This window comes from Frateuria sp. YIM B11624, from assembly GCF_049727805.1.
Classification (GTDB): Bacteria; Pseudomonadota; Gammaproteobacteria; order Xanthomonadales; family Rhodanobacteraceae; genus Frateuria_A.
This window is the reverse complement of record NZ_JBCNYA010000022.1, coordinates 1-55,232: the sequence shown is the minus strand read 5'-3', so window position 1 is coordinate 55,232 and position 55,232 is coordinate 1. Positions and strand designations below refer to the sequence as shown.

Below are 55,232 nucleotides of genomic sequence, written 5' to 3'. Positions count from 1 at the left end.
GCGGTCGGTATCGCCGGGGAGAAGTCGCCCGGTCGTCGCCGCGTCAGACCTGGCGGGGCACCGTTCGATCGGCAGGCTGCTCTGCGCAATGCGGCCGGCCGCGTGCCCGTCCGCCTGCGCAGACGGCATGCGGGCGCAGCATCGGCGACGTCCGGGGTCGCGTCGGAGATGGCTGCCTACGGAATCGAAGCGAGGCTCGCGCGCGGCGCCGGTGCGACGGCACCACTGGTGCGCGCCTGCCCGTCGTCCGCCGTGGCCAGCCGCCGGGCGAGTTGCTGCGCGGCCACGCGGATCTCGGCCATCGCGCCGCATTCCCACAGGTTGCCGCGCAGCAGCGCGCCGATCGCGTACAGCCCCACCTGCAGTTCGCCGCGGGCGTTGAGCAGTTGCCCGTCGGGATGCGCGGCTACGCCCAGTTGCAGCGGATCGGGCATGGCCAGCCCGTCGCGCAGCAGGCGCGAGAGCAGCGCGTGCTCGGTGTAGGCGACTGCGGTATCCAGGCCGGTGGCCTGGATCACCAGGTCCGCCGGCAAGGTATCGGTCTGCTGCGTGGCCCGATGGCGCACGCTCACCCGCAAGGGTCCATGCCCATCGACCTCGAGCACGCGTGCCGCATGCACGCGCAGGCGGCCCTCCCCGCGCATCCGCCTGAGCGCCTCCGCCGAGGCGGGCGCGACGCGGTGGCGCGCCGCCTCCCACAGCCAGCGAAGCTGGCGCAGGAAGCGCCGGCGCTGCTTGGCGTCCAGGCGCCGCCACAGCCGTGCGTTGATCGGGCGCATGCCGTCGATGAGGCTGCGCCAGTCGGCCTGCGGCGCAGCCTCGATCGCGTCGCGCACCTGCCGCAGCATCGCGTGCAGGCCGTCGCTCGCGAGCAGGGCCGTATTCAATGCCGATTGCCGGGGGTGCGGCGGCAGCGGCAGCGTGGCGTGCTCGAAGGGAAACTGCCCATGGCGCGACAGCGCGACCAGCTCGGCCTCCGGCCAGCGGTCGGCCGCGGAGAGCAGCGTGTCGACGGCGGTGAGGCCGGTGCCGATCACCAGCACGCGGCGGGGCGCCGGCTCGCGGCTGGCGATGCGCCAGGGATCGAGCACGTAGGCGCCGCTCTGCAGCGCCTCGCGCGAGACCGCCTTCAGCGGCCGCGGCGACAGCGCGCCCAGCGCCAGCACCACCGCGTCGGCCTTGATCAGCAGGCCGTTCGCCAGGCGCACCGCATAGCCGCCGTCGCACAGCGGCTCCAGTTGGACGGCGTCGTCGCCGTGGATCTGGAAGCGGCGGCCCTGCTGCAGGGCCTGGTCGGCGCAGGCACGCACCTGCGCCTCGACGAAATCGCCGAACAGGCCGCGCGGCAGGAAGTCGTCGGCACCCACGCCGTCCATGCGCTGCGTGGCGAACTGCAGGAACTCGCCGTCGCTGCCCGCGAACAGGCCCATCGCATGGGCGCGCACATTGAGCAGGTGGCGGTCGCTGCCACCGGCGTAAGCCACGCCGCGGCCGGCCACGGTGCGGTCGCCGGTGATCCAGTGCACCTGCGCGTCGCCGCGGCGCAGCAGCTCGCCGAAGAGCGAGGCGCCCGCGGCGCCGCCGCCAATGATCGCGATGTCAGCCATACGTTCTCCTGTCGCGGACGACGTTCCATCGCCCTGCCGCCTGGCAGGCCGATGAAGAGGTGGGGTCGAGGGAATGCGGCGCGGCCTGGCGGTCAGGCGCGGCGGGCGGTGCGCTCCGTGGATGCCGTGCGATGCGTCGTTTGCATGGGGCTCACCTGCGGCCGGTTCGTTGGGTGCCACTCGAACACAGCATCCGTTAAGGAACGGCTAGGCGGCCGCAAGGATCGGGTTCGCCGTGGCGAACACGAATCGTAGACAGAAGGCCGGGCCGGCGCCATCGCCGGTCCCGTGCTTCTGCGGGCTGGACTTCAGCGCATGGCGTGCAATGTCACCGCCGCCGCCACAGCCGATCGACCGCCCACGGGCCGCTTCCGCCCAGCACCAGCGCGACGAGCCCGGCGAGGTAGAGCAGGTCGGTCTCGTACCCCGGCTGCCCGAAGTGCGCGCCGGCGGCGGTCACCGCCTGCAGCTTGATCGAGCTGAAGCCGTAGGGCAGGTGGACGGTGAAGATCGCGACCAGCAGCACGATCGCCATCGGGATGCTGGCCAGCGGAATGAACGCGCCGAGCAGCACCGCCAGCCCGCCGAAGAGCTCGACCAGGATCGTCGCCCACGCCAGCAAGCCGGGGGCGGGCATGCCGAGCGCATGCAGGATGCCGGTGAACGACTCCGGTCCGCGGGCGAGCTTGGCATAGCCGTGCTCCATGAAGCCGAAGCCGACGATCAGGCGCAGGGGAATCGCATACCAGTGGTAGCGGAGGGAAGGCAGCAGGTGCCGGCAGCGGTCGATGAGGGTGTCCATGCCGGGGCTTTCGCTCGCAGCCCTGCTCCGGTTACAGGCGTCGTCGATCCGCCGGCGCGGCCAGCCGCCCGCGCATCAATGCGCCCAGGGCGAATGCAGGATGATGCTGCACAGGTCCACGCGCCGGAAGGCAGGATTCCTGAAGGCGATGAAGTCGTCGTTGAAGGTGCCGAAGGTGCTGTCCGGGCGGTGCTTCAGGCCCTCGTAGAAGGCGTCGATGATGGCGTGCTTGAAATCCTGCGCACGCGGCCAGGCGGACGTCACCGCCTCGCGCTCCTCGTCGGTGAACTGGTCGTACGCGCGGCCGGCCACGTCCATGCCGGTGGCGACGTGGAGCAGCGCGGCCTCCGGGTGCATGAACTGCGGAATGCCGGGCGTCGTGTGGAACGCGATCGCGCTCCACACCTTCTCGATGTCGCGTTCGGCGATGCCATGGCCGCGCAGGAAGTCGCGCGCCGCATTGGCGCCGTCGACCTCGAAGCGCAGCGTGCTTTCGCGGAAGCGCACGGCGAGGCCGAGGTCGTGGAACATCGAGCCCACGTAGAGCAGCTCCGGATCGAAGGCCAGCTTGCGTCGCCTGCCGGCCAGCGCGCCCCAGGCATAGACGCGCATGGAGTGCAGGAACAGCAGTTCGCTCTCGCTGTCGCGGACCAGCTCGGTCGCTTCGCGGGCGATCGCGCTGTCGGGAACGGGGATGCCGAGGATGTCTCCGGTCGACATGGGATCCTCCGGGTCAGCCTTGCGCGCGGCGGACGGCTTCGGGCGTGTTGCGGAAGCTGATCGCCAGCCGGTTGTAGGTGTTCATCACGCCGATGGCGAACGTCAGGTCGACCAGTTCCTTCTCGCTGAAGATCGCCGAGGCGGCCTGGAAATCGGCGTCGGGCACGCCGGTCTGCGCGACCTGCGTCACCGACTCGGCCCACGCGAGCGCGGCTTTCTCGCGCTCGCTGAAGAGCGGGCCGGCCTCGCGCCAGGCCTGCACGAGCGCGAGCTTGTCGACTGCCACGCCCTTCTTCAGCAGGTCACGGGTGTGCATGTCCAGGCAGTAGGCGCAGCCGTTGATCTGGCTCACGCGCAGGTAGACCAGGTCCACCAGCACGGGGTCGAGACCGGACTGCGTCACGTAGCCGTAGACCGTGCCGAGCGCCTTGGCGCCGGCCGGCGCAACCTGGTTGTAGTCGATGCGTTGGGACATGGCGGTACCTATTCGTCGGGGGTGGTGAGCGGCTGGTCGCCGGTGTCGACGACGAACACGGCCAGCAGCCGGGCCGGCATGGTCCTGCTCGCATTGCGGCTGATCCGGTGGTGGGCGCCGGGCAGTTCGTAGAAGGACTCGCCCGCCCGGTAGACCCGCGCCGGTCCATCGTCGACCTGGCTCTGGATCTCGCCCGAAAGCACGTAGGCGTAGATGAAGGCCGAGCGGGCATGGTGGTGCGGAGCGGAGGCGCCGCCCGGCGGATAGTCCACCTCCACCGCGACCAGCGACTTGCCCGGGACGTTGGGGAGCGCGTGCGAGAAGTTCGGTCTGACGGTGCCGTCCGGGGCGTGCGCGCAGGCGCTCCCGGCGAATACGGCGCTGGCCAGCAGGGCGGCGAAGAAACGGTTGATCGACATGGCGGGCTCCTTTCGGGAAGGCCGCGATCTTGCGCCCGGCAAGGTGCACTCGAAAGAACCAGAAGTCGATTTTTTTTCTGTACCATGAAGCATGGCATCCGCGCTGCACATCCGCATCGACCGCGCCGCCGGGACCACGCTGGCGGAACAGATCCGCCTCGGCGTGCTGGCGGCCATCGGCAGCGGCGCGCTCGCGCCCGGTGCGAAGCTGCCCTCGTGGCAGGCGCTGGCCGCGCAACTGGGTGTCGCGCGGGGCACGGTCAAGTCCGCCTACGAGCGGCTGGCGGACGAGCAGGTCATCGTCTCGTCGCGGCCGGGCGGCACGCGGGTGGCCGATCACCCGGCGAGCGGACGGGTCGCTGCCGGCGGCGAAGAGGACGCACCGCCCGAGCTTTACCGGCACCTGTTCGTCGGTCCCGCCGTTTTCCAGATGGGCGTGCCCGCCTCGGACTGCTTCCCGGCCACCCTGCTGGCGCGCCTGCGCGCGCATGCCGCGCGGGCGGAAGTGGCCACGCCCGCCGTGTATCCGGACCCGCGCGGCGAGCTCGCCTTGCGGCGCGAGATCGCCGCGCACCTGGCGCTCGCGCGGGGGATCGAATGCCGGCCCTCCCAGGTCTTTGTCACGGCGGGCTTCACCGGTGCCTTGGAGATCACGCTGCGGGTGCTGCGCGCGGAAGGCCGCCGGGCGTGGATGGAGGACCCCGGCTTTTTCCAGAGCCGCCGGGCGCTCGCATTCGCCGGGCTCGTGCCGGTGCCGGTGCCGGTCGATGACGACGGCCTGGATGTCGCCGCCGGCATCGAGCGGGCGCCCGACGCGGCGCTGGCGCTGGTCACGCCCGGGCAGCAGGCGCCGCTCGGCGCGACGCTGTCGCTCGGGCGGCGAATCGAGCTGATCGCCTGGGCCGCGCGTAGCGGCGCCTGGATCATCGAGGACGACTATCTCGGCGAGCTTCAGCTCCGGCGTCGCGCCGCGCCCGCGCTGGCCTCTCTGGACCGCAGTGGACGGGTCATCCACATCGGCTCGTTCAGCAAGACCATCAGCCCGGCGCTGAGGCTCGGTTTCATCGTCGCGCCCACGCAACTGGTGGAGCGGTTCAACGAGGCGGTGATGTGCCTCGGCTCGGCACCCGGCCCGGCCGTGCAGCACGCCATCGCCCGGTTCATGCACGAGGGCCACTACATGCGCCACCTGCGGCGCATGAAGCGCGTCTACTTGGCCAGGGGCGAGGCGCTGCAGGCCGCGCTGGAGCGCAAGGGCTACCGCGTGCGGATCGGTGGCCTGGCGGCGCTGGTGCAGTTGCCCGACGCGGTGCCGGATGTCGCCGTGGCGCGCGAGGCCCGTGCCTGGGGACTCGCGCCGGAACCGCTGTCACCCTGGTACCAGTCCGGTGGCGCGTGCCGTTCCGGCCTGCTGCTGGGCATCGCCACCGCGGACGAGGCGAAGCTTGCCTCGGCATGCGAGCGGCTGCACGAGCTGGTCGACAGGTTTTCCCCGGACGGGGGCACCGGCGCCGGATGATCGACCGCCGCGCCGTTGCCAGCGGAGCAGGCTTGCGTCCAGTATCGCGGTCCAGCTTGTGCCAGCAGTTCCTTCATCGGAGGTTTGCGTGAACGCAACGACGGAGTTGACCGGTTGCGAGGTCGGCTACGACATCCCAGCCGTGCCGGGCATGGACGAGGCCGACATCCAGACGCCGTGCCTGATGCTCGATCTGGATGCGCTGGAGCGCAACATCCGCAAGATGGGCGAGTACGCGCGTGCGCACGGCATGCGTCATCGCAGCCACGGCAAGATGCACAAGTCGGTCGACGTGCAGAAGCTGCAGGAAAGCCTGGGTGGCGCGGTCGGCGTGTGCTGCCAGAAGGTGTCCGAAGCGGAGGTGTTCGCGCGCGGCGGCATTGCCGACATTCTGGTCTCCAACCAGGTGCGCGACCCGCTGAAGATCGACCGCCTCGCGCGCCTGCCGCGATCCGGGTCGCGGATCACCGTCTGCGTCGACGACCTGGCGAACGTGGCCGAGCTTTCCGTCGCGGCGCAAAGGCACGGCACCACGCTGGACTGCCTGGTCGAGATCGACTGCGGCGCACGCCGCTGCGGTGTCGCCACGCCGGAGGAAGCGGTCGCGATCGCCAGGGCCATCGAAGCCGCGCCGTCGCTCGCGTTCGCCGGCATCCAGGCGTACCAGGGCGCCATGCAGCACCTGGAAAGCTACGCCGACCGCAAGTCCCGGCTCGACGACGCCATCGCCTTGGCGAAGGCCACCGTCGAAGCGTTGCGGGCGGCCGGACTGGCGCCCGCGATCGTTTCCGGCGGGGGCACCGGCTCCTATCCGTTCGAGTCCGGGTCGGGTGTCTACAACGAACTGCAGTGCGGCAGCTACGCCTTCATGGACGCGGACTACGGGCGCATCCGGGACCGGGATGGCCACCGCATCGACCAGGGCGAGTGGGAAAACGCGCTGTTCGTGCTGACCTCGGTGATGAGCCGCGCCCGGCCCGGCCAGGCGGTCTGCGACGCGGGGCTCAAGGTGCTGTCGCTCGACAGCGGCCTTCCGGTCGTGCACGGCCGCGATGACGTCAGCTACGTCAACGCCTCGGACGAACATGGCGTGATCGAGGACCGGCACGGCGTCCTGCGCATCAACGAGAAGCTGAAGCTCGTCCCTGGGCATTGCGATCCCACCTGCAACCTGCACGACTGGTACGTCGGCGTGCGCAACGGCAAGGTCGAGGCGGTGTGGCCGGTGTCGGCGCGCGGCAAGAGCTACTGACGCGGGCCGTCGACGAAGCCGGCGGTCAGCCGGCCATCACCCGCAACCGTTCGGCGGTGCGCGCATCGGCCGGCACGAACGCCTCCAGCGCGAGTTCGGCCAGCGTGATGTCCACCGGCGTGCCGAACACGGTGGTGGTGCTGAGCATGGAGAGCACCTGGCCGTCGAGCTCCAGTTGCAGCGGCACGGCGATGGCCGAAGCGATGTCCGCCTCGGCGGTACCTTCCGGCATCGGCAACGCCTGCAGTTCGCGCAGCAGCGCGATGAGCTGCGCATCGTGGCTGGCGTCGATCTGCTGGCGCAGGCGGTGCAGCAGGTGGGCGCGCCACTGGCCGAGGTTGCGGATGCGCCGGGCCAGCCCGGCCGGGTGCAGGCTCAGGCGCAGCACGTTGACCGGCGGTGCGAGCAGCTCGGGCGCGACGCCGCCGAGCAGGCGCAGCGTCGCCTGGTTGCTGGCGACCAGTTGCCAGTGGCGGTCGACGGCGAGCGCGGGGTAGGGCTCCAGGCCCTTGAGCAGCAGGTCGATGGTGGCGCGCGCGGTGGCGAGCGCGGGGTCGTCCAGCGCGCGTTCGCGAAAGGCGGGCGCGAAGCCGGCCGCGATCAGCAATGCGTTGCGCTCGCGCAGCGGCACGCCCAGGTACTCGGCCAGGTGCAGGATCATCTCGCGGCTCGGTTGCGACCGGCCCGATTCGACGAAGCTCAGGTGGCGCGTGGAGATCTCCGCGCCGGTGGCCAGGTCGAGCTGGCTGAGTCGACGGTGGCGGCGCCATTCGCGCAGGAGGTCGCCGATCGGGCGCTGGACGTCGATGGGTTGGGCGTTCATGGGGGCGATGATGCCAAAGGCTCGCGAGCCTGGGCGGACGGGTGGGTTCCCTTTCACGAGCGTGGCCGGAGTCGAGGGGCTGCCGGGATCGTGCCTCTCGACTTCCCGTCGCTACGCGGCGACCGGCTCGCACACGAACGCATGGATGTCCGCCACCACCCGGTCGAAGTGCGTGTGGTACAGCCCGTGCGGCGCGCCGTCGTACTCGACGTAGCGGCTGTGCGGTACCAGCGTGGCGATCGCGCGGCCCTGCTGCACCGGCTCGCTGACGTCGCGGTTGCCGTGGATCACCAGCAACGGCACGTCGAGTGCCGCCAGTTCCGCGCGCTGGTCCGCGCGCTTGGCGCGGAAGCATTCCACCAAGGCCTGCAGCGAGGCGCTGCGGATGATGTCGATGGTGTGCTGCACGTATTCCGGCGTGGTGCCCGTTTCGGCGGGCAGGAAGAAGCCCTCGGCGTTGTCGGCCAGCCAGCGCGGCAGATCGTGGCGGATCGCGGCGAGCACCGCGTCGGTGGTCGGCTCGTCCATGCTCCAGGGGCCGCGGCTGCCCTCGGCATAGCTGGGCGCGATGGGCGCCAGGAAGACTACGCGCGCCACGCGTGCGCTGCCGTGGCGGGCGAGATGGCGCGTGCATTCGCCGCTGGCCATCGAGTGCGTGACGATGGTCACGCCGTGCAGGTCGAGATGGCCGAGCAGTTCGGCGACGTCGTCGGCGAGGCGGTCGAGCCGGTAGCCGCGGCCGGGATCGTCCGAGCGGCCGTGCCCGCGCCGGTCCAACGCGATACAGCGGTAGCCGAGCGCGTTGAAGTGCAGCATGTGCCTGTCCCAGGCGCGCGAGTCCAGCGCCCAGGAGGCGAGGAAGACGATGGGCTGGCCGCGGCCCCAGTCGCGATAGAACAGTTCCGTGCCGTCGGTGGTGGTGAAGTGACTCATGGTGGGCTCCGAATCGGTGGCTGTTTTCGCGCGATGGCTCAGGCGGCCATCGGCACCTTGTCGAGGAAGCCGTGCACGCGGCGGATGCGGCCCTCGTCCAGTTCGGCCACGTCGAAGCCGACGACCAGCGGTTCGGCTGCGCCGGGCGCGCTCAGGTGCCACTGGAAGCGGGCGATGTCGTGGTGCGCATCGACGTCCCCCGCAAGGGCGAAGCGGTGGCCGGGAAACATCGCCTGCACCGCGGCGATGGTCGCGTCGATGCCTTCCCAGCCCCGGGTCTGCACCATCGGATCGGTGTAGACGGCATGCTCGGCATAGACGTCCTCGATCAGCGCGCGACGGCGCAGCGGATCGGCTTCGTTCCAGGCGCGGATGTAGTTGTCGATGAGCGGGCGGGTGGCAGTCATGGCGTGTGCTCCGTGGGTTGGGTACGGAGCAGAGCTTGCGCGCGCACCCGCCGCGCGGCGATTACCTGGGAGGTAATGACATGGACGCCGGCCCCGTTCAGTGCGCCGCGGGCTGGGCTTGCGCGGAAGGCGAGGCGACGCGGGGCCGCAGGCACAGGCCGCCGAGTGCCGCCGCAAGCAGGGCAAAGCCGGTGCCCAGCAGGAAGGCGACGCGGTAGCCGCCGTTGAGCGCCACGGCGTTGGCGAGCCCGGCATCCAGCAGCGTGCCGGTACGCGCCGCGGCAAGGCTGGCCAGCACGGCCAGGCCCAGCGCTCCGCCCATCATGAAGGCGGTATTGACCACGCCCGAGGCCAGCCCCGAATCGCGCGGCTCGACGTCGTTCATGGCGGCCAGCAGCACCGGGTTGAAGGCGATGCCCGCGCCCAGGCCGAGCAGCAGCATGCCCGGCAGCACGTCGACGAGGAAGCGACCGTCGGCCGGCGCACGTGCGAACAGGGCCAGGCCGATAGCGGCCACCACTAAGCCGCCGGCCAGCGGGCTGCGGATGCCGAAGCGCATCACGATGCGCGCCGACAGTCCCAGCGAGCACGCCGCCATCACCAGGTTGGCGGGCAGGAAGGCCAGGCCCACCTGCATGGGGCCGTAGCCGAGCACCAGTTGCAGGTACAGCGCGGAGAGGAAGAACCAGGCGAACATCGCGCCTGCCCACAGCACGCCCACCACGTTGGCGATCGCCAGGTTGCGCAGGCGGAACAGCTTGAGCGGCACCAGCGGCGCCCGCACCCGTGCCTCGATGGCGAGGAACAGCGCGAACAGCACGGCAGCGCCGGCAAGCATGCCGAGCGTGGCGGCGGACGCCCAGCCGGCCTCGTTGCCTCCCACGATGGCGTACACCGCCAGGATCAGCGCCGCGGTGACGGTGATCGCACCGCCCACGTCCAGGTGCCGCATGTCGCTGCTGCCGTGCACCGCCGGCAACAGCCGCAGCGAGGCGATGAACACCGCCAGGCCGATCGGCAGGTTGACCAGGAACACCCAGTGCCAGCTCAGCGTGCTGACCAGCAGGCCGCCGAGCAGCACGCCCACGCTGCCGCCGCCGGCGCAGACGAAACCGTACACGCCCATCGCCTTGGCGCGCTCGGCCGGTTCGGTGAACAGGTCCATGATCAGCGACAGCGCCACCGCGGTGACCACCGCGCCGCCCAGCCCCTGGATGCCGCGCGCGATCACCAGCCATTCGCGCGAGTGCGCCATGCCGCAGGCGAGCGAGGCGACGGTGAATAGCACCAGCCCGAGCAGGAACAGCTTGCGGTGGCCGAACAGGTCGCCCAGCCGCCCGCCCAGCAGCAGGAAGCCGCCGTAGGTGAGTATGTAGGCGTTCACCACCCAGGCCAGCGTGGCCTCGGAAAAGCCAAGGTCGCTGCGGATCGAGGGCAGCGCCACGTTCACGATGGTGGTGTCCAGCACGATCATCAGCACGCCCAGGCAGAGCACGGTGAGCGCGAGCCAGCGGCCGTCGCGCGGCGATGCGGTGGAACTGGTAATGGCGGGAATGTTCAAGCAGGACTCCTCGCAGGGACGGGCAGCATGGCAGGAAGGCACGAACGGATCACGGGGATTGCCAGGACGACGCGCCAGCCGGGGCTGGATCGACATGGACGGATCCGGCCGCCTGCCGGGGCATGCGAGAATGCCCGGCCATGAACCTGCTCGCCATCGAAACCAGCACCGAAGCCTGTTCCGTCGCCCTCGTGCACGGCGAGGAAGTGATCGCCCGCAGCGAACTGGCGCCGCGGCGGCACGCCGAACTGGCGCTGCCGATGGCCGACGCGCTGCTGGCCGAGGCCGGCCTGGGACGGCATGCGCTCGATGCGATCGCGGTCGGCCGCGGCCCCGGCGCGTTCACCGGCGTGCGGTTGGGCGTGGCGCTGGCGCAGGGTATGGCGCTGGCGCTGGATCGCCCGGTGGTGCCGGTGTCCTCGCTCGCTGCGTTGGCGCTGGAAGCGGCGGAGGACGAGGCGGCGATCCTCGCAGTGATCGACGCGCGCATGGGCGAGATCTACGCCGCCTGCTACCGGCGCGACGCCGCCGGTGGGCTGGTGGCGTTGGACGAGGAGCGTGTGTGCGCGCCCGCCGCATTGGCGTTGCCGCAAGCCGAGGCATGGAACGTGGTCGGCAGCGGCTGGGCCACCTATGCGGAGGTGCTGCGCGGACACCTCACCGGTGCGCTGAAGCAGGCCGACGGCGCGTGCTATCCGCAGGCGCGCCACGTGGCGGAACTGGCGGTGCGCGAATACCAGGCGGGTCGCGCGGTGGCGCCGGAGCAGGCGCTGCCGGTGTATCTGCGCGACAAGGTGGCGCTGACGCTGGCGGAGCAGGGACGGAAGGCGCCCTAGCCGTCGCGGATCCCGCGCTCCGGCCGGACGTGCGGTTGCGCTGAACCTCTGCCCCCGATCTGCCGAGGGAACGCCTCAAAGCTGCCCGATCACCAGCTGCACCAGCAGGCTGCTCACCGCCACCGCCACCCACACGCCGAAGCCCAGCAGGATCGGCCGCGGCCCGCTGGAAATCATCTTGCGCAGGTTCGCCGACAGCCCGATCGCGGTCAGCGCCACGATGATCAGGAACTCCGCCAGCGCATGGATCAGCGGTTGCACGGCGACCGGCACCAGCCCGGCGGTGCGCACGCCCGAGGCGACCAGGAACCACAGGATGAACCACGGGAAGATGCGCCTGAGGCTGAAATCGGCTGCACCTTTCTTTTTCTCGCGCATCGCCACCATCACCGCCAGCGTGATGCACACCGGGATGATCAGCGTGGCGCGGGTGAGCTTGACGATGGTGGCGTAGTCGCCGGCGGCGTGGCTGTAGCTGTAGCCGGCCGCGACCACCGAGGAGGTGTCGTTGATCGCGGTGCCCGCCCACAGCCCGAAGCCGAGATCCGACAGGTGCATCAGGTGGCCGAGCAGCGGGAACAGCAGTACGGCCACCACGTTGAACAGGAAGATGGTGGAGATCGCGAACGCGGTGTCGTGCTCGTCCGGGCGGATGATCGGCGTCACCGCCGCGATCGCCGAGCCGCCGCAGATCGCCGTGCCGACGCCGATCAACACCTTGAGCTGGTCGTGCACGCCGAGCAGCCGGCCGAGTCCCCAGGCCGCCACGAAGGCCGCGCTCATGGTGATCAGCGTGACCGACAGCGATTCCAGGCCGGTCTTCGCCACCTGGTCGAGGCTGAGCCCGAAGCCCAGCGCGATGATCGACCACTGCAGCACCTGCTTGCCGGCGAACTGGATGCCGGGCGTGAAGCGCACGCCGGGCGAAAGCGTGTTGCGCACCACGATGCCGAGCACGATGCCGATCACCGGGCCGCCGACCAGCGGCGCCAACCGTCCGAGCCACAGCGCGACCAGCGCGATGGCCAGCGCCAGGCCCAGCCCGGGCAGGCGGGCGGCGAAGGTGGGGGCAGGAGCGGCGGCAACGACGTTCATCGGATGTCCGGGTGATGGCACGGCGTTATTGTCCGCCCCGGTCGGCATCAGCAAAACTTTGCATGTTTGATCGGTGCTATAAGTTCTGCTGAATGCTCAACCTCACGCCCCGCCAGCTCGACGTGTTCGTGCAGACCGCGCTGCACGGCAGTCTGCGCGCGGCCGCCGCGCGCGTACACCTGACCCAGCCGGCCGCCAGCATGGCGCTGGCCGAGCTGGAGCGGCAGCTCGGCGCGCCGCTGTTCGACCGCGAGCGCGGCCGTCTGCATCTCAACGCGCGCGGACGCGAGCTGCTGCCGCGTGCGCAGGAGCTGCTCGAACGCCATGCGGAGCTGGCGCGCTTCGGACAGGGCGATGCGCAGGCCCTGGCAGGCGAGCTGCGCATCGGCGCCAGCAACACGGTCGGCAACTACCTGGTGGGCGAGCTGCTCGGCGGATTCGTGCGCGCGCAGCCGCAGGCGGCGATCCGGTTGCGCGTGGCGAACACCGACACCATCGCCGCGATGCTGCTCGACCACGCGCTGGACGTCGGTTGCGTGGAGGGTCCGGTCGCGCATCCGCAACTGGAACTGAAACCGTGGCGCGGGGATCGGCTGCGCGTGTGCGCCGCGCCGGACCATCCGCTGGCGCGCAAGCGCACGCTCAAGCCGGCCGATTTCGCCGGCGCACGCTGGGTGCTGCGCGAACCGGGCTCGGCCACGCGCGCCACCACCGAGCGCGTGCTGGCGCAGTTGCCGCCGGGCGAGACGGTGCTCGAGCTGGACCAGATCGAGGCGATCAAGCAGGCCGTCGCCGCCGGCCTCGGCATCGCCTGCCTGCCCGAGGTGGCGCTGGTTGATGCGCTGGCGACCGGGCGGCTGCTGGCGTTGAAGACGCCGTTCCTGGATCTGAAGCGCACGCTGTCGCTGCTTCTGCACAGGCAGAAATACCGCGGGGCATTGCTGGAGGCATTCCTGCGCACCGTGTAGCCGGATGCCACCTCGCGCGTCCTTTAGCGGGAGGGCGCCCATCGCGATCCTTCCCCCGCTTGCGGGGGAAGGTGCCCGAAGGGCGGATGGGGAGGCCTTGCAAAAGGTTCACCCAGGCATACACCCAAGAGCGCCCCCATCCGCCTGTCGGCACCTTCCCCCGCAGTCGCGGGGGAAGGCTCGAATTGCAGATTCCCGCGTGTTGGAAGTCGTGTTTGCGCCATCGATTGTATGGATTGGTGCGTGGTTGGCTCTTGCCGGTGGATTCACCCCGCGGGCGCTAGCGTCTGTGGGCCATGCCAACGCGTCCCGTGCCCAATCCCTTCGGCGTTCCACTGGCCAAGCCGGTGGACGAGGTGCCGGACGGCACGCTGACCACGCTGCGACGCAAGGCGCGCGACTGCCACGCCTGTCCGCTGTGGCGCTACGGCACGCAGACCGTGTTCGGCCAGGGGCCGGCCGCCGCGCAGGTGATGCTGATCGGTGAGCAGCCGGGCCTGCACGAGGATCGTGAGGGTGTGCCGTTCGTCGGCCCGGCCGGGCAACTGCTCGACCGCGCGCTGGGCCAGGCGGGGCTGGACCGTTCGACGTTGTACCTGACCAACACCGTCAAGCACTTCAAGTACGAGACGCGCGGCACCGCCAAGCTGCACAAGCGCGCCAACGCCGCCGAGCAGGCCGCCTGCCGCATGTGGCTGGCCGCCGAACTGCTGCGGGTGAAGCCCAGGCTGGTGGTGGGACTGGGCGCTATGGCGGCGCAGACGATGTTCGGCAACGCCTTCCGCATCACCCGCGAGCGCGGCGTGTGGCGATCGCTGGGCGAGGGCGCGCAAGGATTGGCGACCTGGCATCCGTCCGCCGTGCTGCGCATGCCGGAAGAGGAGAAGCGGCACGCGGCGTTCGAGGAACTGGTGGCGGACCTGCGTGAGGTCGCCGGCATGCTGAAGACACTGCCGTAGGGTGGGCTTCAGCCCACCGCCCACGCCCTCAGTGGAAATCCCGCGAGCGCACGTCCAGCTCGCCCAGCATCGGCGTCAGGTCTTCCAGCGTGTGCGCGATCAGGTGCTGCACGCCGTGCTGGCTTTCCAGGTGTCCTTCCACCGCAAGCAGCCGCGAGGCCAGCAGTACGCGGCGCTGGCGCAGCACGACGCGCCGCCAGATCACCACGTTGGTCAGCCCGTGCTCGTCCTCGATGGTCAGGAACACCACGCCGCTGGAAGTCTGCGGCTGCTGGCGCAGGGTGACGATGCCGGCCACGCGCACCGGCCGGCCATTGGGCAGCGCGGCCAGTTCGTTGGAGGCGCGGTAGTGCCGCGCGCGCAGCCGCGGGCGCAGCAGGCGCAGCGGATGCGGGCCCAGCGTGGTGCCGGTGAGCGCGTAGTCGGCGCGCAGGTCCTCGCCACGGGTGGGCAGCGGCAGCGCGATGGTCTCGGTTTCGGGCGTCGAGCCTGGGAACAGCGGCAACTGCGGTTCCACGCCGGCGATCGCCCAGCGCGCGCGATGACGATGGCCGGCCAGCGCGCGCAGCGCGCCGGCATCGGCGAGCAGGGCCTGGTCGCGGCGGTCGAGCTTCGCGCGGACGCTGAGGTCGGCCACGTCGGCGAACGGGCGTTGCCTGCGGGCTGCCACGATGTCCTGGGCGGTCGTTTCGGAGAAGCCGCGGATCAATCGCAGGCCTATGCGGATCGCCGGCTGCAGGCGTGGGTCGCGCTCGGGCTCCAGCGTGCAGTCCCAGTCGCTGTGGCGCACGTCGACGGGCAGCGTGTGGATGCCGTGGCGGCGCGCGTCCTGCAGCAACTGGTCGGGCGAGTAGAAGCCCATCGGTGCGGAGTTGATCAGCGCGCAGGCGAACGCCGCCGGTTCGTGGCATTTGAGCCAACTGCTGACGTAGGCGAGCAGGGCGAAGCTGGCCGCGTGCGATTCGGGAAAGCCGTAGCTGCCGAAGCCCTTGATCTGTTCGAACAGGTGTTCGGCGAACTCACGGCTGTAGTTGTTCTTCGCCATGCCGGCAAGCAGCTTGTCGCGGTGCGGTTCCAGGCCGCCGTGGCGTTTCCATGCCGCCATCGAACGGCGCAGGGCATCGGCCTCGCTGCCGCTGAAATCGGCAGCTTCCATGGCGATCTGCATTACCTGTTCCTGGAACAGCGGGACGCCCAGCGTTCGCTTCAGGACGTTCTTAAGTTTGTCCGATGGATAGTCGACCGGCTCTTCGCCATTCCGCCGCCGCAGGTAGGGATGCACCATGTCGCCCTGGATCGGGCCGGGCCGCACGATCGCCACTTCGATCACCAGGTCGTAGAACTCGCGTGGCTTCAGGCGCGGCAGCATCGCCATCTGCGCGCGCGATTCGATCTGGAACACGCCGATGGTGTCGGCGCGACTGATCATGTCGTAGGTCGGCTTGTCGTCCTTTTTATCCTTGTTGATGCCGGCGATGGTGTAGTCGCCGCGGCCGTTCGCGCTCAGCAGGTCGAAGGTCTTGCGCAGCGCCGTGAGCATGCCCAGCGCGAGGCAGTCGACCTTGAGCATGCGCATGGTGTCCAGGTCGTCCTTGTTCCACTGGATCACCGTGCGACCGTCCATCGCGGTGTTCTCCACCGGCACCAGCGTCGAGAGCGGATGCTCGGAAATCATGAAGCCGCCCGGGTGCTGGGAGAGATGGCGCGGGAAGCCGATCAGTTGCACGGTGAGCGCAAGCACCTGCCGGATCAGCGGCGTGTCCGGATCGAAGCCGCGCTCGCGCAGGCGGTCCGACGGCGGCACCTCGCCGCTCCAGCGATCCAGCGTGGATGACAGCTCGCCGGCCAGCTCCGGCGACATGCCCAGCGCACGCGCCACGTCGCGAACCGCGCCGCGGCCACGGTATTCGGTGGCCACCGCGGTCAGCGCAGCACGGTCGCGGCCGTAACGGTCGAAGACGTATTGCAGGACTTCCTCGCGGCGCTCGTGCTCGAAATCCACGTCGATGTCCGGTGGCTCGTCGCGATCGGCCGAGATGAAGCGCTCGAAAAGGAGGTTGCTCGTTGCCGGATCGGCTTCGGTGATGCCGAGTGCATAGCAGACCAGCGAGTTGGCCGCCGAGCCACGGCCCTGGCAGAGGATCTTCTGTGAGCGCGCGAAGCGAACGATGTCGTGCACGGTGAGGAAGTAGGACTCGTACTTCTTGGTCTGGATCAGCGCCAGTTCGTCTTCGATCTGCTTGCGCTCCTTTGCCGGCACGCCGGCCGGCCAGCGCCAGCACGCGCCTTCCTCGGCCAGGTGCCGGAGCCAGGTGGTCGGCGTGTGTCCTTCCGGCACCAGTTCGTGCGGATAGGTGTAGTCGAGGTCCTCCAGCTTGAAACTGCAACGCTGCGCGATCGCCACGCTTGTCGCGAGCAGTTCGGGCGGATAGATGGCGCAAAGCGCGCGGCGCGTGCGCAGGTGGCGCTCGCCGTTGGGGAACAGCCGGTGACCGGCCTGCGCCACGGTGGTGTGGTGGCGGATCGCGGTCATCACGTCCTGCAGCGGGCGGCGGGCGCGCACGTGCATGTGCGCGTCGCCGGTGGCGACCAGCGGCAGCGCCAGGCGTTCGCCCAGGGCGCGCAGGGTGGTCAGGCGCGTGTCGTCGTCGGGGCCGCGGTGCAGTTCGACGGCGAGCCAGCAGCGGTCGGGGAAGCGCTCCTTCAACCAGGCGGCTTCGGTTTCGTCCGGCTCCGGACTGGGCAGCCACAGCGCGAGCAGGCCTTCGGTATCGCCCAGGTCCTCGCGCAACGATTCGTAGCTGCCCTTGGGCGCGCGGCGGCGCGCGGCGGTGATGAGCTGGCACAGCCGTGCATAGCCTTGCTGGTTCTCGACCAGCAGCACGCACTTCGGGCCGTCGGCAAACTGGAACTCGCCGCCGACGATCAGCTTGATGCCGGTTTCGCGCGAAGCCTCCAGCGCACGCACGATGCCGGCGAGCGTGCATTCGTCGGTGATGGCGAGGGCGCTGTAGCCCTGTTGCTTCGCGCGCTCGAACAACTCGATGGCGAGTGAGGCGCCGCGCTGGAAGCTGAAGGCGGAGAGGCAGTGGAGCTCGGCGTATTTGGGGAAGGGGTCGGGAGCTTCGCGGGGTTGCTCGCCCGCGGGTTCGCTCGGGTCTGGCATTCTGGCGGGTGCCTCGTCCTCTGCCTTGATAAAAGCAGGTGGAGAGGAAGCGGGTGGCGTGTTCATGCGAACCACCCGTGCAGCATGAAGCCCTCGCGCTCGCCGACCGGGCAGTAGGCCCAGGCGCGTTGGCCGGCGGCGGTTTCGATGACGTAGTAGTCGCGCCGCACGTCGCCGTCCCACCAGCCGCTCTCGATGCGTTCGGGACCGGCCAGGATGCGCGGCGCGCGCTCGCGCAGCGGGATCGGCTGCGGCAGCAACCAGCCGGGGCGTGGGAGCGGCGGTGCCGCGGCGCTGTCGCCGTGGTCGCGCCAGGCACGTTCGGGGCGGTGGTCGGCATGCGCCGCCAGGCCGTGCACGGCATCGTCGCCCAGTCGCGCGCGCAGGCGTTCGCGCAATTGCTCCCACGGCACCGCCTGTTGCGGGCGCACGTCGAACAGGTCGCGGCCGGACGGCACGAACGGCGGCAGCTCGCGCGCGATCAGTTGCAGCGCGCGCACCGGCGCGGCCAGTTGCACGGGATCGAGCCGGCCGCGGGCCAGTTCGAACAGCATGGCTGGATCGCGTTCGGGCGCGAGCAGGCCGACCGGCACTTCGGTGGCGGCGCCGCGCTCGTGTTCGAGCTTCAGCACGAAACGCTGCACGCCGCCGTCGCGGCCGGCGAGGTAGGCGGCGAGGTCGCCGGTCATGCGGCGCAGCGGGAACAGCAACTGGCCGGTGGCGCCGACCTCGTAGTTGAACTCGATGCGCGATTCGAAATGGTCCGGCGGCTGGTAGCAGTCCAGCGGCGTGGCCAGCGTGCCGGTGAGGCGGTCGAGCTGGTCGAGGGTGTCGGTGCCCACGCGTCGGCCCAACGCTGCGCGTGGCAACGCATAGACCTGTGCGAGTTTGCGCAGGCCCATGCGGCGCAGGCTGGCGGCAGCCTCGGGTGGAAGCCCGGCGCGTTCCACCGGCAACTGGCCGAGCGCCTGGCGCAGCGGTGCGTCGTGGGTGATCGCCAGGCCGTCGTGCACGCCGGCCAGCGCGCGCGCGGCCCACGGGTTGGGCGCGAGCGCGATGCGGTGACGGAAGCCGAGCGCGGCCAGTTCCTCGCGCATCATGGCTTCCATCCGTGGCCACTGGCCGAACAGGCGGAAGCTCGCCTCCACCTCGACCAGCAGCGAGGCGGGCATCTGCCGGCTGACCTGCGCGCCGTAGCGGTAGGCCCAGGCGGCGAGGAAATCGTGCCAGCGCGCGGTGTCGGCCGGGTCGTGCTCGACCACCGCGAAGCGCGCGCAGATCGCCTGCGCGGTGGCCAGCGGCAAGCCGGCGCGCAGTCCTTGCGCTTTCGCCGCGGCGTTGACCGCGCGCAGCACGCGCCGCTGCACGGGACCCTCGACCAGTACCAGCGGTTCGTCCGGGGTGGCGTGGCGGCGCAGCACGCCGTCGAGCGCGAGTTGCGGCAGCAGGATGCAGGCCCACAGCATGGCGTGCGCCTCAGGCGCGATCCGGAACGGCCGCGGCTGGGCTGTCCGGGACCGGTGTGGAGGATGGACCGGTCGGCAACGGCCAGGACAACGGCTGCGCCGGCGGGTTGCCGCCGCGGCACTTGAGCATGCGCAGGCGCGCGGGGTTCGTTTCCAGCGCCAGCCGCAGCGCCGCGGGCGAGGCATGCACGGCGGCCGACGCGGGGCGCATCGCCAGCCCCAGGCACTGGCCGGTTTCCGCCGCCAGTTGAAGGCGGCGCAGCGTGCGGTCGTCGGCCTGCTGCGGCCAGCACAGCACCGCGGCGCAGGCGGCCGAGCGCAGGCATTGTTCGGTCGCCCAGGCGGCGTCGCGCGGATCGGCGCGCACGACCTGCAGCCGCTCCAACTGCACGCCGGCGTTGGCCCAGGCGGCAGGGAAGGGCAGGTAGGGCGGGGCGACCAGCGCGACCCGGCCGCCGGCCTGCGTCAGGCGCGCCAGCGTGGGCCACAGCAGGCCGAGTTCGCCGACGCCGTCCAGCGGCAGCAGCACCTCGCTCAGAGCAGCCTCGGGCCAGCCGCCGCTGGGCAGCGCCGCATCCAGCAGCGGGAAGCCGGTCGGCTGGCGCGAAGGCGCGCGCGCCTGCGGCTGACCGCGCCAGAGGCGGCGGGCGTCGAACAGATGATCGAGGGCGACCACGTTGCTCATACACGCGCACCCGGACGTGTATCTGCAGGGTGGGCTTCAGCCCACTGTCCGGCTATGGGCACGGCGCATGATTCGGCTGTTTCGCAAGGCTTCCCCCATCCGCCCTTCGGGCACCTTCCCCCGCAAGCGGGGGAAGGATCGAAAGCGTGCGGCCGCGAGGATGAGCCTTCCTCCGTTCCACGGGGGAAGGTGCCCGAAGGGCGGATGGGGGCGAACGGAGCGCGGCCTTCCATGCTGGCCGCTACCGGGAAGGATGGATGCCCGCCCCGGCCTGCACGGACGGTCATCAGCCGGGCCTCACCAGCCCCGCGAACAGGCCCTCGATGGCGAAGTCGCTGGCGCGCGGATCCACCTCGATCGGTGCGTAGGCCGGGTTGCGCGGCAGCAGGCGGATGTGGCCGCCCCTGCGCTCGAACCGCTTGACGGTGAACTCGCCCTCCAGCCGCGCCACCACGGTCTGGCCGTGGCGTGCCTCGGGCGTGCGGTGCACGCCGATCAGGTCGCCGGGAAGGATGCCGTCGAGCAGCATCGAGTCGCCCACCACTTCCAGCAGGTAGTCCGGCCTGAGGCGGAACAGCACGGCGTCCAATGCGACCTCGCGGCGCACTTCGGCGTCCGAACCGATCGGCCGGCCAGCCGCCACGCGGCCGAGCAGCGGCACGGTGAGGGTCGGCACCGGCTCGCCCTGGCGCAGGCGGATGCCGCGCGCCTGGCCGGGCACCAGTTCGACGTGGCCCTCGCGCGCCAGCGCCTCCAGGTGCAGGCGCGCCGAGCGGTTCTGCTTCAGGCCCAGCGCAGCGGCGATCTGCAGTTGCGAAGGCGGGCAGCCATGCGCCGCGATGTACTGGCGCAGATAGTCGAGCAGGGCCTGGCGGGTGGGCGTGAGGGTCATGGTTACTAATATTAGTACATCGGGTAAAGTCGCGGCAGGGGCGTGCTTTTGGCATCATTTCGTGAAGGGGAATCCGGCGGTTTGCCGAAAGCGTGAAGGCCCTGGGGACTGCGATGCGTCCGCTGAGGACTTCAGGCGTGTGGGGGAAACACATGGTGTCCGCTCTGCTGCTGGGCGTTGGCTTGCTGCTGGGTACGCCCGTGGCGGGCGCCAGCGTCCCGGCCTCCGCTCCGGCTGGGGCGGCCTCGACCGGGGCGGCTTCGTCCGGCGTGCTGCCGACGCCGCAGTTCCGCCGCTACGGCAGCGCCAACGGGCTGCCGGGCAGCCTGGTCTACACCGCGGTGCAGGCGCCGGACGGCACGATGTGGTTCGGCACCAAGAACGGCATCGCCCGCTTCGACGGCGTGGAGTTCACGACCTACCGCCACGCTTCCGGTGACCCGGGCTCGCTCTACAACAACGGCATTTCCGCGCTGCTGATCGATGCGCACGGCCGGTTATGGGCCGGCGGGCTGGACGCCGGCCTGAACCTCTTGGACGCGGCCACCGGCAAGTTCCGGCACTGGGGCCACGACCCGGCCAACCCGGCCAGCCTGGTCAGCGAGAAGGTCTGGACGCTGGCGCAGACGGCCGACGGCAGCCTCTGGGTCGGCACCCGCTACGGGCTGGACCGGATGCGCGAGGACGGCAGCTTCGAGCACGTCGTCAACCCGTTGCTCGGCCCGGCGCCGGCCGACTTCGGCGAAGTGGCGGCGCTCTACGTCGACTCCCGCCAGCGCCTGTGGGCCGGCAGCGCGCACGGCCTGTTCCGGCGCGACCCGGATGGCCGCTGGCACCGCATCCTGCCGGCCGATCCGGAGCAGTCGATGGATGCCTGGCGCATCGACGGCAACGGCGACGAGGTGCGCATCGCCACCGTGCGTGGCCTGCTGGTGGTGGGCGCCGACGGGCGGGCGCACCGCTTCGCCCGCGACGTGCTGCCCGACACCAACGTCATGACCAGCACCCGCGACCATGCCGGGCGCCTGTGGATCGGCACCCAGCGCGGCCTGTTCCTGCAGGACCGGCCGGGTGGCCCGGTGGTCCCGGTGATGGATCGGCCGGTGCTCTACGGCAACCTGCCCGGCACTTGGGTGTGGCAGCTCTACGTGGACCGCGAAGGCGGCCTGTGGGTGACCATGCTCGACGGCGGCGTGGCCTACCTGGCGCCGGGCTGGTACAGCTTCAGTCGCTACACGCACGTTCCGGACGACCCGTCCAGCCTGCGCGATTCGGTCGCCACCACCATGGCCCGCGGGCGCGACCACCGGCACGTCTGGGTCGGCGAGCGCGGCGGCCGGGTCGACCGGCTCGACCCGTACAGCGGTGCGGTCGAGCACGTGCTTTCGGGCCTGCACGGCGACGTGCTGGGCATGACCGAGGGCGACGGCGGCCGCTTGTGGGTGGCGGTGCAGGGCGCGCTCTACCGCACCCAAAACGGCAAGGCCGACCTGGTCGATCCGGACGGCAAGATGTTCAGCCGCCCGCTCGAGGTCGAGCCCGGCCCCGACCACCGCCTGTACGTGCGCACCTTCCGCGAGGGCCTGTTCCGCGTCGATCCGGACACGCTGGCGGTGACGCCGGTGCCGATGCACCACGCCGACGACAAGATGCTGTGGGGCGCGCAGATGACGCTCGACGATCGCGGCACGTTCTACTACGCCAGCGAAGGCGGCCTGATGCAATTGGACCCCACCCACACCTTCTTCGAGCCGGTGCCGGGCGGCCCGACCGGAGTGTCGGTGGAAGCCTTCAGCTTCTCGCCCGACGGCCTGTGGCTGGCCACGCCCGACGGGCTGGAGCAGTACCGCTACCACGGCGACGGCCTGGCGCTGGTGCGGCACGTGGACATGGCGCACGGCTGGCCTTCGGTCGGCGTGGTCGACATGCGCGTGGACGCGCGCGGGCGGGTGTGGATCTTCGGCACCGACGGGCTGTGGCGTTTCGATCCGGACTCGGGCCGGTTCCGTTCGTTCGGCCTGCAGGATGGCCTGAGCAATACCGAGTTCTCGCGCGGCTTCGCGCTGATGCCCGACGGCAACCTCTACGCGGCGACCCTGGGCGGCGTGGTCGCCTTCAATCCCGACCGCGTGTGCGAGCAGGCCACCGTGCCGCAGCTGGCGCTCACGCGCGTACGCGTGCGCCGGCACGGCCGGATCACCGACCTGCCGCTGGGTCCGGGTCCGGTCGAAGTGGACTGGCGCGACCGCGAGCTGGGCGTGGAGGCGCGGGTGTTCTCCTATGTCGACCCGCACGCCAACCGCTACCGCTTCCGGCTCGACGGCCTGGACAGCAACTGGATCGACGTCGACAGCCGTGGCCAGCGCGACTTCGCCGGGCTGGGCGCGGGCGACTACACGCTCAGGGTGATGGCGGTCGGCGCCGGCGGCGCCTGGGCAACCCTGGCCCGGCCGCTGCGCATCCATGTCGAGGCACCGCCGTGGGCGCGCTGGTGGGCCTGGCTGACCTACGCGATCACCCTGGGACTGAGCGTGTGGATGGCGTTGTGGGTCTGGCGCCGGCGCATCGCGCAGCGCCACCGCATCGCGCTGGCCGAGCAGCAGCGTTGCCTGGCCGAGGAGGCCAGCGCCGCCAAGACCCAGTTCCTGGCCACGCTGAGCCACGAGATCCGCACGCCGATGACCGGCGTGATGGGCATGGCCGAGCTGCTGCTGACCACGCCGCTGAAACCCGAGCAGCGCGAATACACCCTGGCCATGCAGCGCTCCGGCGGCATGCTGCTCAAGCTGCTCAACGACGCGCTGGACCTGGCCCGCATCGAGGCCGGCCGGTTCGACCTGGAGCCGGCACCGTTCGATCCGCGCCAACTGGTCGACGACGTGGCGCAACTGCAGCTGGGCCATGCCCAGGCCAAGCGCCTCACGCTCGCGGTCGAGCTGGCCGACGACCTGCCGGCGAAGGTCGTCGGCGACGCGGTGCGCATCAAGCAGGTGTTGCTCAACCTCATCCACAACGCGCTCAAGTTCACCGAGTACGGCAGCGTGAAGCTGCGCGCGGAGCGCTGCGCCGACGGGCTGCTCTTCAGCATCACCGACACCGGCCCCGGCATTCCCGAGGCGGCGCAGGCACGGCTGTTCCATCGCTTCGAGCAGGTCGACGGCCCGCAACGGCGCGCCGGCAGCGGCCTGGGCCTGGCGATCTGCCGCGAGCTGGTGGACATGATGGGCGGCAACATCGGACTCGAGTCGCGCCTGGCCCACGGCACCACCTTCCGCGTGCGCCTGCCGCTGCCGGTGGCCGAGGGGACGGGCACGGCGAGTGCCGTGTCCGTCCCGGTCGATCGCGCGCTGCACGTGCTGCTGGTCGAGGACGACGCCATCGTCGCCGCCGTGATCCGCGGCCAGCTCGAACGCCAGCGCCATCGCGTCTGCTACGTCGCCAACGGCCTCGGCGCGCTCGCCGAGCTCGACCAGTCGTCGTTCGACCTGGTGTTGCTGGACCTGGACCTGCCCGGCGTCGACGGCTTCCAGGTCGCCCGCCTGATCCGCCAGCGCGAGGAGCCGGACCAGCGCCTGCCCATCGTCGCCATCACCGCGCGTTCCGGCGGCGACGAGGAGGCGCGCTCGCGCGAGGCGGGCATGGACGCCTTCCTGCGCAAGCCGTTCAGCAGCGAGAACCTCACCGAGCTGTTCGCCGAGCTGGTACCGGAACCGGCGACGCGCGCCGCCGCGGATCCCGCCTGACGGAACCCGCGGCGAACCCCCAGTTCTCACGCCGCCGACACCGGATGCGCGAGCCTCGCAGCATGCAACGTGAGGCCAGGCACATGAACAGCCACCCGCAAGCGAAGCCGGACCAGCGCGACGCCAATGGCAAAGGCAGCAACGACCGGCTCGACACCATCGAGAAAGCGGACAACCGCACCGAAAGCCTCGACCCCGAGCGCGCCAGCGCGACGACCGACCCCGTCGAGGACATGCTCGAAGCCGGCGAAAGCAACGCGGACTACGAGGACGAAGCCAACCGCGTGGCGCCCACCCTTGGGCCGCCCGACCAGACCGACGAGGCGTGAAGCCTTGTTTCGGCCAGGTCGCCCGTCGGTAGAGCAGGGATTGAAAATCCCCGTGCCGCCGGTCGGCGCACCGATGGTCGTGCACGTCGACAGGCGTGCGCTGCGCTGCCCGGAGTGCGACCCCGAAGCGAGTCGTTTTGGACAAGCCTGTCGCGCAAACGAAAAGCCCGCGGCAAGCGCGGGCTTTTCGATATTGCATGGTGGCCGGGGACGGAATCGAACCGCCGACACGGGGATTTTCAATCCCCTGCTCTACCAACTGAGCTACCCGGCCGGGAAGAGGGCAGGACGCGCGTGGCGTGCTGCGTGGAGCCGCGCATTAAATCGGATGCGGGCGCTTGCGTCAAGGCTGCTCGGGCGCGACGTAGCCTGCAGGCTGGGCCACGTCGCCGCCGCCGAAGAAGTACTTTTCCATCTCGCCGGCGAGGAACTGGCGGGTCTTCGCTTCCAGCGGATTGAGGCGGTATTCGTTGATCAGCATGGTCTGGTGGGCGAGCCATTGCTGCCAGGCCTGCTTCGAGACGTGCTCGTACACGCGCTGGCCGAGCGGGCCGGGCCAGGGGGCGAAGTCGAGGCCTTCGGCGTCGATGCCGAGCTTTGCGCAATGGATGGTGCGGGACATGCGGTGCTTCCGGTCGTGATGCGATGGGTGCGTGAGCTGCGCCCGGGGACGCCGTTACGGCAGGTCCGCGCTGGGTTGTGGCACGGGGAGCGCTTCGAGCAGGGAGCGCACCGGCGCGGGCAGGCCCAGGCTCGCCCACTCGTCGCGGGCGTACCAGCGCAGCGATGCATTATCGGCGATGGCGGGTCGGGCTGTCGCGCCATCGAACAGCAGCGGCTCGACGTTGAGGCGGTAGTGGCTGAAGACGTGGACGAAGGGCGCGAGCGCGAGCGCGTCGTCCAGCCGTGCGTGGTCCTGCGCCAGGCGCCAGGCGGCTTCGTGGCCGGGCGCTTCGGGCAGGCTCCACAGGCCCGACCAGACGCCGTTCGGTCCACGGCGTTCCAGCAGCACGCGGCCTTCGTCGTCGCGCAGCACCAGCATGGTGGTGGCGCGCGTGGGCAGCACCTTGCCAGGCTTCGGCGTAGGCAACTGCGTAGTGCGGCCTTCGCGGCGGGCGACGCAGGCGTCGGTGAGCGGGCAGGCCAGGCAGAGCGGGCGCGAGCGCACGCAGACGGTGGCGCCCAGGTCCATGATCGCCTGGGTGTAGTCGGCCACGCGCTCGCTTGGCGTGTGCGCTTCGGCCCGTTCCCATAGCTGTTTTTCCACCGCGCCCTGGCCGGGGTGGCCCTCGATGCCGTGGTAGCGGGTAAGCACGCGCTTGACGTTGCCGTCGAGGATGGCGAAGCGCAGCCCGTGCGCCTGCGCCAGGATCGCGCCGGCGGTGGAGCGGCCGATGCCGGGCAGCGCGGCGAGCGCGTCGAAATCGCGCGGCAGCTCGCCGTCATGGCGCTCCACGCACAGTTGCGCGGCGCGATGCAGGAAGCGCGCGCGGCGGTAGTAGCCCAGGCCCGACCACAGCGCGAGCACGCGGTCCTCGTGCGCGGCGGCAAGGTCCGGCAGCGTCGGCAGCGCTTCGGTGAAGCGCAGGAAATAGGGGATGACCGTGGCGACCTGGGTCTGCTGCAGCATCACCTCGGACAGCCACACGCGATAGGCGTCGCGGCGTCCGTCCGGCGTAGCGGCCTGCCAGGGAAGATCGTGGCGCCCGTGACGGTCGAACCAGGGCAGCAGGGCGGCGGCAAGGGTGGAGTTCATCGGGAATCGCTGGCGGCAGGCGCGGCGGTGCTGGCCGCGGGAGCCGGCGCGAGTTCCAGGTGCAAGCCCTCGATGTGCACGCCGGCGACGTCGAGCGTGGCGGCGTCGACGTGGCCGCTGCCCGGCGGCGCGTTGAGCTGCGGCCCCTGCTCGTCGCCGATGTGCGACCACCAGCGTGCGATGCCCAGCGGCGGCAGGCGCAGGTCGACGTGGTTGCCGGGGCCGTCGAGCTTGAGCGCGAGCAGCAGCGGGTCGCTCTGGTTGGCCGGGGTCAGCCCCAGCGAGATGTCGTAACGGCCGGCGTCGGCCTCGTCGAGCGAGCCGGCGAGCGTGGCTGCGGCGTCGGCCGCACCGTGCCAGTGCGCTTCGCCGGTCAGTTGCATGGCCAGCGTGGCGCCGCGGGTGAAGTCGAGGTTGATGTCGTTGAGCTGCAGCGCGTTGCCCTGGATGCGCGGCGTGGCGGTGAGGCGCAACTGCATCGGCGTGCCGGCCGCGTCCTTGGCCGAGACCACCAGCGGGAACGGCCGGCCGGTAAGCAGGCTGCCAGCGTCCAGCGAGAAGTCGCGCAGCAGCATCTGGTTGCCGCGTACCAGCGTGCCGCGCGCGATGCGCACGCCGGTGTCGATGCGCGGGATGTTCGGCGCCGCGCCCGCCGGGCCGGAAGGCAGGCTGGAAAGCCAGGCCTGCAACGCGTCGAGGTCGACCCGCGGCGCGTCGATCTCCAGCCGCGAGATCACCGTCGGACCACCGAACAGCGTGCTCCACGGCAAGGCCAGGCGGCCGTTGGCGGCCAGCAGGATCGGCATGCTGGCGCCTTGTGCGGTAAGGGTGAGTCCCTGCAGCTCCAGCGCCGGGCGCGGGAACAGCGTGGGGCTGGCCGGGCTGGACAGGCTGAGCTCGAGCCCGGCCTTGGCCGCCTGCTCCTGCAGCATCGCGGTGAAGCGTTCCGGCTGCAGCAGCAGGTAGACGGTCACCACCAGCGCGACCAGCGCCGCGACCAGGATGCCGGTCAGGGCCAGCAGCGCGTAATGCAGCCGCCGCGTCATCGCCATCGCGGCTCAGGCCCGCGCCAGCGTGGCCGGCAGCAGGCCATCGACGAAGGCGCGCGCGTCGAACTCGCGCAGGTCGGTGGCGCTCTCGCCCAGGCCGACGAAGCGGATCGGCAGGCCGAACTCGCGCGCCAGCGCGAACATCACGCCGCCCTTGGCTGTGCCGTCGAGCTTGGTCACGACCAGGCCGGTGACGCCGACGATCTGCTGGAACTGGCGCAACTGGCTGATCGCGTTCTGGCCGGTGGTGCCGTCGATCACCATCAGCACCTCGTGCGGCGCCTCCGGATCGAGCTTCTTCAGCACGCGGGCGATCTTGGACAGCTCGTCCATCAGCCCGCCCTGGGTGTGCAGGCGACCGGCGGTGTCGGCGACCAGCACGTCGGCGTTGCGCGAGCGGGCGGCCTGCAGCGCGTCGAAGATCACGCTGGCGGAATCGGCGTCCTGGCCCTGCGCGATCACCGGCACGTTGTTGCGCTCGCCCCAGGTCTTCAGTTGCGCCACCGCGGCGGCGCGGAAGGTGTCGCCGGCGGCCAGCAGCACCTGGCGGCCGTCATCGCGCCACCTGCGCGCGAGTTTTCCGATGGTCGTGGTCTTGCCCACGCCGTTGATGCCCACGGTGAGCACCACGAACGGCTTGCGTCCGGAGATGTCCAGCGGCTGCTGCACCGGCAGCAGCATCGCGACCAGCGATTCGCGCAGCGCCGCGAGCAGCGCATCGGCATCGGCGAACTCGCGCTTGTGCATGCGCTTGCGCAGGCCCTCGACCAGCGTGGTGCTGGCCTCCACGCCCACGTCGGCGGTGATCAACAGCGTTTCGAGCTCGTCGAGCAGGTCGTCGTCGAGTTTGGGGTGGCGCACGAACAGCGAGCTCAGCCCCTTGGCGAAGCCGCTGCCGGCGAGCCGCTCGCGCCAGCTGCGCTTTGCCGGCGCAGGTTCGGGTACGGCTGCGGGAGGCGGCGCCTCGTCGACCACCGCCGGCTCGGCGGGAGCCAGTTCCGCGCGTGCCTCGTCCAGCACCGGGCTGGCGGTGTCCTGTGCGGCGGCGTCCGCGACGTGCGCGTCGACAGGCGGCGTCTGGCCCTGGTCGGCCGGCTGCTCCGAAGTCGTTTCGGTGGGTTTCTTCTTCCAGAACTTGAGCATTGCGGCGGTGTTTCCAAGACAATGCGCGGATGCTATCACCCGCTACCAGACTGCCCGCTGAGGGGCGCCCGTGCCTGTGCCTTCGTTGCGCGCCACCGATTCCGGCCGGGTGCGGCACGGCCGTCGCGCACAGGGTGCGCTCCTGCAGCGACATGCCTACATGAAGGGCCGCATCCGCGTCATCGGCGGAAGCCTGCGCAATTCGCGGCTGGAGGTGCCCGACCTGCCGGGGCTGCGGCCGACGCCGGAACGGGTGCGCGAGACGCTGTTCAACTGGCTGGCGCCGGTGCTTGCCGGCGTGTCCGCGCTGGACCTGTGCGCGGGCACCGGGGCGCTGGGCATCGAGGCGCTTTCGCGCGGGGCCGCGGCGGTGCGCTTCGTCGAACGCGACGCGCGCGCCGCGCAGGCGCTGCGCGACAACCTGGCGCGGCTGAAGGCCGGCGACGGCACGGTGTCCACCGCCGATGCAGCGGCCTTCCTCGGAGGCGCGCCCACGCCCTTCGGCCTGGTGTTCCTCGATCCGCCTTTTGCCGCGGACCTGTGGAGCGCTCTCGCGCAAAGCCTGGAGGCCAACGGCTGGCTTTCCCCACAGGCCTGGGTCTACGTCGAGTCGCCGCGCGACCACGTGCCCGCGCTGCCGCCGAACTGGGCGCTGCACCGCGAGGGCCGCGCGGGCGAGGTGCGCCACGCGCTCTATCGCCGCTGTGCGGAGCTTCCGTTAAGCTAGCCGCCACCTTTGCGCTGCAGCCTTCACGTGAACACAGCTCCGGTCAACAAGCGCCTGGCCGTCTATCCCGGCACCTTCGACCCGATCACCAACGGGCATGCCGACCTGGTATCGCGCGCCGCGCCGCTGTTCGAGCGCGTGGTGGTCGCGGTGGCCGACAGCTCCAGCAAGGGCCCGGGCTTCAGCCTGGACGAGCGCATCACGTTGGCGCGGCTGGCGCTGGCCGACCTGCCCAACGTGGAGGTGCGCGGCTTCGACAGCCTGCTGGCGACCTTCGTCACCGAGGTGGGGGCGGGCGTGATCATCCGCGGCCTGCGCGCGGTGTCGGACTTCGAATACGAGTTCCAGCTGGCGAGCATGAACCGCCACCTGATTCCGCAGGCGGAGACGCTGTTCCTGACGCCCGCCGAGCAGTACAGCTTCATCTCCTCCTCGCTGGTGCGCGAGATCGGCCGCCTCGGCGGCGATATTTCGGGCTTCGTGCATCCGGCGGTACAACAGGCCATGCGGCAGCGCTGGCGCAAGACCCAAATCCACTCACAGGGAGACACCCATGCGTAAGTTCCTGATCGCCGCAACCTTCGCGCTCGCCGGCAGCCTGGTCCTGTCCGCCTGCAACAAGCAGGAAGACAACCAGCAGACGACCCAGCAGGCGACCGCCACCAAGCCGTCGAATCCCAACGACGCCCAGGCCTGGAACGCCTACCTGGGGCAGATCGTGCAGAACAACATGCAGGGCATGACCGCCGAGCGCCCGTACGCCTACATGGTGCCGGCCGGTGACGACGACGAAGCCAAGGCCAAGTACGACCGCCAGTTGCAGAACGTGCAGGACACCGTCGCCCGCGGCGTGCTGCCGGGCAACCTGCTGGCCTTCGCCGGCCCGAACTCGGCCAAGACCGCCGACTTCATCCTCGCCGCCTTCCAGGGCGCCAAGCCCGGTTCGTTCAAGGACGTGATCGTGCTGTTCATCGGCGACCAGGCCGACAAGGACCGCGTCACTGCCGGCCTGCAGCCGACCGGCGCGACGGTGCGCTTCGTGGCGATGTAAGCCACGCGCGACGCGCGAAACGCGCCCGCGATGCCCGACGGCATCGCGGGCGTTTTCGTTTGGGCCGCCCTGGGATCGGCGGGGGCGGCCGCTCCGCGCTACCATTGGCGCTTATGTCCCTGAAGATCCTCGACACCTGCGTCAACTGCGACGTCTGCGAGCCCGCGTGCCCGAACAAGGCGATCTCGATGGGCGAGGACTATTACGTGATCGACCCCGCGTTGTGCACCGAGTGCGTCGGTCACCATGACGAGCCGCAGTGCGTGCTGGTGTGCCCGGTCGAATGCATCCTCGTCGACGACGCGCTGGCCGAGACGCGCGAGCAACTCGAACTCAAATACCGCCAGTTGATGGCGAAGGAGACCACGGCATGAGTCTGTCCCTGCGTTGGCGCGCCCTGTTGCTGAGCCTGTTCCTGACCAGCGGCGCCGCCTTCGCGACAGACCCGCCGGCGCAGGCGCCGCATGCCGGTCCCGCCACCGCGACGGCGCAGAAGCCCGGCCACGGCGCGATTGCCAGCGCCAACTTCCTGGCTACCAACGCCGGGCTGGAAGTGCTGGCCAAGGGCGGCAATGCGTTCGACGCGGCGGTCGCGGTGGCGTCCACGCTGTCGGTGGTCGAGCCGGAAAGCTCCGGGCTGGGCGGCGGTTTCCTGGCGGTGCTGCGGCGCGCCTCGGACGGGCGCGAGGTGTTCATCGACGCGCGCGAGGTGGCGCCGGCAGCGGTCGACCCGAAGGCCTATCTCAATGCGGACGGTTCGCCCAACCGCGATGCCGCGCTGAACGGTCCGCTCTCGGCCGGCATTCCGGGCGAGCCGGCCGGTCTGGCCTGGCTGGCCGCGCACTACGGCAAGCTGCCGCTGTCGACCTCGCTGGCGCCGGCGATCCGCACCGCACGTGACGGCTTCGAACCGGACAGCCGCCTGCGCGACGCCATCGCCGAGCGCGCCGACTTCCTCAAGCGCTGGCCGGCCTCGGCCGCCAAGTATTTCGTCGACGGCAAGCCACCCGTGGAAGGCCGCACCTGGCGCGACCCCGACCAGGCACGCACGCTGGAGAGCCTCGCCCGGCAGGGCCGCGACGGCTTCTACAAGGGCGAGGTGGCGAAGAAGCTGGTGGCCGCCGTGCGCGCGGCCGGCGGCAACTGGAGCGAAGCGGACCTGGCCGGCTACCAGGTGAAGGAGCGCGCGCCGATCAGCGTGGACTACCACGGCTACCGCATCGTCACCGCGCCGCCGCCGTCCTCCGGCGGCGTGGCGATCGCCGAGATCCTCAACATCCTGCGCGGCGTCGACCTGGACAGGCTCGATCGCGCCCATCGCGCGCACTACGTGATCGAGGCGATGCGCCGCGCCTTCCGCGACCACAACGATTACCTCGGCGACCCCGACTTCGTGAAGATGCCGCTGGACATGCTGCTGTCGCCGTACTACGCCGACGGCCTGCGCCAGAGCATCCTGCCCGACAAGGCCACGCCGTCCTCGATGCTGCCTTCCAGCGGCGCGCATGATCCGGGCCCGCACACCACGCATTTCTCGATCATCGACAAGGACGGCAACATGATCGCCGTCACCTCGACGGTGAACTACACGCTCGGTTCCACCTTCGTCGCCGCCGGTACCGGCGTGCTGCTCAACGACGAAATGGACGACTTCGCGCTGGTGCCCAACAAGCCGAACGTGTACGGCCTGCTCGGCAGCAAGGCCAATGCACCCGAGGGCGGCAAGCGCATGCTCTCCTCGATGTCGCCCAGCCTGGTGATCGGCAAGGACCGCACGGCGGTGATCGGCTCGCCCGGCGGCTCGACCATCATCACGCAGGTGCTGGAAGGCATCCTCGCCTTCATCGACGGCAAGGACGCCAGCGCCATCGTGGCGCAGAAGCGCTTCCACCATCAGTTCATGCCCGACCGCGTGGACGTGGAAGCGGGCGTGTTCGACGCGGCCACCGCGCGCGAGCTCAAGCGCATGGGCTATACGCTGCATCCGCGCGATCCATGGGGCTTCATGAACGTGGTCACCTGGGACCACCGCGACAACAGGCTGGATGCGGCAAGCGACCCGCGGCGGCCGTCGGGGCTGGGCAAGGTGCAATAGCGGGTTCCTCGCGGGAACTCCCCCATCCGCCCTTCGGGCACCTTCCGCCGTAAACGAGGAAGGATCGGGGCCGCGATGCGAGGCTCCCGAGCCCTTTCCTCAGCGAGGGAGTGATCGGGGCCGCAATGCCACGCTTCCGAGCCTTCCCCCGCGAACGCGGGGGAAGGTGCCGACAGGCGGATGGGAGAGCCTGTCGGCGGACCGCAACTCCAGGGCCGGCAGACAGCACCGCGCCCCCTGCGTAGAATCGCCATGGGCATCCTTGCAACATGGGCGACGTGAATGCAGCTGTGGTCCCTTGAGGGCAACACCCAGAAGCTCGATGGCGGGGCGATGTTCGGCAACGCGCCCAAGGCCATGTGGGCGCGCTGGATCGCGCCCGATGCGGAGAACCGCATCCCGCTGGCCTGCCGCTGCCTGCTGGTGAAGGACCTGGACGGCCGCAACGTGCTGTTCGAAACCGGCATCGGCGCCTTCTTCGAGCCGAAGCTGCGCGAGCGCTACGGCGTGGTGGAAGACCGCCACGTGCTGCTCGAGTCGCTCGCCCAGGCCGGCCTCTCGCACGAGGACGTCGACGCGGTGGCGCTCTCGCACCTGCACTTCGACCACGCCGGCGGCCTGCTGGCGCCTTGGGCCGAAGGCGAGCCGCCGCGGCTGCTGTTTCCCAACGCCACCTTCCTGGTCGGCGCCGAACACTGGCGCCGCGCGCAGTCGCCGCACCCGCGCGACCGTGCCTCGTTCATTCCCGAGCTGGCCGGCATGCTGGAAGCCAGCGGCCGGCTGGAGCTGGTCGAGGGGCCGCATTCGAAGGCGCTCGGCAAGTCCGTGCGCTTCCACTTCTCCGACGGCCACACGCCCGGCCTGATGCTGGCCGAGGTCGGCGGCGTGGTGTTCTGCGCCGACCTGATCCCGGGCCGTCCGTGGGTGCACCTGCCGATCACCATGGGCTACGACCGTGCGCCGGAGACGCTGATCGACGAGAAGCGCGCGTTCCTCGAGGACAAGCTTGCCCGTGGGGTGCGGCTGTTCTTCACCCACGACCACGCCTGCGCGGCGGCCCGGGTGACCCGCGACGAGCGCGGCCGCTTCGGCACCGCCGACGAGCGGGCGAGCCTGCGCGGCGAACCGGCCGGGGCGGTGGAGTGAGGCGGCAGACGCGGATCGGCACGCGGGCCCTGCTGCTGCGCGGCGGCGGCGCGGTGCTGCTGATCGCCGGCCTGGGCCTGGCGGCGATCACCGAGCGCGGCCTGCTGATCCACCACGTCGCCGCTGTGCGACACGGCGGCGACGTGGTGCAGGCCGGCGCGCAGGGACCGCAGCCGGGCATGCACGGCAGCATGGTGCTGGTGTCCGGCACGCCCGAGGTGGTCGAGGCGCCGCACGACGACGAGTTCAACCTGACCGTTGCTACCCCGGTGCTCGACCGCCACGTGGAGATGTTCCAGTGGCGCGAGGTGCGCGTGGGCAGCGACGTGCACTACGAGCTGGACTGGTCCGACGAGCTGCAGGACACCGGCAAGTTCGACCAGCCGCGCGGCCACGCCAACCCGAAAGCGTTTCCGCTGCAGAGCCAGCGCTTCGTGGCAGGCAAGGTGCGGGTCGGCGGCTTCGCGCTCGGGCCGGTGCTGGTGCATGCCCTGCCGGGCAGCGAGGCGGTCGCGCCCGATCCGTCGCGGTTGCCGGCCAACCTCGCGGCCAGCTTCAGCCTTTACCACGACTACCTGACCACCAGCGCCGACCCGGGCTCGCCGCGGCTGGGCGACGTGCGGGTGAGCTGGCAGGCCGTGCCGGTGCAGCCGCTGACGATCTTCGCGCGGCTGGACGGCGACCGGCTGGTGCGCGCCAGCCAGGCGGACGACGGGCGGGGTTACCAGGTGCAGGTCGGCGTACGCTCGCTCGGCGACGTGCTGCCGGACGTGCCCGACCCGCCGGAATTCACCACCGCCCGGCGTGGCGGCGCGATCCTGCTGGCTGCACTGGGCGCCTTCCTGCTGCTGTGGGACCGTCGCCGGCGCATCGGCGACGCGGCGCTGGCCCTGGCGGTGGGCGTAACCGCGATCGGCGCGGTGTCCTGCGCCTCATGGCTGGGTGGCGACTGGCCGCCAGTCCTGAACTGGCTGGGGGTGACGGTGGCCGGCGTGGTCGCGGTGGTCTTGCTGCACCGGCGGATGGGACGGCCAGACCGGACGCATTGATCGGGCGCTCCGCGTTCGCGGAGGAACTCCGACAAACAAGGTGTTGCATCGTGGAATCCTTCCCCCGTCCACGGGGGAAGGTGCCCGCAGGGCGGATGGGGGAAGCCTTGCGGAAAGCCCACCCCGGCATCCCGCCCAGAAGCGCCCCCATCCGCCTGTCGGCACCTTCCCCCGCGTTCGCGGGGGAAGGCTCGGAGGGGTTAGTGCGCGTCCGGGTACGTCGACTTAGGCCGCGGCGGCCGGCGCCTTGGGTTCGGCGAACGAATACACCTGGTCGGCCCACTGGGTCGCTTCCAGGTAGATGCCGGCCATGCGCTGGATCTGCTGCGGCTGCATCTGGCCGCTGAGCTGGCCGGCTTCCCAGGCGTGGATCTGCTCCAGCAGCGGGCCGAACGGGCCGCGGTTGCCGACCAGCGCCTCGCGGATCTCCGGCACCAGTGGAAGCTGTTCGAGCACGAACTCCATCGGCGCGCACATCAGCGTGTCCAGCAGCGAGAACAGGCCTACGGTGAACGCCATTTCCTTCTGCTGGCGCGGCATGTGCGAGGCGAGTTGCTCGCACATGTGCGCGCGGATCAGCGCGGTGCGCAGCAGCTCCGGCGGACGGTCGTCCATGCCGCCCAGCGCCATGGTGAACACCCAGTTGCGCATGCGCGTGACGCCGAAGAAGATCGCCGCCTGCTGCACGGACTTGAGCTGCTTGGGCAGGCCGAAGTAGGCCGAGTTCACGCAGCTCAGCAGCTTGTAGGAAAGGATCGCGTCGTTGCGGATGATGTCGCCCAGCTCGATCGGGCCGGGGTTGTTCTCCTGCAGCTCGCGCATCAGGCGCAGCAGCGACAGGCGGTTGGCCGAGAGCACCGGCACTTCCACCTGGTCGGGAATCAGCAGGTAGCGGCCCTGGATCGCCTGCAGCGGCAGTTCCAGGCAGCGCTGGTAGGTGGCGTGGTCGTCGACGTGGCCGGCGATCACCCAGATGCCGCGCTCGTGCAGCTTCTCGGCGCGCTCGCGCATCTGCTCGGGACTCAGCGAGCTGGCGTCCAGCCGCACGAACTGCACGATCTGCAGCAGCGTCTCCAGCGCCACCGAACCGTGCAGGTCCATCGCGCCGGCGTCCAGCATCAGCAGGCAGCCGCGCTGGGACATCTTCTGCAGCCGGTCCATCAGTTCGGCGTCGTCGGCCATGGCCGGCTGCAGCAGCACGCCGAAGCGCGGCTGGTGCGCCAGCACGTCGGTCTGGCCCAGCAGCAGTTCGCGCGAAAGGGTGAGGAAGGTGCGGTTGCCGCGCACCAGCCGGGTCAGCGCGCCGTCGGCCAGGGTCGAGAGCACGCGCTGCATCAGCTCCTGCTCGTCGCCGGCATGGCGGTGGAACATGACCTCGTAGGCGAACAGTTCGCGCTTCTGGTCCAGCATCGGCACCCGCACGACCGGCAGGGGCATTTCGCGGTTGCCGGCGAGGCGGGACTGGGTCGAGACGGCGGTGTCGCTCATGGTCTTGATCTACTCGCGGGCTGATCCCGCCTGGGGTGGATCTCCACCGGCCTTGCGGCGCGGCGTCCGTAAGGCTTGCGCGCCGGCGTCAGGCCGAGGCCAGGTGGTGCGAGCGCAACGCCGTGCGCACTTCGCCACCGGGTCCGTACAGGCCGCGGGCGTCGCCGCCCTGGCCGCTCAGCACGGCCAGCGCCTCGCGAACCTGGGTCAGCCGCTGGCTGACCAGGCTCCCGTTGCGCTGGTTCATCTCATGGCAGCCGCGCAGCAGTTCGAGCACTTCGCGCCAGCGCGGTTCGACCTGCGCGGCGGCGGACGGCTCGACCTTGAGCAACTGCACGCGCTCGGCGTCCAGTTGCTCGAGCTGCTGCATCAGCGCCTGCTTGCGTGCGCCGGCGCGATCCAGCGCGGCCGCATCGGCGGCCACCAGCGCCTCGCGCTCGGCGGCCAGGGTCGCGGCGAGCTCGGTGACGGACCGGTGCAGGTCCTCCACCACCGCGGCCAGCGCGGTTTCGAGCTCATGGTGCAGCAGCTTGCTCATGGTTGCGGATTACGGCTTCGCCGGACCGGCGATCTGCGCCTCGAGCGCGATCATCTTGTCGGCGATGGCGGCCGGATTGACCTGGTAGCTGCCGTCGGCGATCGACTGGCGGATCTTCTCCACCTTCTTGCTGTCGATCGTGCCCTGGCCGTCCACCTTGGCGGCGTCCTGCAGCGCGCGCGCCGAGTCGGTCAGGCGGACGCTGTCGTCCTTCGGCGTCACGGCGGCGGGCGCGTCGCTGGCGGCATTGCCGCCCGACGCCGGGCCGTTGGCCTGGTTGCCGGGAGCCTGCGGCAGGAGGGGCAAGCCGTTGTTGGAAATGGTCGTGTTCATCGGTCCTTCTCGCGTAAGTTGGGCCCTGTCCCCAGGGGAATCGGCGGGGTCGGGAAAAACTTTAGCCTCGTCTGTCGTGCCGGTCCGGTTCGTTCAGGGTAGCGCCACGACCACGCCCGGGGCGCGCACGATGGCGTCGACCACGCGGCCGGAATTGCCGTTGCGTACCCGCATGCGGGCGCCCGCGTCGCCGCTGCCCAGGGCGACGCCCTCGGCGCGCACCGCGATGCCGTCCAGTTCGGCCACCAGTTGCACGTGGTCGCCGGCGCGGACCATCTGCCGGCCGCCCAGCGCGCTGGGGGTCAGCACGCTGCCGGCGGCGACCGGCCGCGACAGGCTGCGCTCGGCGACCTGGTCCATGCTTTCCACGTAGCCATAGGGCAGGTGGGTGACGTCACGCGGCTCGGCATGCACGTCCGCCGCCACGATGCCGTCGCCGCGCACCAGCGGCCGGCTGGCCACCAGCACCTGGCGGAACACGTGCAGCTCGACCGGCACGCGCAGGGTCCAGCCGTCGGCGGCCGGGCAACGCACCAGCACGCTCAGCCGAGGCGTCATGCGCAGGCCGCCGGGGAGGCTGGCGGCGAGCGGCGCGGCGCAATCGGCGATGCGCAGGCGCGGGTCCAGCGCCTCGGACTTCACCTCGACGCGGCTGCCGGGCGCGGCGTACTGCCGGGCGACGAACTGCTCGGCCTGTGCGCGCACGTCCGCCTCCGACAGCGGCGCGGCCAGGGCCGGCAGGACCGTCCCCAGTAACGCGAGCAGCAGGCAGCGGCGCGCCAAGGCCATCAGGCTTCGGCCAGCAGCGCGGCGAGCTGGACGACCAGCGCCTCGCGGTCGGATTCCAGCCGCTGGCTGATCTGCTGGGCCTGCTCCACCTGGCCGTTGCACAACAGGCCGACGAAGGCGCTGCCGTGCTCGGACAACCGTGCGCCGGCTTCGCTGAGCGCGCCGGCGGCCGGGTGCTCCGGATGCTGCGCGGCCAGGCGGCGCACGGTGCGGTCCAGCGCCTCGGTATCGAACCAGCGCCGGTCCAGCGCGCCCGGTTCGAGCAGCGCCAGTTCCATCGCCTGGCGGATGCCCTGCGCCGATTCGCGCACGGTCAGGCTCAGGCTGGCCGGGTCGTTGCCGGCCTCGTGTTCGAGCCAGCCCAGCGCCAGCCGGTGCGCCAGCAGCGCGGCGCGGCTGAGCGCCTCGCTCTGCCGGCGCGCCTCGGTGCTGCGGCGCTGCAGGGCGCCCAGCGCCGCCTGCGCGGCGGCCGCGCGGGCCTGCTGCACGTCCTGGCCCTGGCGCAGCTGGGCGATCTTCTCGCTGGCGCCGGCCAGCGCCTCGCCGCTGCGGCGCATCGCCGCGTCGGCCTGGATCACGCCGGACTGCGCCTGCTCCAGCCGCTGCATGCCCTGCTGCACGTCGCCGTCCAGCTGCTGCGAGAAATCGCCGATGGAACCGGTGACCGTCTCGATCTCGGTGGTGGCCTGGGTGGTCTTCTCGGCCAGTTGCTTGACCTCGTCGGCGACCACCGCGAAGCCGCGGCCGGCCTCGCCCGCGCGGGCGGCTTCGATGGCCGCGTTCAGCGCGACCAGGTTGGTCTGGTGGGCGATCTCCTGCACCACGCCGGTGAGCTTGCCGATCTGCTCGACCTGCTCGGCCAGGCGCGCCTGGTTGCGGTTCATCGCCGACAGCGCGCTGCGCAGCAGGCGCAGCTGGCCGTCCAGTTCGCTCACGCCGGCGCTGCCGGTCTGGCGCGCCTGCTCGACCTGCGTCAAGGCGCTGGCGACCTGCTGCAGGGCCGTCGAGATTCCGGCGCTGGCGTCCGTCAAGCGGCCGACGCCGTCGCGGCCTTCCTGGGTGGCCTTGTCCAGCGCGGACTGCTCGCGGCCGAGCATCTGCGCGGCGGCGAGCACCAGGCCCTGCTGTTCGAGGGTCTGCAGCGCCATCGCCGCAGGCCGACCACCGTCGAGGCGGGCCAGCAACGGCGCCAGCGCGCGGGCCACGGCCGGGTGCTGGCGCGACAACTGTTCGAGGCGTGCCTCGTCGCCAGCGGCGGCCGCTTGGACCAGCGCGGCCAGGGACTGGCTACGGATCAGGCTCATGGAGATGCGGTTTCCTGCGGATGAATGGGAAGGACATCGTCTGGATGCGTCGAAACTTGAACAAGCAACGCATGTGCCAGCGTGCGGCGTTCCCGATCCTTCCCCCGCCTGCGGGGGAAGGTGCCCGAAGGGGCGGATGGGGGAGGCCTTGCGAGAAGCCCGTCCAGGCATCCCGCCCAAGAGCGCCCCCATCCGCCTGTCGGCACCTTCCCCCGCGTTCGCGGGGGAAGGACGCAAGCGCGTAGCGAACCGGCTCAAGCGCCGGAGCGCCCCGCCGATATGCAGGGACGGGCCGCGGCCCGCCGATCCCCGAGGAGAAACGCATGGCCGGCGCCCTGCTGGAAAACGTCGAACGCCAGACCCGCCTGGCCGGGCACAACCGGGTGGCGATGCTGCTGTTCCGGCTGGGCGACGCGCAGTTGTTCGGCATCAACGTATTCAAGGTGCGCGAGGTGCTGCGTCGGCCGCCGCTGGAGCGCATGCCCGGCGCGCACGCGCTGATCGCCGGCAGCTGCGACTACCGCGGGCAGACCATCCCGGTGATCGACCTGGCCGCGGCGCTGGGCTATCCCCCCTTGATCGACGAGCCGTCCGCGCACCTGATGGTCACCGAGTTCAGCCGCTCGGTGCAGGGCTTCCTGGTCTCCGACCTCGCGCACATGGTGCATTGCGAGGGCGAGTCGCTGGTCGCGCCCAGCACCGCGCTGGGCTTCGGCTCGCGGGTGAACGCAGTCACCCGCGTCAATGGCGCGCTGGTGGCGGTGGTCGACGTGGAGCACGTGCTGGCCAGCATCGACGCCACGCCGCACGAACTCTCGGCGCAGATGCAGCGCGCCGCCGGCGCCCATCCGCTGCGCCCGCGGCGGGTGCTGGTGGCGGACGATTCGCTGATCGCGCGCCGCCGCCTGGTCAGTCTGTTCAAGCAGATGAACATCGAATGCGTGGTGGCGCAGGACGGCCGCGAGGCGCTCGACCGCCTGCACGAGCTGGCCGCGCTGCCGCCGGAGGAAGGCGTCAACCTGGTGGTGTCCGACATCGAGATGCCGCAACTGGACGGCTACGCGCTGACCCGCGCGATCCGCGAGACGCCTTCGCTGCGCCGGCTCAAGGTGGTGCTGCACAGCTCGCTCTCCGGGCTGTTCAACGAGGCGATGGTGCGCGAGGTCAACGCCGACCGCTTCGTCACCAAGTTCCAGCCCGACCTGCTGGCCCAGGCGGTGATCGAGCTGCTGCCGGATGACGAGGCGTCGTAGGGTCGGCTTCAGCCCACCGCTTTCGGCGGCGTGATGGTGGGCTGAAGCCCACCCTACGACCCCGTCAGAAAACCGACTCCAGGGTGCAGCCGGAAAACCGTTCCACCCCGCAAAGCCAGCCACGGCGCGGCTTCGCGCGCCCATGGCACACAACTTGCCTCCAGCTCCGTGCGGACGATTCGACCCGCGCGGAGGCAAGCGATGAGCCAACCCATCGACAACCTGTTCGGCATGCACACCGGCGCGCTCGCGCTGTGGCAGCGTCGTACCGAGGTGCTGGCCAGCAACCTGGCCAACGCCGACACGCCCGGCTACCTCGCCCGCGACGTCGACTTCCGCAAGGCGCTGGCCGCCGCCGGCGGCAGCGGCGACGGCAGCCTGCCGCTGGCCGCGCCCACGCCGGGGCAGATCGATCCGGTCGCCCAGGCGCGCGACACGCTCGCCTACCGCGTGCCGACCCAGCCCAGCATGGACGGCAACACCGTCGACGCGCAGCAGGAACAGGCCGCCTTCGCCGCCAACGGCGTGCACTACCAGGCGAGCCTGGCCTTCATCACCGCGCAGATCCGCATGCTGCGGACCGCCATCACCGGAGGCCAGGGCTGATGTCGCTGTTCAACATTTTCAACGTCGCCGGCTCCGGCATGGCGGCGCAGTCCACCCGGCTCAACACCGTGGCCAGCAACCTGGCCAACGCCGACAGCGTGGCGAGCACGCCGCAGGCCGCCTACCGCGCGAAGGAGCCGCTGTTCGCGGCGATCCGCAACGGCCTGGACGGCAAGCCGGCCGAGGCCGGCAGCGAGGGCGTCAAGGTGCTCGGCGTCACCGAGAGCCCGAACGCGATCACCAGCCGCTACGAGCCGGGCAACCCGCTGGCCGATGCCGACGGCTACGTCTACCAGAGCAACGTCAACCCGGTGGACGAGCTGGTCAACATGATCTCGGCCTCGCGCTCCTACCAGAACAGCGTCGAAGTGATGAACACCGCGCGCCAGCTGATGCAGAAGACGCTGGATCTCGGGAAGTAAGGAACGGTCATGAGCGATATCGCAGTCAATGCCTCCAGTTCCGCCGGCGCCGCCGCGCAGTCCGCGCAGAAGGACAACAAGACGCTGAGCCAGGCGGATTTCCTGAGCCTGCTGATCCAGCAGATGCGCAACCAGGATCCGACCCAGCCGATGGATTCCTCGCAGATGGTCAGCCAGCTGGCGCAGATCAACCAGGTGTCGGCCACGCAGAACCTGCAGGCCTCCTTCGACGCGCTCGCGCAGTCGATGCAGGGCAACCAGTTGCTGCAGGCCTCCAGCATGGTCGGCCGCAGCGTCACCGTGCCTTCGGGCGCGGGCAAGCTGCAGGGCGGCGCGCTCGACGGCGCCGTCAACGTGCCCGACGGCGGCGGCCACACGCTGGTGAAGATCACCGACAGCGCCGGCGACGTGGTGCGCACGATCGACCTGGGCACGCAGACCGCCGGCCTGACCGACTTCCACTGGGACGGCACCGGCAACGACGGCGAACCGTTGCCGCCGGGCGTCTACGGCCTGAGCGCCCAGGTCGGCAACACCGCGGTGGCGACCTACGTCACCGGCAAGGTCGCCGGCGTGGGCATGACCGGCGCCGACGGCGCCTACCTGGACGTGGACGGCTTCGGCGGCGTGCTGCTGAGCCAGGTCGCGCGCGTCAACTGATCCACATCCATCAACCGGAACCCACACCCGTACAGGGGAAACACCGATGGCTTTCAATATCGCGCTGAGCGGCCTGAATGCGGCGTCCAAGGACCTCGAGGTCACCGCCAACAACATCGCCAACACCGGCACCGCTGGCTTCAAGGGCTCGCGTGCCGAGTTCGCCGAGCTGTTCAACTCGGCCGGCCGCAACCTTTCGGCCACCGCCATCGGCAGCGGCGTGCGCCTGGCCGACGTGTCGCAGCAGTTCGGCGCGGGCAACGTGGAGAACACCGGTAACAGCCTGGACTTCGCCATCAGCGGCGACGGCTTCTTCACCATGCGCGACGGCAAGGGCTACTCCTACACCCGCGCCGGCGCCTTCCACCAGGATTCCAGCGGCAACGTGGTCAACGCCAGCGGGCAGCACCTGCAGGTGTACGCACCCACCGCCAGCGGCTTCGACACCAGCCGCCTCACCGACCTCAAGCTGACCGACGCGCAGAGCGCGGCCAAGGCGACCGCCAACGTGGCGATGTCGCTGAACCTGCCCTCCGACGCGACGCCGCCGACCACCACGCCGTTCAGCCCCACCGACGCGTTGAGCTACACCCAGGCCACGCCGTTCACCGCGTACGACTCGCTGGGCGCCACCCACAACGGCACGGTCTACTTCGTCAAGGACGCGGCCGCCAATACCTGGAACGCCTACCTGTACGTCGACGGCGTCTCCGCCGGCGCGCCGCAGGCGGTGTCGTTCAGCAGCAGCGGCGCGCTGGCCACACCGGCGGGCGGCAAGCTCAACTTCGGCGCGCTGTCGGTCAGCCCGGGTGCCGACCCGATGGCACTGTCGATCGACCTGTCCAAGGCCACGCAGTTCGGCAACAGCTACAGCCTCAACGCGGTGGATCCGGACGGCTACCCGAGCGGCACGCTCTCGAGCATCGACGTGTCCAGCGAAGGCGTGGTGCAGGCCAAGTATTCCAACGGCCAGTCGGTGCCGCTGGGCCAGCTCGCGCTGGCCAACTTCAGCAACCTGCAGGGCCTGCGGCAGCTGGACAACACCAGTTGGGCGGCTTCGTTCGATTCGGGCGCGCCGGTGATGGGCGCGGCCGGGCAGGGCACCTTCGGTGGCGTGCAGTCCGGCGCGTTGGAAGCCTCCAACACCGCCGACCTCACCGCGCAGCTGGTGAACATGATCAAGGCGCAGCGCAACTACCAGGCGAACGCGCAGGTGATCTCCACCGACGACAAGCTCACGCAAACCATCATCAACATCCGCAACTGACGCTGACGCCCGAGGCCTCGCATGGATCGTTCGCTCTACGTCGCCATGACCGGCGCCACGCAGATGATGCGGGCGCAGACGGAAGTGGCGCACAACCTGGCCAACGCCGACACGGTCGGCTTCAAGGCGCAGATGTCGGCCTTCCAGGCGCTGCCGGTGCAGGGCCCCGGCATGGCCACGCGGATCAACGGCGTGGCGCAGGGCGAGGGCGTGGACCTGCGCTCGGGCGCGGAGATCCAGACCGGCCGCGAGCTGGACGTCGCCGTGCAGGGCGATGGCTGGATCGCGGTGCAGGCGGCCGACGGCAGCGAGGCCTACACGCGCGCCGGCAACCTGCAGCTCACGCCCGACGGCCTGCTCACCGATGCGCGCGGCAACCTGGTGATGGGCGACAGCGGCCCGATCAGCCTGCCGCCGGCCACCCAGGTGAGCATCGGCAACGACGGCACGGTTTCCGTGGTGCCGACGGGCCAGGGCCCGGAAACGCTTGCCACGGTCGGCCGCATCAAGCTGGTCAACCCGCCGCCAAATCAGCTCGCGCTGGGGAGCGACGGCCTGATGCACTTGGCTGGCGGCGCCCCGGCGCAGGCCGACCCGGCGGTGGGCCTGAAGTCCGGCGTGCTGGAGTCCAGCAACGTCAATCCGTCGCAGACGCTGGTGCAGATGATCGAGCTTTCGCGCCAGTACGAACTCCAGGTCAAGGCGATCAAGAACGCCGACGACAACGCGCAGTCGGCGACCCGCCTGCTCTCGCTCACCTAAGTTTCAGGAGACAACCATGTTCTCTTCCCTGTGGGTCGCCAAGACCGGTCTGGATGCGCAGCAGACGCGCATGGACGTGGTCTCGCACAACCTCGCCAACGCCAACACCACCGGCTTCAAGAGCTCGCGCGCCTCGTTCCAGGACCTGGTCTACCAGAACCTGCGCCAGCCCGGCGGGCAGACCACCGAGCAGACCAACGCGCCGTCCGGCCTGATGCTGGGCACCGGCGTGCGCGTGGTAGGCAACGAGAAGCTGTTCACCCAGGGCAACATCGAGCAGACCGGCAACTCGCTGGACCTGGCGATCCAGGGCCGTGGCTTCCTGCAGGTGACCATGCCCGACGGCTCCATCGCCTACACCCGCGACGGCTCGCTGCACATGGACCAGAACGGCCAGGTGGTCACCGCCAACGGCTACGCGGTGGACCCGGCGATCACCATTCCCGCCAACGCGCAGTCGATCACCATCGGCAGCGACGGCACGGTCAGCATCACGCTGCCGGGCCAGGCCGCGCCGCAGCAGGTGGGCACCGTGCAACTGGCCGACTTCATCAATCCCGCGGGCCTGCAGCCCAACGGCGACAACCTCTACCTGGAAACCGCCTCGAGCGGTTCGCCGCAGATCGGCCAGCCGGGCCTCAATGGTCTGGGCACGCTGGCGCAGGGCGCGCTGGAGTCCTCCAACGTCAACGTGGTCGAGCAGATGGTCGACATGATCGAGACGCAGCGCACCTACGAGATGAACTCCAAGGCCATCTCCGCCGCCGACCAGATGCTGCAGTTCCTCACCAACAAGACCTGAGCACAAGCCGTCATGTCCCTGCTCCGCCTTTCCACCGCTGCCCTCGCGCTGTCGCTGCTTGCCGGCTGCATGGCCATGCCCGCGCGCGACGACGGCCAGTGGGCGCCGACCCCGCCGATGCAGCCGCCGGTCGCCGCGGCACCGGCCGACGGCTCGATCTACCACGACAACCAGAACATGGAGCTGTTCTCCGACGCGCGTGCGCATCGGGTGGGCGACATCCTCACCATCGCGCTGGTGGAAAGCACCCAGGCCAGCAAGAAGGCCAGCACCAGCACCAGCAAGAAAGACAAGGCCGACCTCGCCGCGCCGACCATCCTGGGCAAGGGGCTCACGATCAACGGCAACTCGGCCAGCCTGGGCCTGGACGGCGAACGCACCTTCGACGGCAACGGCTCGTCCAGCCAATCCAACCAGTTGACCGGCTCGATCACCGTCACCGTGGCCGAGCGGCTGTCCAACGGCAACCTGATCATCCGCGGCGAGAAGTGGCTGACCATCAACCAGGGCCAGGAACTGGTGCGCATCTCCGGCATCGTGCGCCCGCAGGACATCAGCCCGGACAACTCGGTGCCCTCGACCCGCGTCGCCGACGCGCGCATCAGCTACACCGGCCGCGGCACGCTGGCCGACGCGAACACGCGAGGGTGGCTGTCGCGCTTTTTCAACTCGAAATGGATGCCGTTCTGATGAACGCCATGAACTCCAACCCCGCGCGCACTGCTCCCTCTCCCCTCCGGGGAGAGGGCTGGGGTGAGGGGACGATTGTCGCGAGTGGCGCTCGTCGGACGCGCTCTGCTTTTGCTTCTTTCCAACACCGCCTGCACAACCTTTTCCGCAAGAGTGGCCCCTCACCCCAACGCTCTCCCCCATCCTTGATTAGGAAAGAGGGAGAGGGAGCTGGTGTGTGGCTTGCCTTGGGGATCGCGCTCTGCCTGCTGGCCGCTCCTGTCCACGCCGACAAGATCCGCGACCTCGCCTCCGTCGGCGGTGTGCGCTCCAACCAGCTTATCGGCTACGGCCTGGTCGTCGGCCTCGATGGAAGCGGCGACCAGACCACCCAGGCCCCGTTCACCACGCAGAGCCTGGAGAACATGCTCCAGCAGTTCGGCATCACCGTGCCGCCGAACGCGCGCCCGCAGCTGAAGAACGCCGCGGCCGTGACCATCACCGCCGAACTGCCGCCCTTCGCCAAGCCCGGCCAGACGATCGACGTCACCGTCGCCTCGATCGGCAACGCCAAGAGCCTGCGCGGCGGCGAGCTGCTGATGTCGCCGCTGCGCGGCGCCGACGGCAACGTCTACGCGATTGCCCAGGGCAGCGTGGTGGTCGGCGGCGTCAGCGCGCAGGGCAAGAGCGGCTCCAGCGTGCAGGTGAACATTTCCGCCAGTGGCCGCATCCCCAACGGCGCCTCGGTCGAGCGCAGCGTGCCCAGCGCGTTCGGCAACGCCGGCGACCTGATGCTCAACCTCAACACGCCCGACTTCACCACCGCCGCGCGCATCGCGCAGGCGATCAACGCGGCGTTCGGCGCCGGCACTGCTCAACCAGTCGACGGCGGCACGGTGAGCGTGCGCGGCCCGCAGGATCCGGGGCAGAAGGTCGCCTGGCTGGGCATGGTCCAGCAGCTAGACGTTACCCCGGGCGACGCGCCGGCGCGCGTGGTGGTCAACTCGCGCACCGGCACCGTGGTGATCGGCTCGGACGTCAAGGTGACGGCCGCTGCGGTGGCGCATGGCGCGATCCAGGTGACCATCAGCGAACAGCCGCTGGTCAGCCAGCCGCAGCCGTTCTCGCGCGGCCAGACCGCGGTGGTGCCCAGCTCCGACGTGCAGGTCAGCGAGGACGGCGCGCACATGTTCAAGTTCGGCCCCGGCGTGAGCCTGGACACCATCGTGCGCGCGGTGAACCAGGTGGGCGCCGCGCCCAGCGACCTGATCTCGATCCTGCAGGCGCTCAAGCAGGCTGGCGCGCTTCATGCAGAACTCGTGGTGATCTAGCTACGCGCGACGGAAACATGACGCCCGCCAACGCCAACTTGCCCGCGCTCGACACCTGGACCGACCTGTCCGGGTTCAACCAGTTGCGCGCGCAGGCGCAGGACGACGGCAAGGCGGCGCTGCCGAAGGTCGCCAAACAGTTCGAGGCGATCTTCACCCAGATGATGCTCAAGTCCATGCGCGAGGCGAACGCCAGCTTCGGCGACAACGCCATGGGCGACAGCGAGCAGGGCAAGGCCTACCGCGACCTGTTCGACCAGCAGCTTTCGCTGTCGCTCTCGCAGGGCAACAACGGCCTGGGGATTGCCCGCATGCTGGTGCGCCAGCTCGGCGGCAAGGACGCCGAGCCCAAGGCCGCGCCGGCCACCGATGACAAGGCGCTGCTCGCCAGCGTCGCCGTCGGCGCGCTGCCGGGAGGCGCCGCCGCCAGCCTGTTCGGCCCGCTCGCCGCCGGCGCCGAGGCCGGCACCCGCGCGTTGCTGCACCTGGGCGAAGGTACCGACGCCCAGGGCGACGGCCTGCTGCAGCTCACCGCCGATGCCGGTGCCGCGCAGGACTGGCGCGCCACGCTGGGCAAGCTGGCCCAGGGTGCGGCGAACGTCGTCAGCAAGTTCATCCCGGGCGACCCGGTCGGCTTCGTGCAGGCGATGGCGCCGCACGCGCAGGCCGCGGCCGACAAGCTCGGCGTCTCGGTGCGCGCGCTGCTGGCGCAGGCCGCGCTGGAGACCGGCTGGGGCAAGCACCTGCCGCACCGGCACGACGGCTCCAGCAGCTTCAACCTGTTCGGCATCAAGGCCGGCGGCGGCTGGGACGGCGACAAGGTCAGCGTACCGACGCTCGAATACGAAGGCGGCGTGGCGGTGCGCAAGCGCGACAACTTCCGCGCCTACGACAATCCCGGACAGGCCTTCGCCGATTACGCGCGGATGCTTTCGGACAACCCGCGCTACGCCCGCGCGCTGGGGCAGGGCGAGAACGTCGCCGGCTTCGCCCACGCGCTGAGCCGCGGCGGCTACGCCACCGACCCGGCCTACGCCGCCAAGCTCACCGCGATCGCCAACAGCCCGCAGATGCGCGAGGCGCTGGCGGCGCTGGACGCGGGGACATTCAAGTGAGGCGTCAAGTTGCCGTCACAGCAGGCATGACGCATGCCTCCCCGCAAGGCCCCCTCCATCCGCCTGTCGGCACCTTCCCCCGTGGAACGGGGGAAGGCTCGGTAGGCGGCCACTCGAATCCTTCCCCCGTTCCACGGGGGAAGGTGCCCGAAGGGCGGAAGGGGGCGAGCTTGCCTCGACCCTCCTATCCGTGCGCCATAAGAACGGAAAACCCCCATGGCTGACCTGCTTTCGACCGGCGTCTCCGGCCTGCTTGCCGCGCAGGTGGGCCTGAGCACCACCGGCCACAACGTCTCCAACGCCAACACCGACGGCTACAGCCGCCAGCAGGTGACCTTCGCCGCGCGAGCGCCGCAGGCCGAGGGGCGCTACTACGTGGGCACCGGCGTGGACACCCAGGCGGTGCAGCGCGCCTACAGCCAGTACCTCAATACCGCGCTGTGGTCGGCGTCTTCCTCCAAGGGCCGCGCCGATGCCTACCAGGCGCTGACCGACCAGCTCAACAACCAGCTCTCCGGCAGCAGCAACCTGCAGAGTTCGCTGGATACCTTCTTCGGCGCCGTGCAGGACGTCGCCAACGCGCCGGCCGACGCTTCCGCGCGCGGCGTGCTGCTGGCCCGCGCCGGTGCGCTGGCGAGCACCTTCCGCGCGCTGTCCGGCCAGTTCAACAGCCTGGACGGCCAGGTGCAGCGCCAGCTCACCGACACCGTCGCCTCGATCAATTCCGACAGCGCCGCGATCGCCAAGCTCAACGAGCGCATCCGTGCGTCCACCGGCGGCGAGCCGTCCGACCTGCTCGACCAGCGTGACGCGCTGATCAAGAAGCTCTCCGGCGAAGTGGGCATCAGCGTGGCCAAGCAGGGCGACGGCACGTTGAGCGTCTTCGTCGGCAACGGCCAGGCGCTGGTCAGCGGCACGCAGTCCTACGAACTGGGCACCGCGCCGAACGCCTACGATGCGACCCGGCTGGAAGTGGTCGACAAGGGCACCGGCGCGGTGCTGAGCGGGCGGATCGGCGGCGGCACGCTGGGCGCGCTGCTGGACTTCCGCAGCAACGTGCTCGACCCAGCGCAGAACCAGCTAGGCCGCGCCGCGCTGGCGATGGCCGACGCCTTCAACGACCAGCACGCGCAGGGCGTGGATCTCAACGGCCAGCTCGGCGGCACCTTCTTCAACGTCGCCGGCCCCGCCGTGCAGGCGGCCAGCGGCAACGCCGGCAGCGCCACGGTCACGGCCGGCATCAACGATCTCGGCGCGCTGGGCAGCCAGGACTACGTCTTGTCCTTCGACGGCAGCGCCTGGAACCTCAAGGACGGCAGCGGCGCCACGGTCGCGATGACCGGCACCGGCACCGCCGCCGATCCGTTCAAGGCCGGCGGCTTGAGTTTCGTGGTCGGCGGCGGCGCGGCCAGCGCCGGCGACAGCTTCCGCATCCAGCCCAGCCGCAACGCCGCGGGCAGCGTCAGCGTGGCGATCACCGATCCGAACAGGATCGCCGCCGCCGCGCCGCTGCTCGGCAGCGCGGCAACGGTGAACACCGGCACCGGCAGCGTGGGTGCGCTTTCCGTCGCCGACGGCACGGATGCGAACCTGTTCACCGCCTCGAGCATCGTGTTCTCCTCGCCGACCAGCTACAGCATCGATGGCGGTCCGGCGCAGACCTTCACCCCCGGCACGCCGATCGTGCACAACGGCTGGAGCCTCGCGCTCGACGGCGCGCCCGCCGCCGGCGACAGCTTCAGCGTGCAGGCCAACACCAACGCGCGCGGCGACAACTCCAACGCGCTCAAGCTCGGCGCGGTGGCCAACCTGGGCGTGCTCGACGGCGGCGCCACCAGCGTCGGCGGCGCCTACGGGCAACTGGTCGGCCAGGTCGGCAGCGCCGGCTCGCTGGCGGACGACGCGGCCACCACGCAGACGGCCGTCTACAACCAGGCGATGGCCGCGCAGCAGAGCGTCAGCGGCGTGAACATGGACGAGGAAGCGGCCAACCTGGTGCGCTACCAGCAGGCCTACCAGGCATCGGCGCAGATCATCACCGCCGCCAACACCGTGTTCAACGCGCTGCTCGGCGCGTTCAAGGGCTAAGGGGTCCAGCCATGCGAGTTTCCACCAGCTGGATGCAGCAGCAGTCGGTCAACACCATGATGGAGCGGCAGGGCGACCTGTCCGACATCCAGACCCAGATGGGCACCGGCAAACGCATCAACCAGCCCTCGGACGATCCGGTCGGCGCCGCGCGCGCAGTCGAGCTGACGCATCTGGGCGCCGATACCGCGCAGTACCAGCGCAACATCACCTCGGCCAATGCGCGGCTGGGGCTGGAAGACCAGACTCTGTCGTCGGTCAGCGACGTGCTCGACCGCGTGCGCACGCTCACCCTGCAGGGCATGAACGCCACCCAGACCGACGAGTCGCGCGCCGACATCGCCGCCGAGCTGGTGCAATTGCGCGGGCAGCTGCTGGGCATCGCCAACAGCAAGGATTCGCAGGGCGACTACATCTTCGCCGGCAACCGCACCGGCGCGCAGCCGTTCGTCTCGCAGGGCAGCGTGAGCTACGTGGGCGACCAGGGGCAGCGCATGGTCGCCGCCGGCCCGGGCCTGCAGGTGGCCACCGGCGATCCGGGCAGCGCGATCTTCATGGGCATTCCCACCGGCAACGGTACGTTTGCCGTGGGTGCCGCCGCCGGCAACACCGGCAGCGCAGTCGCCGGCGCCTCCAGCGTGGTCGACGCGACGGCGTGGGACGGCGGCAGCTATCAGGTCACCTTCACTGCGCCTGGCACCTACGAGGTGCGCGACGGCGGCGGTGCGCTGGTGACCAGCGGCAGCTACGACACGCAGAAGGGCGGCATGGTCGCCTTCAAGGGCGTGCAGGTGGCCTTCTCCGGCACGCCTGCCGCGGGCGACAGCTTCAACGTGGCGCCGTCGTCGACACAGAGCGTGTTCGACACGATGGACGGCATCATCGCCAACTTCACGCAGGCCAACACCGGCGGCGCGGACATGCAGAACGCGCTCAACGGACAACTGGCCAACCTCGACCAGGCGATCGGCTCGATCACCCGCACGCGCGCAGCGGTCGGCGCACGCATGAACGCGCTCGACCAGCAGGGGTCGCTCAACGACGACCTCACGCTGCAGTACAAGACCGCGCTGTCCGATACGCAGGATCTCAACTACTACGACGCGGTGAGCAAGCTGAGCCTGCAGAGCTCCGCGCTGCAGGCCGCGCAGCTCACCTTCAGCAAGCTGCAGAACATGTCGCTGTTCGATTACCTGCGCTGAAAAACGCGGCGCAAAAAAAGTCAACAGGGTGTACTCAAGTTTCCACGGGGGAAGTCGAAAAAGGGTCTGAGGCGGCGGTGTTCCAATCGGCATCCCGCTGACTACCACCGCCGAACCAACGGCATCAAAGACCCTAGACGGAGACATTCCCATGGTCATGAGCGTTCTCACCAACATCAGCTCGCTGAATGCGCAAACCAATCTGGCGAAGTCGCAGAGCAAGCTGTCCACCGCCATTGCGCGCCTGTCCTCCGGCATGCGCATCAACAGCGCCAAGGACGATGCCGCGGGCCTGGCCATCGCCACCCGCTTCACCACCCAGATCAACGGCCTGAACCAGGCCGTGCGCAACGCCAACGACGGTATCTCCCTGTCGCAGACCACCGAGTCGGCGCTGGACGAGGTCACCAACAACCTGCAGCGCATCCGCGAGCTGGCCGTGCAGTCGGCCAACGCGACCAACTCCGATTCCGACCGCTCCGCGCTGGACGCCGAAGTGCAGCAGCGCCTGGCGGAAGTGACCCGCATCTCGCAGCAGACCACCTTCAATGGCCGCCACGTGCTGGACGGCTCGTTCGGCCAGGCCGCCTTCCAGGTCGGCGCCAACGTCGGCGAGACCATCTCGGTCGACCTTACCAAGGGCACCCGCGCTTCGGACATCGGCGCGATCGCCACGGCGTCCAGCGACATCAGCGGCGCCTTCTCGAGCGGCGGCAGCGCCGCGACCGCGTCGGTGGCCACCGCCGCCAACGGCAGCGGCGTCGACTTCAGCACCACCAACCAGGACTTCACGATCGACGGCAACGCGGTCTCGCTGACCACGGCGTACGCCGACCAGGCCGCGATGGTCACCGACATCCAGGCGCAGTTGGATGCCAGCGCTTCCGGCGCGTACACGGTCGCCGCCAGCGGCACCGATGGCTTCACCATCACCACGACCGCGACCGGCACCGCCAGCGCGATCACGGTGGGCGGCACCGACGCGGCGTTCATCACCGGCAACACCAGCGGCGCCGACGCAGTGGCGGGCACGGCCTCCAGCCTGACGCTCGCCGCCGGCGACTTCAGCATCAACGGCACTGCCATCACCGGTACCTTCGCCGATTCCAAGTCGCTGGTCGACGCGATCAACAGCAAGGGCATCAGCGGCGTGTCGGCCTACCTGGACGACACCGGCAAGGTGAAGATCGACTCGCAGGATGACCTGGTGCTGGCGGGCGCGAACACCTCGATGGGCTTCACCATGGGCACCACGACGGCCTCCGGCTCGCTCAGCGGCGTGGACGTCAAGACGGTGTCCGGTGCCAACGACGTGATCAACCGCATCGACTCGGCCCTGCAGTCGATCAGCTCGATCCGCAGCGACCTGGGTGCGGTGCAGAACCGCTTCGATTCGACGATCGCCAACCTGCAGACCATCTCGCAGAACCTCGATTCGTCGCGCAGCCAGATCCAGGACGCCGACTTCGCGGCCGAGACGGCCAACATGTCCAGCGCGAACATCCTGCAGCAGGCCGGTGTCTCGGTGCTGGCGCAGGCCAACTCCACCACGCAGAGCGTGCTGAAGCTGCTGCAGTAACAGCGGCAACCACACGGGAGGCGGCCGTGGCGACACGGCCGCCCTTCCCATAAAAGGATTCCAAGACCATGGCCATCACCGTCGGCTCCAGCAGTTCCTCCAGCGCGCTCTTCTCCGCCGCAGGCATCGGATCCGGACTCGACGTCGACAGCCTGGTCAGCCAGCTGGTGGCGGCCAAGAAGAAGCCCCAGCAGGACCAGATCACCGCCCAGGCCACCAAGGCGCAGACGCAGATCTCGGCCCTCGGCCAGGTCAGCGCAGCGCTTTCGGCGCTGAAGTCGGCGCTGGCTTCGCTGAGCGACGGAAGCGCCCTGGCGGCACATGCGGTCGCCGTGGGCGACAGCGACGTGCTTTCCGCCACCGCCCGCACCGACGCGGTCAACGGCAGCTACACGATCGCGGTGACCAAGCTCGCCGGCGCCATGAAAGCGTCGTCCGGCGCGTTCGCCGACAGCGACGCGACGGTCGGCACGGGCACGCTGACGATCGCCGTCGGCGACCAGCAGATGAGCCTGGACATCGACTCGGCGCACGCCTCGCTCGCGCAGATCCGCGACGCGATCAACCAGTCGTCCGACAACCCCGGCGTCAGCGCCACCATCGTCACCGGCACCGACGGCGCGCACCTCGTGCTGCGCGGCACCCGCACCGGTGCGGACAACGGCTTCAGCGTGAGCGCCAGCGGCGGCGACGGCGGCCTCTCCGCGCTCGGCTACGACCCCAACGCGGCTTCCGGCAACGGCCTCACCGTCATCGATGCGGCGCAGGACGCCGAGTACACGATCGACGGGCTGCCGGGCCACAGCGCCGGCAACACCGTCAGTACCGCCATCGACGGGCTGACCCTCAACCTGGCCGCCGAAGGCACCAGCACGGTCACGGTCTCGAGCGATACGGCCAAGGCGACCAGCGCGGTCACCAACCTGGTCAACACGTACAACAGCTTCGTCGGCATCTACAAGAACCTGACCAAGTACGACGCCACCACCCAGACCTCGGGCGCCCTGATCGGCGACGCCACGCTCAACAGCATCAAGAGCACGCTGGCGGCGGTCATGGGCGGCACGTCCAACGGCGGCACGCTGAGCGACATCGGCGCGACCCTGCAGTTGGACGGCACGCTGAGCCTGGACAGCGGCAAGCTGAGCGACGCCTTGTCCAACGGCGGCGCCGCGGTCTCTTCGCTGTTCGGCGGCGACGCCGGCCTGGCCGGCAAGCTCAACGGCGCGCTGGACAAGTGGATCGGCAGCGACGGCATCCTGGAAACGCGCACCGACAACCTCAACAAGCAGTTGTCGGACCTGGACGACCGCCAGAGCGAGCTCGACAGCCGCATGGACGCGCTGACCACGCGCTACACGCGCCAGTTCAGCACGCTCGACACGCTGCTGACCAAGCTCAACAGCACCAGCAGCTACCTGACCCAGCAATTCGACGCGCTCACCGCGGCGAACAAGAACAAGTAAGACGGAGGAACCCACCATGGCATTCGGACAGGGCGCCAACGCCTACCAGCAGGTCCGCTCGCACGGCGGCGTGGAGTCGGCCGATCCGCACGGCCTGATCACGCTGCTGATGGACGGCGCGCTGGAGCGCCTGGTCACCGCGCGCGGGCACATGCAGCGCGGCGAGATCGCGCCCAAGGGCGAGGTGATCGGCCGCTGCATCGAGATCATCGGCGGCCTGCGCGACGCGCTCGATCCGAAGGTCGACACGCCGCTGGTCGGCCAGCTCGACCAGCTCTACGACTACATGGGCCGGCGCCTGCTGCACGCCAACCTGCGCAACGACGTGTCCGCGCTGGACGAAGTCAGCGCGCTGCTGCAGAAGGTGCGCAACAGCTGGGTGCAGGTGCCGCTCGAGGCGCGCCGCCCGGCCGGCGCCGGCGCATGAACGAACAACTGCCGATGGCGCTGGCCCTGGCGCTGACCCGCGCCATGCTCGACGCCGCCCGCACCGGCGACTGGGAGCAGGTGGTCGCGCTGGAAGCCGAACGCCAGTCGCTGGTGATGCAGCCGGTGTCGCAGGACGAGGACAGCGTGCGCCAGCTCGGCGACCTGCTGGCGCTGGACCGCGAACTGCGCGCGCTGGTCACCCAGGCGCGCGATACCGCCGGCGGGCAGTGGCAGGCCGAACACGACCGCGCCCGGGCGATCGCCGCCTACGGCGGCTGAGCCAGGCACCGCTTCCTGACGAGAGAGCCGCCTCTTGGCCCCCTCTCCCCTGCGGGGAGAGGCCTGGGTGAGGGGCAAGGCTTGCGGGAAAGTCGAGCAAGCCGGAGGTTGCTCCCTCTCCCCTCCGGGGAGAGGGCTGGGGTGAGGGGCCAAGGCTTGCGGGAAACCACGGAAAAG

General features: G+C 70.4%; 53 protein-coding genes and 1 tRNA gene. 30 read left to right on the top strand and 24 right to left on the bottom strand.

What is annotated here, in order from left to right; genetic code table 11:
- Positions 1–176 precede the first annotated feature (176 nt).
- From AAIL17_RS12325 to AAIL17_RS12305, 5 genes are all read right to left on the bottom strand, one after another.
- Positions 177–1,607, bottom strand: a complete 1,431-nt coding sequence (locus tag AAIL17_RS12325) for an FAD/NAD(P)-binding protein (protein ID WP_424683141.1) — start codon at positions 1,605–1,607, stop codon at positions 177–179.
- 328 nt (positions 1,608–1,935) lie between these two features.
- Positions 1,936–2,409, bottom strand: a complete 474-nt coding sequence (locus AAIL17_RS12320; RefSeq protein ID WP_424683140.1) for a DoxX family protein — start codon at positions 2,407–2,409, stop codon at positions 1,936–1,938.
- Between the two features lie 75 nt (positions 2,410–2,484).
- Complete coding sequence (locus AAIL17_RS12315; protein WP_424683139.1) at positions 2,485–3,129, bottom strand: HD domain-containing protein; 645 nt, start codon at positions 3,127–3,129, stop codon at positions 2,485–2,487.
- Positions 3,130–3,142: 13 nt separating this feature from the next.
- Positions 3,143–3,604, bottom strand: coding sequence for a carboxymuconolactone decarboxylase family protein (locus AAIL17_RS12310; protein WP_424683138.1), 462 nt, complete (start codon positions 3,602–3,604; stop codon positions 3,143–3,145).
- An 8-nt stretch (positions 3,605–3,612) separates the two neighbouring features.
- Positions 3,613–4,023 carry a cupin domain-containing protein gene (locus AAIL17_RS12305; protein ID WP_424683137.1) on the bottom strand — a complete coding sequence of 137 codons (411 nt, stop codon included), beginning with the start codon at positions 4,021–4,023 and terminating at the stop codon, positions 3,613–3,615.
- A gap of 91 nt (positions 4,024–4,114) precedes the next feature.
- On the opposite strand from AAIL17_RS12305, the gene AAIL17_RS12300 reads away from it, so the two are divergent.
- The gene (locus AAIL17_RS12300) at positions 4,115–5,542 is read left to right on the top strand and encodes a PLP-dependent aminotransferase family protein (protein WP_424683136.1); all 1,428 of its coding nucleotides are present in this window, start codon (positions 4,115–4,117) and stop codon (positions 5,540–5,542) included.
- A gap of 88 nt (positions 5,543–5,630) precedes the next feature.
- Positions 5,631–6,794: a 3-hydroxy-D-aspartate aldolase BhcC gene (gene bhcC / locus AAIL17_RS12295; RefSeq protein ID WP_424683135.1), complete on the top strand. Its 1,164-nt coding sequence runs from the start codon at positions 5,631–5,633 to the stop codon at positions 6,792–6,794.
- 25 nt (positions 6,795–6,819) lie between these two features.
- Here the strand turns inward: bhcC and AAIL17_RS12290 are convergent, their stop codons facing one another.
- The 4 genes from AAIL17_RS12290 to AAIL17_RS12275 form a co-directional block, all read right to left on the bottom strand.
- Positions 6,820–7,617, bottom strand: coding sequence for a helix-turn-helix domain-containing protein (locus AAIL17_RS12290; RefSeq protein ID WP_424683134.1), 798 nt, complete (start codon positions 7,615–7,617; stop codon positions 6,820–6,822).
- A 111-nt stretch (positions 7,618–7,728) separates the two neighbouring features.
- A complete protein-coding gene (locus tag AAIL17_RS12285) occupies positions 7,729–8,550 on the bottom strand; it encodes an alpha/beta fold hydrolase (RefSeq protein WP_424683133.1) in 822 nt (273 codons plus the stop codon).
- 38 nt (positions 8,551–8,588) lie between these two features.
- Complete coding sequence (locus AAIL17_RS12280) at positions 8,589–8,957, bottom strand: nuclear transport factor 2 family protein (protein WP_424683132.1); 369 nt, start codon at positions 8,955–8,957, stop codon at positions 8,589–8,591.
- A 97-nt stretch (positions 8,958–9,054) separates the two neighbouring features.
- Positions 9,055–10,518, bottom strand: a complete 1,464-nt coding sequence (locus AAIL17_RS12275; RefSeq protein WP_424683131.1) for a DHA2 family efflux MFS transporter permease subunit — start codon at positions 10,516–10,518, stop codon at positions 9,055–9,057.
- A 140-nt stretch (positions 10,519–10,658) separates the two neighbouring features.
- Here AAIL17_RS12275 and tsaB point away from each other — a divergent pair, with 140 nt between their 5' ends.
- Positions 10,659–11,354 (top strand): tRNA (adenosine(37)-N6)-threonylcarbamoyltransferase complex dimerization subunit type 1 TsaB, encoded by a 696-nt coding sequence (gene tsaB / locus AAIL17_RS12270; protein ID WP_424683130.1) that lies wholly within the window; start codon positions 10,659–10,661, stop codon positions 11,352–11,354.
- Between the two features lie 75 nt (positions 11,355–11,429).
- On the opposite strand, the gene AAIL17_RS12265 is transcribed toward tsaB, so the two are convergent.
- The gene (locus AAIL17_RS12265) at positions 11,430–12,449 is read right to left on the bottom strand and encodes a YeiH family protein (protein WP_424683129.1); all 1,020 of its coding nucleotides are present in this window, start codon (positions 12,447–12,449) and stop codon (positions 11,430–11,432) included.
- 92 nt (positions 12,450–12,541) lie between these two features.
- Between AAIL17_RS12265 and AAIL17_RS12260 the strand changes: the two genes are divergently transcribed.
- Both AAIL17_RS12260 and AAIL17_RS12255 read left to right on the top strand, forming a co-directional pair.
- Complete coding sequence (locus tag AAIL17_RS12260) at positions 12,542–13,417, top strand: LysR substrate-binding domain-containing protein (RefSeq protein ID WP_424683128.1); 876 nt, start codon at positions 12,542–12,544, stop codon at positions 13,415–13,417.
- A gap of 296 nt (positions 13,418–13,713) precedes the next feature.
- Positions 13,714–14,376 (top strand): UdgX family uracil-DNA binding protein, encoded by a 663-nt coding sequence (locus tag AAIL17_RS12255; RefSeq protein WP_424683127.1) that lies wholly within the window; start codon positions 13,714–13,716, stop codon positions 14,374–14,376.
- Positions 14,377–14,404: 28 nt separating this feature from the next.
- Here AAIL17_RS12255 and AAIL17_RS12250 read toward each other — a convergent pair whose 3' ends face one another.
- The 4 genes from AAIL17_RS12250 to lexA form a co-directional block, all read right to left on the bottom strand.
- Positions 14,405–17,542 (bottom strand): error-prone DNA polymerase, encoded by a 3,138-nt coding sequence (locus AAIL17_RS12250; protein WP_424683126.1) that lies wholly within the window; start codon positions 17,540–17,542, stop codon positions 14,405–14,407.
- 62 nt (positions 17,543–17,604) lie between these two features.
- Positions 17,605–19,008 carry a Y-family DNA polymerase gene (locus AAIL17_RS12245; protein ID WP_424683125.1) on the bottom strand — a complete coding sequence of 468 codons (1,404 nt, stop codon included), beginning with the start codon at positions 19,006–19,008 and terminating at the stop codon, positions 17,605–17,607.
- Between the two features lie 10 nt (positions 19,009–19,018).
- Positions 19,019–19,693 carry a translesion DNA synthesis-associated protein ImuA gene (gene imuA, locus AAIL17_RS12240; protein ID WP_424683124.1) on the bottom strand — a complete coding sequence of 225 codons (675 nt, stop codon included), beginning with the start codon at positions 19,691–19,693 and terminating at the stop codon, positions 19,019–19,021.
- Positions 19,694–19,979: 286 nt separating this feature from the next.
- Positions 19,980–20,585: a transcriptional repressor LexA gene (lexA, locus tag AAIL17_RS12235; protein WP_424683123.1), complete on the bottom strand. Its 606-nt coding sequence runs from the start codon at positions 20,583–20,585 to the stop codon at positions 19,980–19,982.
- A 152-nt stretch (positions 20,586–20,737) separates the two neighbouring features.
- Between lexA and AAIL17_RS12230 the strand changes: the two genes are divergently transcribed.
- Both AAIL17_RS12230 and AAIL17_RS12225 read left to right on the top strand, forming a co-directional pair.
- Complete coding sequence (locus tag AAIL17_RS12230; protein WP_424683122.1) at positions 20,738–24,328, top strand: ATP-binding protein; 3,591 nt, start codon at positions 20,738–20,740, stop codon at positions 24,326–24,328.
- An 83-nt stretch (positions 24,329–24,411) separates the two neighbouring features.
- Positions 24,412–24,657, top strand: coding sequence for a hypothetical protein (locus AAIL17_RS12225; RefSeq protein ID WP_424683121.1), 246 nt, complete (start codon positions 24,412–24,414; stop codon positions 24,655–24,657).
- Between the two features lie 198 nt (positions 24,658–24,855).
- Here the strand turns inward: AAIL17_RS12225 and AAIL17_RS12220 are convergent.
- From AAIL17_RS12220 to ftsY, 5 genes are all read right to left on the bottom strand, one after another.
- A tRNA-Phe gene (locus tag AAIL17_RS12220) sits at positions 24,856–24,931 on the bottom strand.
- Between the two features lie 69 nt (positions 24,932–25,000).
- Entirely contained in the window at positions 25,001–25,279 is a 279-nt protein-coding gene (locus AAIL17_RS12215) for an oxidative damage protection protein (RefSeq protein ID WP_424683120.1), read from the bottom strand.
- Positions 25,280–25,333: 54 nt separating this feature from the next.
- Complete coding sequence (gene mutY, locus AAIL17_RS12210) at positions 25,334–26,413, bottom strand: A/G-specific adenine glycosylase (protein ID WP_424683119.1); 1,080 nt, start codon at positions 26,411–26,413, stop codon at positions 25,334–25,336.
- Positions 26,410–27,459, bottom strand: a complete 1,050-nt coding sequence (locus AAIL17_RS12205; protein WP_424683157.1) for an AsmA family protein — start codon at positions 27,457–27,459, stop codon at positions 26,410–26,412. Before AAIL17_RS12205 ends, mutY begins: the two co-directional genes overlap by 4 nt.
- 12 nt (positions 27,460–27,471) lie before the next feature.
- Entirely contained in the window at positions 27,472–28,605 is a 1,134-nt protein-coding gene (gene ftsY / locus AAIL17_RS12200; protein WP_424683118.1) for a signal recognition particle-docking protein FtsY, read from the bottom strand.
- A gap of 160 nt (positions 28,606–28,765) precedes the next feature.
- Between ftsY and rsmD the strand changes: the two genes are divergently transcribed.
- From rsmD to AAIL17_RS12165, 7 genes are all read left to right on the top strand, one after another.
- Positions 28,766–29,332 (top strand): 16S rRNA (guanine(966)-N(2))-methyltransferase RsmD, encoded by a 567-nt coding sequence (rsmD, locus tag AAIL17_RS12195; RefSeq protein ID WP_424683156.1) that lies wholly within the window; start codon positions 28,766–28,768, stop codon positions 29,330–29,332.
- 27 nt (positions 29,333–29,359) lie between these two features.
- The gene (coaD, locus tag AAIL17_RS12190; RefSeq protein WP_424683117.1) at positions 29,360–29,893 is read left to right on the top strand and encodes a pantetheine-phosphate adenylyltransferase; all 534 of its coding nucleotides are present in this window, start codon (positions 29,360–29,362) and stop codon (positions 29,891–29,893) included.
- Positions 29,886–30,383, top strand: coding sequence for a hypothetical protein (locus AAIL17_RS12185; RefSeq protein ID WP_424683116.1), 498 nt, complete (start codon positions 29,886–29,888; stop codon positions 30,381–30,383). Before coaD ends, AAIL17_RS12185 begins: the two co-directional genes overlap by 8 nt.
- 113 nt (positions 30,384–30,496) lie before the next feature.
- Positions 30,497–30,757, top strand: coding sequence for a YfhL family 4Fe-4S dicluster ferredoxin (locus AAIL17_RS12180; RefSeq protein WP_424683115.1), 261 nt, complete (start codon positions 30,497–30,499; stop codon positions 30,755–30,757).
- Positions 30,754–32,478 (top strand): gamma-glutamyltransferase, encoded by a 1,725-nt coding sequence (ggt, locus tag AAIL17_RS12175; RefSeq protein ID WP_424683114.1) that lies wholly within the window; start codon positions 30,754–30,756, stop codon positions 32,476–32,478. The genes AAIL17_RS12180 and ggt overlap by 4 nt, the downstream gene beginning before the upstream one ends.
- 282 nt (positions 32,479–32,760) lie before the next feature.
- Complete coding sequence (locus tag AAIL17_RS12170) at positions 32,761–33,624, top strand: MBL fold metallo-hydrolase (RefSeq protein WP_424683113.1); 864 nt, start codon at positions 32,761–32,763, stop codon at positions 33,622–33,624.
- Positions 33,621–34,673 carry a TMEM43 family protein gene (locus AAIL17_RS12165; RefSeq protein ID WP_424683112.1) on the top strand — a complete coding sequence of 351 codons (1,053 nt, stop codon included), beginning with the start codon at positions 33,621–33,623 and terminating at the stop codon, positions 34,671–34,673. Before AAIL17_RS12170 ends, AAIL17_RS12165 begins: the two co-directional genes overlap by 4 nt.
- A 225-nt stretch (positions 34,674–34,898) precedes the next feature.
- Here AAIL17_RS12165 and AAIL17_RS12160 read toward each other — a convergent pair whose 3' ends face one another.
- From AAIL17_RS12160 to AAIL17_RS12140, 5 genes are all read right to left on the bottom strand, one after another.
- Positions 34,899–36,161, bottom strand: a complete 1,263-nt coding sequence (locus AAIL17_RS12160; protein ID WP_424683111.1) for an EAL and HDOD domain-containing protein — start codon at positions 36,159–36,161, stop codon at positions 34,899–34,901.
- An 88-nt stretch (positions 36,162–36,249) separates the two neighbouring features.
- Positions 36,250–36,699, bottom strand: a complete 450-nt coding sequence (locus AAIL17_RS12155) for a flagella synthesis protein FlgN (RefSeq protein WP_424683110.1) — start codon at positions 36,697–36,699, stop codon at positions 36,250–36,252.
- 9 nt (positions 36,700–36,708) lie between these two features.
- Positions 36,709–37,032, bottom strand: a complete 324-nt coding sequence (flgM, locus tag AAIL17_RS12150) for a flagellar biosynthesis anti-sigma factor FlgM (protein WP_424683109.1) — start codon at positions 37,030–37,032, stop codon at positions 36,709–36,711.
- Positions 37,033–37,125: 93 nt separating this feature from the next.
- Entirely contained in the window at positions 37,126–37,821 is a 696-nt protein-coding gene (gene flgA / locus AAIL17_RS12145) for a flagellar basal body P-ring formation chaperone FlgA (RefSeq protein WP_424683108.1), read from the bottom strand.
- Positions 37,821–39,125, bottom strand: coding sequence for a methyl-accepting chemotaxis protein (locus AAIL17_RS12140; protein ID WP_424683107.1), 1,305 nt, complete (start codon positions 39,123–39,125; stop codon positions 37,821–37,823). The genes flgA and AAIL17_RS12140 overlap by 1 nt, the downstream gene beginning before the upstream one ends.
- A 323-nt stretch (positions 39,126–39,448) precedes the next feature.
- Here AAIL17_RS12140 and AAIL17_RS12135 point away from each other — a divergent pair, with 323 nt between their 5' ends.
- From AAIL17_RS12135 to AAIL17_RS12060, 16 genes are all read left to right on the top strand, one after another.
- Positions 39,449–40,378 carry a chemotaxis protein gene (locus AAIL17_RS12135; RefSeq protein ID WP_424683106.1) on the top strand — a complete coding sequence of 310 codons (930 nt, stop codon included), beginning with the start codon at positions 39,449–39,451 and terminating at the stop codon, positions 40,376–40,378.
- Between the two features lie 201 nt (positions 40,379–40,579).
- On the top strand, positions 40,580–40,984 hold the full coding sequence (flgB, locus tag AAIL17_RS12130) for a flagellar basal body rod protein FlgB (RefSeq protein ID WP_327478934.1): 405 nt from the start codon (positions 40,580–40,582) through the stop codon (positions 40,982–40,984).
- The gene (gene flgC / locus AAIL17_RS12125; protein WP_424683105.1) at positions 40,984–41,406 is read left to right on the top strand and encodes a flagellar basal body rod protein FlgC; all 423 of its coding nucleotides are present in this window, start codon (positions 40,984–40,986) and stop codon (positions 41,404–41,406) included. The genes flgB and flgC overlap by 1 nt, the downstream gene beginning before the upstream one ends.
- A gap of 9 nt (positions 41,407–41,415) precedes the next feature.
- Positions 41,416–42,066, top strand: coding sequence for a flagellar hook assembly protein FlgD (locus AAIL17_RS12120; protein WP_424683104.1), 651 nt, complete (start codon positions 41,416–41,418; stop codon positions 42,064–42,066).
- 46 nt (positions 42,067–42,112) lie between these two features.
- Positions 42,113–43,333: a flagellar hook protein FlgE gene (flgE, locus tag AAIL17_RS12115; protein WP_424683103.1), complete on the top strand. Its 1,221-nt coding sequence runs from the start codon at positions 42,113–42,115 to the stop codon at positions 43,331–43,333.
- Positions 43,334–43,354: 21 nt separating this feature from the next.
- Positions 43,355–44,095, top strand: a complete 741-nt coding sequence (flgF, locus tag AAIL17_RS12110; protein ID WP_424683102.1) for a flagellar basal-body rod protein FlgF — start codon at positions 43,355–43,357, stop codon at positions 44,093–44,095.
- Positions 44,096–44,111: 16 nt separating this feature from the next.
- The gene (gene flgG, locus AAIL17_RS12105) at positions 44,112–44,897 is read left to right on the top strand and encodes a flagellar basal-body rod protein FlgG (protein ID WP_424683101.1); all 786 of its coding nucleotides are present in this window, start codon (positions 44,112–44,114) and stop codon (positions 44,895–44,897) included.
- Positions 44,898–44,909: 12 nt separating this feature from the next.
- The gene (gene flgH / locus AAIL17_RS12100) at positions 44,910–45,587 is read left to right on the top strand and encodes a flagellar basal body L-ring protein FlgH (RefSeq protein ID WP_424683100.1); all 678 of its coding nucleotides are present in this window, start codon (positions 44,910–44,912) and stop codon (positions 45,585–45,587) included.
- 215 nt (positions 45,588–45,802) lie between these two features.
- Positions 45,803–46,897, top strand: a complete 1,095-nt coding sequence (locus AAIL17_RS12095; protein WP_424683099.1) for a flagellar basal body P-ring protein FlgI — start codon at positions 45,803–45,805, stop codon at positions 46,895–46,897.
- A 17-nt stretch (positions 46,898–46,914) separates the two neighbouring features.
- On the top strand, positions 46,915–48,012 hold the full coding sequence (gene flgJ, locus AAIL17_RS12090) for a flagellar assembly peptidoglycan hydrolase FlgJ (protein WP_424683098.1): 1,098 nt from the start codon (positions 46,915–46,917) through the stop codon (positions 48,010–48,012).
- Positions 48,013–48,228: 216 nt separating this feature from the next.
- Complete coding sequence (flgK, locus tag AAIL17_RS12085) at positions 48,229–50,100, top strand: flagellar hook-associated protein FlgK (protein WP_424683097.1); 1,872 nt, start codon at positions 48,229–48,231, stop codon at positions 50,098–50,100.
- Positions 50,101–50,111: 11 nt separating this feature from the next.
- Positions 50,112–51,302, top strand: a complete 1,191-nt coding sequence (gene flgL, locus AAIL17_RS12080; protein ID WP_424683096.1) for a flagellar hook-associated protein FlgL — start codon at positions 50,112–50,114, stop codon at positions 51,300–51,302.
- Between the two features lie 151 nt (positions 51,303–51,453).
- Positions 51,454–52,881 carry a flagellin gene (locus tag AAIL17_RS12075; protein WP_424683095.1) on the top strand — a complete coding sequence of 476 codons (1,428 nt, stop codon included), beginning with the start codon at positions 51,454–51,456 and terminating at the stop codon, positions 52,879–52,881.
- 68 nt (positions 52,882–52,949) lie between these two features.
- Entirely contained in the window at positions 52,950–54,347 is a 1,398-nt protein-coding gene (fliD, locus tag AAIL17_RS12070) for a flagellar filament capping protein FliD (protein ID WP_424683094.1), read from the top strand.
- Positions 54,348–54,363: 16 nt separating this feature from the next.
- Complete coding sequence (gene fliS / locus AAIL17_RS12065) at positions 54,364–54,774, top strand: flagellar export chaperone FliS (protein WP_424683093.1); 411 nt, start codon at positions 54,364–54,366, stop codon at positions 54,772–54,774.
- Positions 54,771–55,055 carry a flagellar protein FliT gene (locus tag AAIL17_RS12060; RefSeq protein ID WP_424683092.1) on the top strand — a complete coding sequence of 95 codons (285 nt, stop codon included), beginning with the start codon at positions 54,771–54,773 and terminating at the stop codon, positions 55,053–55,055. The genes fliS and AAIL17_RS12060 overlap by 4 nt, the downstream gene beginning before the upstream one ends.
- Positions 55,056–55,232: the final 177 nt, after the last annotated feature.

Excerpts from the sequence above, each read along its gene's own strand:
- AAIL17_RS12160 (WP_424683111.1), bottom strand. The coding sequence starts at position 36,161 with ATGAGCGACACCGCCGTCTCGACCCAGTCCCGCCTCGCCGGCAACCGC.
- ggt (WP_424683114.1), top strand. The coding sequence starts at position 30,754 with ATGAGTCTGTCCCTGCGTTGGCGCGCCCTGTTGCTGAGCCTGTTCCTG.
- lexA (WP_424683123.1), bottom strand. The coding sequence starts at position 20,585 with ATGACCCTCACGCCCACCCGCCAGGCCCTGCTCGACTATCTGCGCCAG.
- AAIL17_RS12285 (WP_424683133.1), bottom strand. The coding sequence starts at position 8,550 with ATGAGTCACTTCACCACCACCGACGGCACGGAACTGTTCTATCGCGAC.
- fliD (WP_424683094.1), top strand. The coding sequence starts at position 52,950 with ATGGCCATCACCGTCGGCTCCAGCAGTTCCTCCAGCGCGCTCTTCTCC.
- fliS (WP_424683093.1), top strand. The coding sequence starts at position 54,364 with ATGGCATTCGGACAGGGCGCCAACGCCTACCAGCAGGTCCGCTCGCAC.
- flgF (WP_424683102.1), top strand. The coding sequence starts at position 43,355 with ATGGATCGTTCGCTCTACGTCGCCATGACCGGCGCCACGCAGATGATG.
- AAIL17_RS12135 (WP_424683106.1), top strand. The coding sequence starts at position 39,449 with ATGGCCGGCGCCCTGCTGGAAAACGTCGAACGCCAGACCCGCCTGGCC.
- ftsY (WP_424683118.1), bottom strand. The coding sequence starts at position 28,605 with ATGCTCAAGTTCTGGAAGAAGAAACCCACCGAAACGACTTCGGAGCAG.
- flgG (WP_424683101.1), top strand. The coding sequence starts at position 44,112 with ATGTTCTCTTCCCTGTGGGTCGCCAAGACCGGTCTGGATGCGCAGCAG.
- flgJ (WP_424683098.1), top strand. The coding sequence starts at position 46,915 with ATGACGCCCGCCAACGCCAACTTGCCCGCGCTCGACACCTGGACCGAC.
- flgK (WP_424683097.1), top strand. The coding sequence starts at position 48,229 with ATGGCTGACCTGCTTTCGACCGGCGTCTCCGGCCTGCTTGCCGCGCAG.
- AAIL17_RS12290 (WP_424683134.1), bottom strand. The coding sequence starts at position 7,617 with ATGAACGCCCAACCCATCGACGTCCAGCGCCCGATCGGCGACCTCCTG.
- AAIL17_RS12180 (WP_424683115.1), top strand. The coding sequence starts at position 30,497 with ATGTCCCTGAAGATCCTCGACACCTGCGTCAACTGCGACGTCTGCGAG.
- flgL (WP_424683096.1), top strand. The coding sequence starts at position 50,112 with ATGCGAGTTTCCACCAGCTGGATGCAGCAGCAGTCGGTCAACACCATG.
- AAIL17_RS12310 (WP_424683138.1), bottom strand. The coding sequence starts at position 3,604 with ATGTCCCAACGCATCGACTACAACCAGGTTGCGCCGGCCGGCGCCAAG.
- AAIL17_RS12120 (WP_424683104.1), top strand. The coding sequence starts at position 41,416 with ATGAGCGATATCGCAGTCAATGCCTCCAGTTCCGCCGGCGCCGCCGCG.
- tsaB (WP_424683130.1), top strand. The coding sequence starts at position 10,659 with ATGAACCTGCTCGCCATCGAAACCAGCACCGAAGCCTGTTCCGTCGCC.
- flgH (WP_424683100.1), top strand. The coding sequence starts at position 44,910 with ATGTCCCTGCTCCGCCTTTCCACCGCTGCCCTCGCGCTGTCGCTGCTT.
- flgM (WP_424683109.1), bottom strand. The coding sequence starts at position 37,032 with ATGAACACGACCATTTCCAACAACGGCTTGCCCCTCCTGCCGCAGGCT.
- AAIL17_RS12300 (WP_424683136.1), top strand. The coding sequence starts at position 4,115 with ATGGCATCCGCGCTGCACATCCGCATCGACCGCGCCGCCGGGACCACG.
- imuA (WP_424683124.1), bottom strand. The coding sequence starts at position 19,693 with ATGAGCAACGTGGTCGCCCTCGATCATCTGTTCGACGCCCGCCGCCTC.
- AAIL17_RS12265 (WP_424683129.1), bottom strand. The coding sequence starts at position 12,449 with ATGAACGTCGTTGCCGCCGCTCCTGCCCCCACCTTCGCCGCCCGCCTG.
- AAIL17_RS12155 (WP_424683110.1), bottom strand. The coding sequence starts at position 36,699 with ATGAGCAAGCTGCTGCACCATGAGCTCGAAACCGCGCTGGCCGCGGTG.
- AAIL17_RS12325 (WP_424683141.1), bottom strand. The coding sequence starts at position 1,607 with ATGGCTGACATCGCGATCATTGGCGGCGGCGCCGCGGGCGCCTCGCTC.
- AAIL17_RS12185 (WP_424683116.1), top strand. The coding sequence starts at position 29,886 with ATGCGTAAGTTCCTGATCGCCGCAACCTTCGCGCTCGCCGGCAGCCTG.
- AAIL17_RS12280 (WP_424683132.1), bottom strand. The coding sequence starts at position 8,957 with ATGACTGCCACCCGCCCGCTCATCGACAACTACATCCGCGCCTGGAAC.
- flgE (WP_424683103.1), top strand. The coding sequence starts at position 42,113 with ATGGCTTTCAATATCGCGCTGAGCGGCCTGAATGCGGCGTCCAAGGAC.
- AAIL17_RS12315 (WP_424683139.1), bottom strand. The coding sequence starts at position 3,129 with ATGTCGACCGGAGACATCCTCGGCATCCCCGTTCCCGACAGCGCGATC.
- AAIL17_RS12245 (WP_424683125.1), bottom strand. The coding sequence starts at position 19,008 with ATGCTGTGGGCCTGCATCCTGCTGCCGCAACTCGCGCTCGACGGCGTG.
- flgA (WP_424683108.1), bottom strand. The coding sequence starts at position 37,821 with ATGGCCTTGGCGCGCCGCTGCCTGCTGCTCGCGTTACTGGGGACGGTC.
- AAIL17_RS12250 (WP_424683126.1), bottom strand. The coding sequence starts at position 17,542 with ATGCCAGACCCGAGCGAACCCGCGGGCGAGCAACCCCGCGAAGCTCCC.
- AAIL17_RS12225 (WP_424683121.1), top strand. The coding sequence starts at position 24,412 with ATGAACAGCCACCCGCAAGCGAAGCCGGACCAGCGCGACGCCAATGGC.
- AAIL17_RS12205 (WP_424683157.1), bottom strand. The coding sequence starts at position 27,459 with ATGACGCGGCGGCTGCATTACGCGCTGCTGGCCCTGACCGGCATCCTG.
- AAIL17_RS12170 (WP_424683113.1), top strand. The coding sequence starts at position 32,761 with ATGCAGCTGTGGTCCCTTGAGGGCAACACCCAGAAGCTCGATGGCGGG.
- flgB (WP_327478934.1), top strand. The coding sequence starts at position 40,580 with ATGAGCCAACCCATCGACAACCTGTTCGGCATGCACACCGGCGCGCTC.
- rsmD (WP_424683156.1), top strand. The coding sequence starts at position 28,766 with ATGAAGGGCCGCATCCGCGTCATCGGCGGAAGCCTGCGCAATTCGCGG.
- AAIL17_RS12140 (WP_424683107.1), bottom strand. The coding sequence starts at position 39,125 with ATGAGCCTGATCCGTAGCCAGTCCCTGGCCGCGCTGGTCCAAGCGGCC.
- AAIL17_RS12255 (WP_424683127.1), top strand. The coding sequence starts at position 13,714 with ATGCCAACGCGTCCCGTGCCCAATCCCTTCGGCGTTCCACTGGCCAAG.
- AAIL17_RS12260 (WP_424683128.1), top strand. The coding sequence starts at position 12,542 with ATGCTCAACCTCACGCCCCGCCAGCTCGACGTGTTCGTGCAGACCGCG.
- AAIL17_RS12060 (WP_424683092.1), top strand. The coding sequence starts at position 54,771 with ATGAACGAACAACTGCCGATGGCGCTGGCCCTGGCGCTGACCCGCGCC.
- AAIL17_RS12075 (WP_424683095.1), top strand. The coding sequence starts at position 51,454 with ATGGTCATGAGCGTTCTCACCAACATCAGCTCGCTGAATGCGCAAACC.
- AAIL17_RS12215 (WP_424683120.1), bottom strand. The coding sequence starts at position 25,279 with ATGTCCCGCACCATCCATTGCGCAAAGCTCGGCATCGACGCCGAAGGC.
- mutY (WP_424683119.1), bottom strand. The coding sequence starts at position 26,413 with ATGAACTCCACCCTTGCCGCCGCCCTGCTGCCCTGGTTCGACCGTCAC.
- AAIL17_RS12230 (WP_424683122.1), top strand. The coding sequence starts at position 20,738 with ATGGTGTCCGCTCTGCTGCTGGGCGTTGGCTTGCTGCTGGGTACGCCC.
- AAIL17_RS12305 (WP_424683137.1), bottom strand. The coding sequence starts at position 4,023 with ATGTCGATCAACCGTTTCTTCGCCGCCCTGCTGGCCAGCGCCGTATTC.
- AAIL17_RS12320 (WP_424683140.1), bottom strand. The coding sequence starts at position 2,409 with ATGGACACCCTCATCGACCGCTGCCGGCACCTGCTGCCTTCCCTCCGC.
- flgC (WP_424683105.1), top strand. The coding sequence starts at position 40,984 with ATGTCGCTGTTCAACATTTTCAACGTCGCCGGCTCCGGCATGGCGGCG.